This is a genomic window from Thermostichus lividus PCC 6715 (assembly GCF_002754935.1).
Taxonomy (GTDB): domain Bacteria; phylum Cyanobacteriota; class Cyanobacteriia; order Thermosynechococcales; family Thermosynechococcaceae; genus Thermosynechococcus; species Thermosynechococcus lividus.
Genome location: NZ_CP018092.1, coordinates 1,203,119 through 1,260,408 on the forward strand (window position 1 = coordinate 1,203,119; position 57,290 = coordinate 1,260,408).

The following is a 57,290-nucleotide window of genomic DNA, read 5'->3' on the forward strand; positions in this document are numbered from 1 at the left end:
ACTGCCGCGACAATTTTCGCCAGTGCGATCGCAACGGCGCGCTGGCCAGTTGCTGTGGGCCGATGCGATTTACTTCAGAGATCTGCTGCAGGATAATGCTCAGGTACAGCATTTATACTCGCCGGAGTCGCTGCTGAAGCTGGGGGCGATCGCCGATGCCTTTGAATTTCCTGATTATGCCCTAGAAATACTCACCCATTTAACCTTGAACCATGGGCAGGATCAGCGCTGGAACTGCCGCCAAGAGATTCTGTCAGCCTTGGAAAATGTCAAATCTGTCATTGAGGCTGATTTCGAAACCCTGCCAATTGTTAAGATGCTCAGCCAGCCCTGCGCCTAGGAACCCCCCAATGCTGCCAAGTTAGGATGCTTGGCGGTTCTAAGAGAAGAACTATGCTAAACTGAGGGGCTGTAAACTACTCCCAGCTAAAGCAGGGAGCTTTTAGTAGCCCTGCAGTTAGCAAGCCAACCGCGAGCCTCTGGGGTGGTTTACAACACCCCCAATCGACCGTTACCAGTGCCTTGAACAACCGTTTCTGGTGTCCGCAGTACAATTATAACCTAAAACAACTGAAGTTGCTAAAGGAGCTTTCCTCCCCGCACTGAAGTACGGGGCTTCCAGCCCTACCCGATGTGAAAATTCAATCACCCGTTCTAAAGACCTCCGTTAAGACTGTTCAAGAAAGGCACTAACTACCATGCTGCGAGCCGGAATTGTCGGACTACCCAATGTAGGCAAATCAACATTGTTCAATGCCCTTGTGGCAAATGCAAAAGCAGAGGCAGCAAATTTCCCCTTTTGTACCATTGAACCCAATGTCGGGGTGGTGGCGGTACCGGATGAACGCCTCGCAGTACTGGCAGCAATTTCCCAATCCGCCCAAGTGGTGCCCACTCGTGTTGAATTCGTGGATATTGCTGGGTTAGTAAAAGGGGCGAGCAAGGGGGAAGGTCTCGGGAATCAGTTTTTGGCCAATATTCGTGAGGTGGATGCCATCGTCCATGTGGTGCGCTGCTTTGAGGATGATGACATTGTCCATGTGGCTGGACGGGTTGATCCGGTGGAGGATATGGCCGTTATTAATTTAGAGTTAGCGCTGGCGGATTTAGCCCAGATTGAGAAGCGGATTGAGCGCACTCGCAAAGCGGCGCGATCGCAAAAAGACGCGCAGATCGAGTTAGCCGCCCTAGAGAAACTATTGATGATTCTGAATGAGGGAAAGCCAGCTCGTTTGTGTGTGCTAACCCCAGAAGAAGATGCAGCAGTTCGCTTTTTGGGGCTACTGACCCGCAAGCCGATGATTTATGCGGCCAATGTTGCTGAGCAGGATCTAGCCACAGGCAATGATTGGAGCGCCGCCGTTCAAGCCGTCGCTCAGGCAGAAGGTGCAGAGGTGGTGATTGTTTCGGCACAGGTTGAATCTGAATTGGTGGATCTGCCAGAGGAGGATCGCCAAGACTATCTAGACAGTTTAGGGGTGAGTGAAGGGGGGTTGCGATCGCTCATCCGTGCCACCTACAAGCTGCTGGGGTTACAAACCTTTTTCACCACTGGCCCCAAAGAAACCCGCGCTTGGACAGTGCCTATGGGGGCTAAAGCGCCACAGGCGGCAGGGGTTATTCACAGTGACTTCGAGCGAGGGTTTATTCGTGCCGAAACGATTAGCTACGACGACCTAGTAGCGTGTCAGTCGATGAGTGTCGCCAAGGAAAAAGGTCTAATACGCAGCGAGGGCAAGGACTATGTGGTGCAAGAGGGGGATGTGATGCTATTCCGCTTTAACGTTTAGCAACTGAGACGGCGATATAGACACCCCAAAGTACTGCCCCAATCCCCTCAGCAACTGTTCATGGTCTGAGGGTTGGCGCACTGCAACCCGAAAGTACCGCTCCCCCAGTTCAGGAAAACTGAGGCAGTCTCGAATCAACAATCGATGGTGCTCTAGGAGGTAGCGTTGTAACGGCAGAACTGATGCCTCAGTAGTCACTAAAAGAAAGTTGCCATGGCTGGGGCTGGTGATTCTCAGGGTGGGAATTTGATCAAGGGCACGTTGCAGCGCCTCTCGCGCTGGCGCTAGCCATTGCCATGTCTGCTCCTGAAACGGGCGATCGCCTAGAGCAGCCACTCCAGCCACTAGGGCAAGGGCATTCACACTCCACGGATCTCGCCACTGCTGCCAGCGGCGCAAGCGCTCCGGCTGACTAACCACATAGCCCAAGCGCAAACCCGCTAGGCTATAGAACTTAGTGAGCGATCGCAACACAATTAAGTTGGGATACTCTTTGACGTAGGGTAACACGGTTTGACTGGTGGCTGGCGGCAAAAAGTCCATAAAGGCTTCATCCACAACCACCGTTGCCCCCGTTGCCACTAGAGCCTGCACCGCCGATCGCGACCACAAATGCCCCGTTGGATTGTGGGGGTTATTGAGAATAACGGCATCCTCTGGGTGCAGCTTAGCCGCTAGGGCTTGCACATCGTGGCGCACCTGATCCAGAGGGATGGTAGCCACCGATGCGGCAAATGCCCTCAATGCCCGTCCATAATCTTGGAAGTAAGGGGTAACCAGATATACCCGCGAGCAGGCCGCACAGTCACGCCCAATCCACGTCAGTAGCTCCGCTGCTCCGTTCCCCACCAGCAGCGTATCGGGGTCAAGGGCATAGGTTGCTGCCAGTGCCTGAACAAGGGCAGTGCAGGCGGGATCAGGATAATCGCGAATAGCGCCAAGGCCATGATGCAGCGCAGCGACCACCGATGCGGGCGGCCCTAAAGGGTTCAAACTGGCAGAAAAGTCCAGTAGCTCTTCAGGGGCACACCGGGCGATCGCTGCCGCCCAAACTAAATTACCACCATGGCGCGGAGGCAAGGCACCTATTTTTTCTTCCCTTTAGCTGGCTGGGGGGCTGACGGTGCGACTTTTTCTTTGAACAGTTTGCCTGCCGAGAAGGCCGGTACCGTCGTGGCCGGAATTTGCATTTTTTCCTTGGTCTTGGGATTACGCCCTTCCCGGGCTTTACGCTCTCGGGGTTCAAAGGCACCAAACCCCACCAGCGTCACTTTATCGCCCTTGGAAACCGCTTCCATGATTTCCTCCACGGTGGCGGAGATAATGGCTTCTACTTGTTTCTTGGTCACATTGTTGGTGCTGTGGGCGCGACCAAACACCGCATCCACTAACTCAGCTTTATTCATGCAAAGACTCCAAAAAACATTAAAGATTGTTTGATTTCAGCGACAGTTGAGTAAAAGGCATGAAACCCTTGCCTATACTTGCTTTCAAGCCTCATTCTAGAACAGCAAGACTAAAACTGGAACCGTGAAACCTTTAAGATATATAGCTTTGGGGCACTTTTATGTATTAGAAATAGCTAAAACCCTTATAACGTCAGGATTTCGGCCAGATTAGCAGCCTTGGGTTTAACCTTTTATGGCAAGTTAAGAATTATTACTGATGGTGCTATCCAGTGTCTTGGCACCAAAAAAGCCCCACAGAGGCAGGGGGCTTCAAGAACTCAAACCGCTACACCTTAGGCATCGTCAAGGGCAGCAATGCCGGGTAATTCCTTACCCTCAAGAAGTTCAAGGCTCGCACCGCCACCCGTGGAAATGTGGCTCATGCGATCGGCAACACCGACTTTTTCGACTGCCGCTACAGAGTCACCCCCGCCAATAATGGTGGACACCCCTTCACCGGTCAATTCTGCGAGGTAGCGGGCGATCGCCTCAGTTCCTTTGGCAAACTGATCAAATTCAAAGACCCCCATCGGGCCATTCCAAATTACCGTTTTGCAGTCTTTTAGCGCCGCTTGGAACAGTTCAATCGAGGCAGGCCCAATGTCTAGCCCCATCCAGCCATCGGGAATGGCCTCCACGCTCACCACTTGGCTATTGGCATCCGCTGCAAAGTTGTCGGCCACTACCACATCGGTGGGCAGCAGTAACTCTACCCCCTTCTCCCGTGCCTTGGCTTCTAAGTGCTTCGCGAGATCTAACTTATCTTCTTCAACCAGCGACTTACCCACACTGAGACCGCGGGCTTTGTAGAACGTAAACACCATGCCGCCACCAATCAGCAGCTTATCCACTTTTTCCAGTAGCGATTCAATCACCCCAATTTTAGAGGACACTTTTGAGCCACCGACAATAGCGGCTAAAGGACGACGGGGATGCTCAATGGCATTTTGTAGATATTCCAGTTCTTTTTCAATTAAAAATCCGGCCACCGACGGGCTAAGGTACTGCGTGACCCCAGCGGTGGAAGCGTGGGCGCGGTGAGCCGTTCCAAAGGCATCGTTAACATACACATCGGCACAGGCCGCCAGTTGCTTGGCAAATTCGGGATCGTTTTTCTCTTCTTCGGGATGGAAGCGCACATTTTCCAACAGACACACATCGCCGTTGGCCATGGCTTGCGTGTGTGCTACCACTGCCTCGCCGATACAATCATCCAGCTTGGTAACAGGTCGGTTCAGCAGTTGCGAGAGCCGCTGTGCCACAGGCGTCAGGCGGAGTTTATCATCAACCCCCTTAGGCCGACCAAGGTGGCTGGCTAAAATGACCTTGGCACCTTTATTAATTAAATCTTGGATGGTGGGAAGGGCGGCACGGATGCGTGTATCATCCGTAATGGCACCATTGCCATCGAGGGGAACGTTAAAATCAGCTCGTACCAAGACTCGTTTCCCCGCTAAGTCTGCGGCAGATAACTGAGCAACCGATTTTTTAGACACGCTAAAGCCTCCTAACTGCGTTAAAACATGGATGATAGTACTAGGGGCATGAAAATCCCGGCCAGCGATGGAGTGAAACGTTACAGATCCCTCACCTAGCCCTCATTCTACCGAAGGGTGTGCCCCAGAAACGACTCTCAGAGGTGATACCCATGTTCAAAACGATTCTCTTCCCCATTGACCGCAGCCGTGATACCCAAGAAGCTATCCCCACGGTTGTGGAGATCGTTAAGCTCTGTCAAAGCCAGTTAGTATTACTCTCAGTGGAGGAAACCCCTGAGCCAGATGCCGAACTGGAGGCGGCGATTAGCAATTTCCTTGCATCGGCTAAGGAGGCCTTTGCGCAGCAGGGGATTGCAGCAGAAACGCTGTTGCGACGGGGGAAACCCGCCTTTGTTATCTGCGATGTTGCCGATGAGATTAACGCCAACCTCATTGTGATGGGGTGTCGCGGGACGGGGTTAACACCGGATGGGTTTCAAGAAAGTGTCAGCAACCGCGTGATTAACCTCGCACCTTGCCCTGTCTTGATTGTGCCCTAGGGAACTCTGTATTTCGCTATATTTCGGAAGTTGAATTTTCATCACAGGCTGGTCAAGGCTGGGAGTTGCCACCGATGATCAGAGTTAGTGCTTTTTGTGGTGATTGAATGCTGAATGTGCCAGATAGCCTCCCCAGGGCAGCCGATACCGTACCCACGCCCCAGCGATCGCCCGCCTTGGGCGTATATATCACCATCCACGGCCATTTTTACCAGCCCCCGCGCGAAAATCCCTACCTAAATGCTATCGAGCAGCAGCCCAGTGCCCAGCCGTTTCACGATTGGAACGAGCGGATTTATTACGAGTGCTATCGCCCCAATGCCTTTGCCCGGATTTTGAACGATCGCGGCGAAGTCATTGATATTGTGAATAATTTTGAGTATCTCAGCTTTAATATTGGTCCAACGTTGTTTAGTTGGCTAGAGCGCTACGATCTTGAAGTCTATCAGCGCATTATCGAAGCGGATCGCCTCAGTTGCCAGCGGTTGAATGGCCACGGCAACGCGATCGCCCAAGTGTATAACCACATTATTTTGCCCCTTGCCAACTATCGCGATAAATTAACTCAAATTCGCTGGGGCAAGGCCGACTTTCGGCGGCGGTTTGGGCGCGACCCCGAAGGCATGTGGCTAGCGGAAACCGCCATCGACTACGAGACGGTTGCCGCCCTGATTCAGGAAGGCATTCGCTTTACAATTTTGGCACCCTCCCAAGCCCAGCGTTGCCGCCCCATCATGGCAGAGGGAGAGGCCGACTGGCAAGAAGTGAGCGGCAGCCAAATTGATCCCACCCGACCCTATCGCTGTTATTTGCCCGGGCGCACTGGCGACTACTTAGATATTTTCTTTTATGATGGCCCAATTTCGCGGGATCTGGGGTTTAGCGACCTCCTCACTAGCTCCCAATTTTTAGCTGGCCGCCTAGGGCAAGCGGTACGGGGTGACCATCGCCCCAGCCAAATTATTGGGGTGGCCACCGATGGCGAAACCTTTGGCCACCATAAATACGGTGGCGAAAAAGCGCTTGCCTATGCCTTCAAAGTAGAGTTTCCGCAGCGAGGGTGGACGGTCACCAACTTTGCCCATTATCTGAGCCTGTTTCCCCCCACTTGGGAAGTGGAACTCAAGCCAGTTACGGCGTGGAGTTGTGCCCATGGGGTCGATCGCTGGCAAGAGAACTGTGGCTGTGGCGGCGGTGGCGGCTGGCACCAACACTGGCGGCGCCCCCTCCGGGATAGTTTGAACTGGTTACGGGATGAACTAATAGAGATCTATGAGACCCTTGGCAGCGAACTTCTGCAAGATGTCTGGGCAGCCCGTGATGCCTATATTGATCTTATTCAGGATCGCTGTGCGGACTCTATCGCCGCCTTTTTCCAACACCACCAATGCCGCCCCTTGAGCAACGGCGAGCGCATCGATGCGTTGCGCCTACTAGAGATGCAACACCATGCCCTGCTGATGTTTACCAGTTGTGGCTGGTTTTTTGATGAACTCTCTCGCCCAGAAGGGGTGCAAATTCTGCGGTATGCGGCGCGCGCCATGGAGTTGGCTGGGGATGTGGCGGGGGTGCATCTAGAGACAGAGTTTATCCGCCAGTTAGCCGCAGCCCCCAGTAATGTGCCCCAGTTTGGGGATGGTGCCACGGTTTATCACCAGCTCGTCAAAACCGCTCAGATTAGCCTGCATCAGGTGGCGGCGCATTATGCGATGAGTTCTCTGTTTAGTACCTATGCGCGCCAACACCACCTCTACTGCTACCACATTGAGCAGGCCGACTATCACCTCCAGCGCATGGGCAGCTTAACCTTAGCCATTGGTCATATTCAGCTCACCTCCACCATTACCACCGAAAGCCAGCCCTTAGTGTTTGCTGTGCTGCACCTCGGCGGCTGGGATTTTCACTGTGCTATTCAACCCTTTCAAGGGCGGCGAGCCTACACGCAGATGAAAACAGGGCTGCTGCACGCCTTGAGCCAGGGGAGTGCGGCGCGGGTGGTGATGGCCATTACCGAAGCATTTGGAGCGGTGGCCTATGGCCTTGACGATCTGTTTGCGGAGGAGCGCCATCGCTTGATGGGGGTACTGGCGCGGGAAACCCTGACCCGTTTAGATCAGCTCTATACTCAAGTTTATCGGGATAACTACGGTATTTTAATGGGGTTTCAGCGGGATGGACTGCCCGTCCCCCAAGAGCTACAGGTGGCTGCTGCGGTTGCCTTAACCCATCGTGCCATTAGCCATCTGCACGCTTTAGAGCAAGATCTCAGTGACCCGAGTGCCTTGCCCATGGCAGAGATCCACAGCCATTTGGCGGAGCTAGGAGCGATCGCCCGCGAAGCACGGCTGTTGAACTGTACCCTCAGCCTTCAGGAACAGCAGCGGTTACTAGAGCAGCAGATCTGTGCCTGCCTGCGGCACTTAGCCCATCACCTCGAGAGTGAAACCCTCAGTCAACTTAGCCCTCTGCTGCAAGACTTAGTGACCGTTGGCGGCGTGCTGGGTTTTACCCTAAACCTTGATCCAGCCCAAGAGCAGTTCTATGAATTACTCCCCCACCTCCACAGCAACCCCCATTTAACGGAGGCAGACCTGCGATCGCTGCGTGCCTTGGCAACCCGGCTCAAAGTTGATCCGCAACTCCTTGCCCCTCCTGCTTAGCGACAGGGGCGAGGCAGACCGTAGCAGGGGTAGGGATAGGGATACGGGTAAGGATAGACCAGCGGCTGGGCAAAGCCTGAGGGGACGTAAACCCGCGGGAAAAAGGTGCGCTGCTGATAGATCACAGATTGGCTAGAATCGGGCAACGGCGCAATAATGTAGGGCTGTGGGCTACCGGGCGGCTGATAAATAATGGGTGCTGTTGGGGCTGGGTTGGGCTGGCCAAAGGAGCCTAACCCCGGAAAGAACACATCCACTCCGGGTTGATTGGGAAACAGCGGCCACGCCGCACGGCTAGCAGGGGCGATCGCCACAATAGCAGCAAGGCTAGCCACGGCAAGGAAAAGGGAGCGAATCATAGACACCTCTAAAGCTGGAGGAGTGAGAGAGCTTAAGCTGGGCGACGACCACCCCCCTAAGAAAGTTCCCGCAGTACTCGACCCAATATGTCGATCATTTGATCAATGTGGGTGCGCTCTAGGATCAAGGGGGGGGAGAGGGCAATAATATCCCCCGTCACCCGGATCAGTAAGCCTGCGTCAAAGCAGCGGCACAGGGCATCATACCCGCGCACCCCCACTTGACCATCTCGTGGCGCCAGTTCAATTCCCGCCACTAAGCCTAAGTTGCGAATATCAATGACATGGGGCAGCCCGCGTAAGCGATGCACCGCCTCTTGCCAGTAGGGAGCCAACGCCGCCGCACGCGCAAAGAGGTTCTCCTGCTCGTACAGAGTCAGGGTAGCCAACGCCGCCGCGCAGGCCAGTGGATGACCAGAGTAGGTATAGCCGTGGAAAAATTCAATTTGGCCGGGTGCTCCCTGCATAAACGTGTTGTAGATGTCATCGCGCACCAGCACCGCTCCCATGGGCACAGCACCATTGGTTAATCCCTTGGCCACGGTGATTAAATCTGGGGTGACTCCAAAATACTGGCTGGCAAAAGGGGTACCTAGGCGACCAAATCCGGTAATCACTTCGTCAAAAATCAGTAAAATCCCGTGGCGATCGCAGATGGCGCGCAGACGTTCCAAGTACCCCTGAGGTGGAATCAAGACCCCCGTTGAACCCGCCACCGGTTCTACGATGACAGCCGCAATGGTGGAAGCATCGTGCAGCATCACCAGTCGCTCGAGTTCATCGGCAAGGTGCGCCCCCCATGCCGGTTGACCTCGACTAAAGGCGTTGTGCGCTAGGTTGTGGGTGTGGGGCAGATGATCCACCCCTGGCAAGAGCGAGCCAAAAAACTTGCGATTTGGAGCAATCCCCCCACTGAAATACCGCCAAACCCCACGCCATGGTAGCCCCGCTCCCGACCAATCAGCCGCTGACGGCTGCCTTCTCCCCGCAGTCGATGGTAAGCTAGGGCAATTTTGAGGGCAGTGTCCACCGCCTCAGAGCCGGAGTTAGTAAAAAAAACATGGTTGAGAGGATCGGGGGTGATGGCCTTGAGGCGTTCTGCCACCTGAAACGGTCCTGGGTGACCCATTTGAAAGGTTGGTGCAAAATCAAGGGTGGCCGCTTGCTGGGCGATCGCCGTGGCAATCTCTTGGCGACAGTGCCCCGCATTCACACACCACAGCCCCGCCGTTCCATCCAAAATTTGCCGCCGGTCAATACTGGTGTAGTACATCCCCGCTGCCGCAATCAGCAGCCGTGGTGCTTGCTTAAACTGCCGATTGGCGGTAAAGGGCATCCAGAAGGCATCGAGGGAGAGATCCGGCAACGTCGGCAGTCTCTCAAGGGGAATGGTCATAGTGGGGTTCTGTCAGTGGGGTTCAGGCCAATAATATCGCGATAGGCGGCCACAATGACGCAGGTACTTAGGGGGGCGCTCACCAGTAGCCCCACACAGCACAGGCACAGCCCCAACACATTGATGAGAACAATAGTGAGGTTGAGCAGAAAAAAGCCAAACCAATCGCGAGCGATGAGGCGACGGCTGGTTTCAAGGGCAGGCCAAAAATCAAATTTGTGCTCGACCACAAGGGGAATGGCTAGGGTATAGCACACCCCTAAATACAGCCCCGGCAGCAGAATAATTAGACCCATGAGCGCGATAACAGGCGGCCAACCATCAGGGATAGGTGGCAGTTGTTCAAGGAGGCGCAGCAACTGCTCAATATCCGCATCTGGTTCTGGAGCTTGGGCATTGGCCTGTTCCAGGATGCGTTGAACAAAGGGCAGGGAGGCAGCAATAAAGAACAATGAGGCGGTCACGACAAAAATATTGATAATCAACCCCATCACCACGTTGGTCAGGACAATGGGCAGAAAATTGTTGTTCCTAAAGGCATCAAAGAAGTTGCTAAACTCTGGACGTTGGCCATGGGCAATCTTAAAGCCAACAAAGTAGTACCCAGCCAATAACAACCCAGAAATAATTCCGTTGACAATGGGACCTACCCCAGGCACATTACTGAGGGCACCACTAATGAGAGCCGACAGCAGCAGAAAGCCAATGTAGCCCCCTGCATTGGCGGTAAAAATTTGCCAGCCATCGCCAATATACTGACTAATGCGCACCCGATAGCGCCGGTTGGCGATCGCCTCTGGTGTATGCTCTGATTCACTAAACATCCCCATCTCCCCACAATGGTTTTCCTCCAGCCTAGCGATCGCCGTGGAGCCGTTCAATGGCTGAGGGGCCACTTATGCCGATGGCCAAAGGAGCAGGGTTCAGCGATGGGTTTCGTCTAAGAGGGCATTGCGCAAGTCCATGCCATCCATTTCCGCTTTGTAGAGGTTCGCGCCCTTAAAATTTGCGCGGCGAGCATTCGCCTTGTTCATTTTGGCGGCAATGAGAATGGCGTGCTCAAAATTCGCCTCAATTAAACTGGCACTCTCAAGAATGGCTTCTTGCAAAATAGCGCCCTTGAGATCTGTAAGGTGCAAATTGGCCTGAAACAAATTTGCCCGCGTGAGGTTGGCGTAGGCAAGGGTTGCTTCGACTAAATTCACCCGCCGCAGCAATGCCCCCACGAGGTTGGCTTGCCGCAAGTCCGCCATAGCAATGTTCGATTTATACAGGTCAGCCCCCGCGAGAGTGGCACGCTGTAAACAAGCCCCTTGTAAATCCGCCTCAATCAGATCGCTCATGTAGAGGTTGGCAGCAACTAGGTAAGCATCTTTGAGGAGGGCGTTCCGTAAATCTGCACCGGCCAAATTCACTTGCTCAAGATTGGCATTGGTGAGGTTGTAAAGCTCTAGATTCGCACCCGTTAAGTCTGCGTTCCCCAGATCTGGGTGGAGATTGCTATTTTTTTCACGCCATTGATTCCACGTCGTCACACCCTGCTGTAGGAGTGCCAAGTGTTCGGGGTTAGCCACGGCAGTGTGTCCTTAAGCAGTAGTGGAGCTGTTTTGATAACCGTAGAAATCAATGCGGTAATCAACGATTTTGACGCCAGTCTGGGCTTCGATGGCGCTGATCAGTTCGGTGGGCAGCTCAACATGAACATCCAGAATTTTTTGCGTATCTAGGCAGTTAACATGGCTGTGACTGTCGCTAATATTACCGTAGAGGCGACCATCGGCGCGCTCAACACACTCAATAATGCCGTGCTCTGAGAGTGCCTCTAGGTTTTGATACACGGAGGTGTGACCAATGTCTTTGCCTGCTTGGTTGAGGCGATCGTAGATTTGCCGCGCCGAAAGATGGTCTTGCACCTCCCAGAGGAGATCCAGAATGGCTCGCCGCTGCCGACTTAAGCGCAACCCCAACCGCTGACAGCGATCAATGGCATCTTCAAGAGAGCGGATTGGCGGTAGGGCACTGGCATCGGAAGTCATAAACACGGTGATGTCCTAAGGGAAATTGAGTCAATAGATGTTGCAGATAATGAACCCAACTCAACACAAATAATCAATTTTTGGCATTGGGTCTGTCTAACCTGTAGTCATTATGATAAACAATCCCGCTGGTATTATCAAATGGATTCATTGTCAATAGGTTCTGCTGGAGACTGCCACAGCAGATAAAACCCCAGAAAAGCAAACATCATCGCTGCGATCGCCTTGATAAGTTTGAACGGTACGACGCTTGCCAAGCTACTGCCAAGCAGAACGCCAAAAAAGGTCGTACAAACGAGGCCGCTGGCCACTCCAAGAAAAACTGCTGTTGTTGAGCGGGCGTTGGTGCCAAGGGTAATGGCCACAAGCTGGCTTTTATCTCCTAATTCTGAAAGAAAGACCACCGTAAAACTGAGAGCAAAGGATTGCCAATCCATAGAACTGTCTTCCTCAACCAGAGGGATGAAGCATATCCCACAACAACCAAACAGCGATCGCCAGTAAGCTAGTGCCGGTTAAGGTTTGTAGCCGTTGCGGTGACAAGTAGCGGGCTATCCAGCGCCCCAATAAGACCCCAATGAGGCTGGTACTGACGAGAGCCAGCGCCGCCCCCAGAAAGACTAACCATGGCGAGAGCGATCGCGCTGCCATCACGAGTACGACAAGCTGAGTTTTATCGGCAAACTCTGCTAGGAAAACCGTTAAAAAGGCAACAGCAAATTCCCGCCATGGTAGGGGACGACTACTCATGAGAACCCTTGAGAGTCTCTAGCTAGGCATCCGTGAGTTCGTCAGTGGAGGTGTTGCCATCGGTCGTTGTTTTGGCTTCAGTGCGGCTATCGGTATTCATCCGCCGTCCAAAGCGACCTGTGGAGCGTTTGCGAAATTTGCGGGCGTAGGCTTGGTTACGAAGGGCTTTCTCTTTTTTAGGATTGCGGCGTTTGGCCATGCTAACCTCAAGGATGGGGATACTGTCGGCAAGACACTTGCAATATAAAGACAGAAATTTTATCTTATCGGAATTGGTACAGTGAAACAAGAGTAAACTTCCCCTGACTGAAGTCAGGGGCTTTCAGTAGCCCTGAGCCTGTTATGTTCTGCAAGAGAACAAGACAGACCCGAGCCTCTAGGCTGGTTTACGACAGCCCCCAAAAGCGCAATTACGCTAGCACCATTGAAATCTGCGTCTCCTGTCCAGCCACAATGCCCGCACTTAAACTGCTTCCCAGTGCGATAGGACTGCTTTGGGTCGGGGTAAATATGCAGGCATCTGTGGCAAGTTTGACTACTGTAGCGAGGATTAACTAGCACTATTCCCACACCTGCTTTGAGTGCCTTGTAGCTAATGAAGCTACGCAGTTGGTAAAACGCCCAACTGTTGGCACGCCTACGCTCTGTTTTAGAACGAGGTACTTGATTAGTGCGCTCCCGTATCCCTGTCAGGTCTTCCAAAGCAATAACACTGCCCGTTGCTTTTGCCCTTGCCACAATGGTCTTAGAAATGCAGTGGTTCACCCATGCCTGAAAGCGTCTCTCCCTGCCAGATAGCCGTTTCACCAGTTCCCGACATCTACGCCTAGAACTGCGTGTGCCTTTACTGGCTTTCTGCTGGAGTACCGCCCTCAGTTTGGAGTAGTGGTCTCGTACCTTAGTTAACTGCTGTCCATGCCAGTTGTCTCCTTCCGATGTATGTGCAATGTCTGTCCTACCGAAGTCAACGCCCAAAACCCCATGTCCAGTCTGAGGTTCTGGCACTTCTTCCTTTACTTGGATGTGGATATAAAACTTACCATCTTTGCGTTTGCAGAGAGTGGCAGAAGTAGGCTTCTTGCCCTTGAGTTTTTCTATCTGGTAGTTACCCACCGCTAAGGGAATGCGTTCCCGTCCGTCTAGGGTGGAGAGGCTAACGCATTGTTCTTTCGCTCTGTAGTTAAACAGGCGAGCATCATAATCCACAGAAGTAGCCCTGAATCCCTTAACCTTTCCCACCTTGCGGTTAGCGGCAACTCTGGCACAAGCCCTGACAGCCAAGTTAGCGGTTAAGCCGAATTGCTGTCGTACTGCTCTGTAAACTTCTTTCTGAATACGGTTCTTGTTAGTAATGCTGGGGCAAATGGTACTGTTGATGTATCTGCAAGCCTCAGCGAAGCCCTGCAGAACTTGGTCTAGCTTGACAATTTGCTCTGCAGTGGGATTTAGTTGACAGACAATGGTCAGTATTTGCTGTGGCATGAGTTCATTTTATGCGCTTAAATGGTAATATGGCAACTGAAGTTGCTAAAGGAGCTTTCCTCCCTGTACTGAAGTACGGGGCTTCCAGCCCTAACCGTTGTGAAACAAGTAAGTTTATGGTAACCCGTACCTATCGCTCCACCCCTCACTGGCAACAGTGGGTCTTGTGGGTGACGCCGTCGTTGCGACGATCGCGGCGGCAACCACGCACTGCGCGGCAGCGGCGTACATTCCTGTATCCGTTGGTGGGGCTAGGGGGAGCACTGTTGCTGTGGCAAACGGATAGTCAGCTCCTGCTGGCCACCCTCAGTGGTGTGGGAACCGTGTGGCTGTTAGCGCGCTGGCAGCGGGTGCTCTACGAGTACGCTCAACACCTAAAAACGCAAGTAGCTCAGGCTGCCCAACACCCCCTAGGGGCTACGGTGGCCGCTGGGGCGATCGCCTGCTTGGGCACCTACACCCTCACCCATCTCTGGCAGGGTGCAACGGATCATTGGTTGGTCATTGCCCTTGTCCTACAAGGCGCCCTCTTACTAGCGTTACTCACGGTGTTGATCTGGGTGGCGGCTCAGCAGCAACAGCAGCAATTGCAGCGCTGGCTCCAAGAGCTGAGTCATGCAAATCCCTTACACCGTCTCATCGCCATTCGACAGTTGAGCTGCTTGGTGGATCGCGGCGATCGCCAGTGTGCTCAGGAAGCCCTCTACTTGCTCCTCAACCAAGAAACAGAGCCTCTCGTGCGGCGAGCCGCGTTGTCCGTTTTAGACCAGCTTGATGACACCCCATAACCCCAACTGGCTAGAGCGGTGGTGTATTGCCCACCTCACTCGCGCCATTGCTCGGGTGATTGACGTCGTGCCACAGCGCCTAGATTACGAGGGCTTTGTTGCCATTAGCCAGCAGGTGAAGCAGGGGCGATCGCCCGCAGCGCAGCAGCAGGTCATTGCCGCTGTTTTTGCCCAAGTTATTCCCCCATGGATCAGTACCATTGTCCGCACCCTATTTCGGCCAACGCGCTGGGTGTGTGAAACCAATGCTTGGTTTGCCACCCGCCTCACGGGCTGGTTAGTTGGATCTAGCGATCGCTACTGGGTGGAGGTGCTCTCCCCCAATCAAACTCCCCAACGGCAACTCAGCGGCGTGCGGATTCAAAAGTGTTACTACCTCGCACAAGCAGAGTGCGCGGCATTGTGCATCAATCTGTGCAAGCACCCCACCGAGGAGTTTTTTCGCAACCAGTTGGGTCTTCCCCTCACCATGACCCCCAACTTTAGCGATTACAGTTGTGAAATGGTCTTTGGCACCCCGCTGACCCCCATCCCACCCCCTGCCATTCCGCGCTGTTTTGAGCAGCCCCATCTTGACCCCTGCCCCCACGTTCTTGGTTCAACGCCGGGTGCGATCGCCAAAGAGGGCTAAATAATCTTGGCTTTCGGTGCCTAGCCAGCGATCCCAAAACGTAAAGTAAAGGCCATAGTTACAGTGAAATTGGCTGTGGTGCAAACTGTGGTGCGTCGCGCCAATGAACCACCGCCCCAGCCAGTGGGTAGCAAAGGAACGGGGATAGATCTCGAGATTCAAATGATTAATCACACTGGAAAGGGTCATCACGGTTAACTGCGCCACAATCGTGTAGGGATGCAGAGGCACCACCAAAATAACTGCCGGTAAAAACAGGGCTTGCAGCAGCGATTCCCACGGATGGAAGGCAAAGGCCGTCCACGGCGAAGCCACAATGCTGTGGTGATGTACCCGATGCACATGGCGATAAATACGGGGATGGTGCATCCAGCGATGCAACCAATAGTAGTAGGTTTCGTGCAACAGTAAGACCACTAAGAGGCTAACGGGCACGTACAGGTAATCCCGCCAAGACTGGAGATCGACATAGATAGCGGTCCAGCCCTGCTGCCAAATCACCGCCGTCACTGCCCCCGCCAGTGCAAAAATAGCCGAGGTGAGGAGCGACCAACCAAATTCCTGGCAAAATTGCCAGCGGCGATAGGGACGCAAATTGACGCGCCGCCTCCTGAGCGGGGTGTAACCTGCTAGGCCATAAAACAATGAAAAGAGACCGGCAATGAGGATAAGACGGCTGACAATCATTAAAAACATGACCCCAACCATAATCACAAAGAGGGTGGGGTCACTTAAGTTATAGGGAATCATGGTGGCAGGTGATGCAGCTCAGCGCCTAGAGCCAGCCCAGCCAGTGCAGAAAACCTTCGCCCGTCCAATATTCCCACGCCAGCAGTGCCACTAAGCCAATCATTGCGGCTCGACCGTTCATCCGCTCAGCAAAGGTATTAAACCCATACTTAGGGGTTTCTAGCTTTGGCGATCGACTAGGCTGTGTTTGCGATGCCATACCTACTCCTCGTCGTCGGTATTTTCTTCACCCTCTGGGAAGTAAAAGCCTTTGGCACGCTCAGTCAAAATTGATTTACCAATCGACAAGGCACGCTGTGCCTGAAGAGCGGCTTGACGTTTCCAAACAGCGCGGCGCATACTGCGCTTAGATTTCGAGGTTTTTTTCTTGGGGCAGGCCATGATGGTGTCTCGCCGAGTTCAACTTTCGCGATCTCTAACTATACTGCAAATATTGACCCGCAGCAAGTTTAAGGAGTGCTGGTACGGTGAATTCCCTGAACAGGTCTCTGCAACTATTTACCCTAGCGGCTAACGTCAATCTTTATGATGCCCCGACGGGCGATCGCCTCGCCACCCAAGGGGCGGCGGCACGCTTTCTGTGGGCACCGGCTCTGCAACCTGCACAACCCACCGCCCGGCTCTATGTTCAACTAGCGGAGGATGAGTACTGGGGCTGGCTTGACCCATCTGACTACCCGAAATTACAGCCGGCAACCACCCCCTATCAGCCCATCCCCTGCGATCGCGCCACCGTTGTCAGTGCTATTGAAGCCATTATTGAGTTTTGCGAAGCAGCCCGCCGGGTGCCCCACGAATACCTATGGGGCGGGACAGTGGCTCCCCACTACGATTGTTCGGGCTTAATCCAGGCCAGCTTTGCCAGCCAAGGGATTTGGCTCCCGCGGGATGCCTACCAACAGGAGGCCTTTACCACCCCCATCGCCCCCAGAGGCGCAACCATTGACGAAGTCTTACCCAAATTGGAGCGGGGCGATCTGATCTTCTTTGGTGCTAAGGAGAAGGCCACTCACGTTGCCCTGTACCTAGGGGAGGGGTACTACCTCCATAGCTCCGGTAAAGAGTGTGGCCGCAACGGCATTGGTGTTGATACCTTGCTCCCCAGTGCTGATCCGGTGGGTACCGCCTATCGGCAACAGTTCCGTGGGGCGGGGCGGGTGGCATCCAGCTACCTGCCCATGCCCAACTTCTGCGCCTTTTGATAGACTTTGCCTTCCGTGAGGAGGGACGGCGCAATCACAATTTCCACCTGCTGCATTTCCCGCAGGTCTTTCGCCCCCAAGGTGCCCATACTCGTTTGCAGTGCCCCCAAGAAATTATGGGTACCATCATCAAGCTGGGCGGGACCGCGCAAAATTTGCTCTAGGGTGCCCGTTGTGCCCACATGAATACGGGTTCCCCGAGGTAGCACCGGACTTGGGGTGGCCATCCCCCAGTGATAGCCGCGACCGGGGGCTTCCTTAGCGCGGGCAAAGGGCGACCCCATCATCACGGCATCGGCACCACAGGCAATACACTTACAGACATCGCCCCCCGTCACTAAACCGCCATCGGCAATGACTGCCACATAGCGTTGGCTTTCTTGGAAGTAGGCATCTCGCGCGGCTGCACACTCAGCGATCGCCGTCACTTGCGGTACCCCTACCCCCAAAACTCCGCGGGAGGTACACGCGGCTCCTGGCCCAATACCCACCAGAATAGCGGCAGCACCGCAGCGCATGAGGCTGAGCGCCACCTCGTAGGTCACACAGTTACCTAGAATCACGGGCATAGGCATCCGCTGGCAAAACGCCGCCAAATCTAGGGGTGCCACAGAGTCGGATGCCAGATGAAATGGTGACACTACCGTTGCCTGCACAAATACAAGATCGGCACCCGCCGCTGCCACCGTATCCCCGAAGCGACTGGCACCCGCAGGGGTTAAACTCACAGCAGCAATTCCCCCCTGGGACTTAATTTCATGAATGCGCTGCTTAATGAGGTCTGGTTGAATGGGTTGAGCATAAAGTTGCTGCATCAGGGGGACAAATTCGTCCACACTGACACTGGTAATCTGCTCGAGAATTGGGGCTGGATCGGCATAGCGCGTTTGAACCCCCTCGAGGTTCAATACTCCCAACGCCCCCATCTGGCTGAGTTTGACCGCCATTGTGACATCCACAACCCCATCCATGGCACTGGCAATAATCGGAATCTCTCGCTCAAGGGTGCCCAGTCGCCAGCGAGTATCTGCGAGTTGGGGGTCTAGGGTACGACTGCCGGGAACCAACGCAATTTCATCAATACCGTAAGCGCGACGGGCGGTGCGGTGTCCCCCAAGTTGAATGGTCATGGTGTTCCTCGTAGGTGCATTAGGTGGATAAAAGTATAGAGGTGCGGATATTGCCACAGCGCCTGTGACAATTTACAAAAATTTACAACTAATGTACCAGTAACCGCTACCCACTAGTTCACTGGTGGTTTGGGCGATCGCCGTATCGATTGAAACGATGCGGGGCGCGGTGGAGGCGCACCTAGCCGCTGCGGTCGTTGTGGGCGAGCACTCCCACCAGTTGCGGGACGGGGTTTGCGCTTCGGCTTCAGCTTGCGGGGGGGCAACACACCCACCACGGTGGCTTCATTGACCACTAGGGTGGTGCCTTCCCGCTGCACTTGAAAATCCCAAAAATAGCCCGGTGATTTCATAGAGACCGTCCCTTTAAGTTTGATCTTAAAGGCTCTGACTTTATCGCCACGGCGGCGCGGTAGTTGCTGCACTTTCACAACCACAAAGTTTTTGTCTTGGGAATTAAAAATAACTTCACCGCGCACCGAAAAATAGCCATCACTAACACCGGGATCGCTATCGATCGCCTGCTCTTGCTGCAAGCGTTCAGGTTCCCACACACCGACCACCTGCAGATGCAACCTAGCATCATTGTCCACCTCCCGGGTACGGGGATAGACCACCCACAGATGGGGCTCATTGAGATCAAGATATTTTTTAATCAGGTTCATCACCTGTCCCAACAGAACCGTCTCAATTTCAGCGCCGTCTTCCGTAATTAATACACCACGGTTAAATTCGGTTTCGCTAGCAGGGACATAGCGACCCCGCACAACGCCGATGGCGCGGTACTGCATGCGATCGCTGGGGGGGGGATGGGTTGCGGGCGACGGAGGATGTCTCCCTTAGATGGTTCAGATGGGTCAGCCACACTCATCTCTGGCATCTCTGGCTTGGGGGGGCTGGTTTTTTACTCCCTGAAGAGATACTGACAATTTCCGGGCGAGCTTTGGCTGGGGGTGTCAGTTCTGGGTCTGTTGCAGTGGGCGGCGTAGCTTGGCTTTTGGGCGGACGGGGGCGCTTGGCCCGGGGTTCAGGAGTCATAGCGGTTCTCGCAAACGTTTCCGGTCATGAACAGTTCAGCAACATTCAGTAGGGAAATGGGACACGGCAATGCTAAACAGCGTACCCTCAATTATGCGATGGGACTTGGGAGCTAAGCAACATCATTCCTATTGCTGTCTTTAATGGGGGGCTTCGGCGTGAACGATCGCCCCAAAGTCACCAATCACAGCAGCACAATTGCGCAATAGCCCCAGTAAGGCTAAACGATTGGCGCGCAGGTGATTCTCGTCTGCCATAACCAGCACGCTCTCATCACCATCAAAAAAGCGACTGACGATGGGGGTGAGGGTTTGTAGGGTGGTGACAATGTCGCTATAGGTGCGAGTTTGCTGTGCTTGCTTCACGGTGGGCAGTGCCGCTTTCAAAGCCGCATAAAACTCTTTTTCAATAGGAGCTTCGAGAAACTTAGCCTTGACCGCTCGCAAGTCCAACCGCTGTGGGTCTAAGTCTCCCTGCCGCGCCAAGCGAGCAGCGCGATTCACCGTAGGATAGATGGTTTGCAACTGGCCAGAATCACGCAACTGCTGTAAAAACCGCGCGCGATCGCCCGCGTCAAGGACATCGGCAAGGGCGCGGTTCTGAAGATCGGGCACATCGTCAGGACTAATGGCATTCACCAGATCGTAGTCAATCCCCTGCTCGTCCTGCAGGAGGGTGCGCAACCGTTGACTAAAAAACTGGCTAAGTTGGGCGTAGAGATCGTTGGGGAGAGTTTAGCCTGAAATTGCTGGCAGAATTGCTGGCTGCCCTCCTGCAACAGTTCCAGCAGATTAAGGCGTAACCGTCCGTGCCACAGGATGGTAATGATGGCGTTGGCGGCTCGCCGCAGGGCAAAGGGATCCGACGACCCCGTAGGGCATAATCCCAACCCAAATAACGCAATCAGGGTATCTAGGCGATCGGCCAGACCAACCACCTGACCAGTGAGGGTCTGAGGGAGTTTATCCCCCGCAAAACGTGGTAAGTAATGCTCAAGGATGCCGGTGGCAACCGCTGGCGATTCTCCAGATACGGTGGCATAAACTTGACCCATATACCCCTGTAGCTCCGGGAACTCCCCCACCATCTGGGTGACCAGATCGGCTTTGCACAGATAGGCGGTTCGCTCAATCGCGGCGCGATCGGCGGCTGAACAATTGAGCGCCTTGGCAATGGTGGTGGCAAGGGCAGTGATTCGCTCTACTTTAGCGGCCATAGATCCTAGCTCATCCTGGAACGTGACCGCTGCCAATTTGGCCACATAGCTCTCTAGGGGCTGGGCTGTATCGGCGTTATAGAAAAATTCTGCATCTGCAAGCCGAGCGCGGATCACCCGCTCATTGCCTGCGCGAATGAGGGGAGTGGCGGTGGGAGCGCCATTACTAATGGTGATAAAGGCAGGTAGCAGGGCTTGGCGTTGGTTATCGGTATAAACCGGAAAATACCGCTGGTGCGAGATCAACACCGTGGTGATCACCTCTAGGGGTAGCCCTAGAAATCGTGGCTCAAAGGCTCCTAGAACGGCTGTTGGCCACTCTACCAAGTGGGTGACCTCCTCCATCAGGGGAACCTCCAGATCGACCCAGCCCCCTACCTCCTTAGCCAGCTCCTGAATTTGCTTGCGGATTGTTGCTTCACGGGCGCGGGGATCCACGAGCACCCCTGCGGTTAAGAGCGCTCTAGCGTAGTCCTTCCCATGGGACAGGGCAATCGTCTCTGAGGCTAGGACGCGATGGCCTTGGGTGTGGCGATCGCTGACAATGCAAACTGAATGGCTGTGCAACGTCAAGGGCAGCACCTGATCATCCCAGAGCAGCACTAACCAACGAATCGGGCGCGCAAATCGTAGGTCCCCATCTCCCCAGCGCATAAAACGAGGCCCGTCAAGAGTCTCTAGCCACTGCCGACTCAGGTGGCTCAACAGATCAGGCGTGGGTTGACCAGGGCGGACTTGCCGCAGATAGACCACGTCTCCCTTGGGGGTGGCTCGCACCTCAATCTCCTTCAGGTCTCCTTGGCGAGAGCGCAAGAAGCCGAGCAACGCAGGCGTGGGTTCGCCATCGCGAAAGGCAGCACTGGCAGCTGGCCCTTTGATCTCGAGGGACTGATCTGGCTGCTGGGCTGGTAGATCCTCAATGAGCACGGCTAGGCGACGAGGAGTGGCTAACACCTGAACCGTGCCACTAAGACCATGCTCCTGCAACGTTGCCGGAACGATCGCTTGCCACTGGGCGATCGCGCTCGCAACAAACCGAGCCGGTAAATCTTCCGTTCCCACCTCTAAAAGGAACGTATGCTGAGCAGACTTTGGCATGAACCTTGAATACGAGATGGATGAGCTTAGCGATTTGCGCGAGCATGAACGGCTTGCGCTTCGTCGGGATGAATTCCCAAGCGAGTGAGGTTAATGCGTCCTTTGTTATCAACTTCGCGAATTTTGACGACGATTTCATCGCCAACATTCACTTCATCCTCGACCTTGCCAACCCGATACTCGGCCAATTGGGAAATGTGGATCATGCCCTCTTTTCCGGGTAGAAACTCAACAAATGCGCCAATGGGGATAATCCGCGTCACTTTACCCAAATAGACATCCCCCGCATTGAGTTTACGGGTTAAGGCTTCAATGGCACTGCGAGCCTGCTTGGCATTTGCAGCATTGGGCGCACTAATGGTCACGATTCCGTCTTCGGCAATATCAATCTTGACTCCAAACTGCTCGGAAATGCCGCGCACTGTTTTCCCCCCAGGACCAATGACTAGGCCAATGGTATCGGCGGGGATCTGCAACGTCAGCAACCGTGGCACACTATCGCGCAACTCTAAGCGGTGGGTGCCAATAACCGCCAACATTTTTTCAAGAATATGCAGTCGGGCGGGTCGTGCCTGCTCAATCGCCTGCTTGATCACCGCCACGGGTAGGCCGGTAATTTTCATGTCCATTTGCAGGGCGGTGATGCCACTATCTGTCCCCGCAACTTTGAAGTCCATATCTCCAAGAAAATCCTCAATGCCCTGAATATCGGTGAGGATGCGAATTTCATCGCCTTCTTTAATCAGCCCCATCGCTGCGCCACTCACCGGTTTGCTAATGGGCACGCCGGTATCCATCAGCGAGAGGGTGGAGCCGCAGACTGATGCCATGGAGGTGGAGCCATCGGAGGACAACACTTCCGACACAACACGGATGACGTAGGGAAACTGATCTTTGGGCGGTAGCACTGGTTCAAGGGCACGCTCTGCAAGGGCACCATGGCCAATCTCCCGTCGTCCGGGAGAGCGCAACGGCCTGACTTCCCCCACAGAATAGGGGGGAAAGTTGTAGTGGTGGAGGTAGCGCTTCGTGTCTTCGGGGTGGAGATCGTCGAGCGCTTGGGCATCTGCCGGGGAGCCAAGGGTGGTCACCGACAAGACTTGGGTTAGGCCACGGTTAAACAGGGCACTGCCATGGACGCGATCTGGCAGCACACCAACTTCGCACCAAATGGGTCGTACTTCGTCTAAACGGCGACCATCCACCCGCACGCCCTCGGTAATAATTTGCTGACGCATCAGTTTCTTGGTGACGGCCTTAAAGAGGGTGGCCAGGGCTTTAGGGTTGGCGGCGGCGGCAACAGCCACTGGATCCTCTGGGGGCAGATTGGCAATCTCTTGGGCGATCGCCCCTTGCACCTCATCTAGGGCAGCATCCCGAACATTTTTATCTTTCTCAAAGCGCTTGAGAATCGCCTTCACAGGATCAACGGCGCGTTCATAGATAAAGTTTTCTAGGGTGGGGTCAACCACTGGCGGCGGCGCTTGGACAATCTCTAGCCCTAGCTCTGTGAGCAGATCCCGCTGGGCTTGGATGAGGTCTTGGATGACTTCATAGCCAAAATCAATGGCCTCGACCATATCGGCTTCAGGGAGTTGGTTGGCGCCGGCTTCGACCATCACCACACCGTCAGGCGTACCTGCCACGACTAAATCAAGGCCACCGCGTTCAATTTCTTGGTAGGTGGGGTTAATAATAAATTCATCCCCGACCAGTCCCACCCGAACCGCCGCCATCGGGCCATGAAAGGGAATTTGCGCCAGCAACACGGCGATGGAGGCACCGGTGACTGCCAACACATCAGGGGGCACATTTTCATCGAGGGACACCGTAGTCGCAACCACTTGCAAATCATCCCGTAACCACTGGGGAAAGAGGGGCCGCAAGGGACGGTCGATGAGGCGACCAATGAGAATTGCTTTTTCGGGGGGGCGACCTTCACGCCGTAAAAAACCGCCAGGAATGCGACCAGCGGCATAAAGACGCTCTTCGTAGTCCACGACAAGGGGGAGAAAATCGATACCTTCGCGGGCACCGGCGCGATTGGCTGTCACGAGAACTGCTGTTTCACCGGAGCTGATGAGAATTGAACCCGCTGCCTGGGGTGCAAACTTTTGCAGTACAACCTTAATATCCCTGCCATCTAGGGGGATAATCTTTTCCAGACCATTCATTTGTGCTCTATTCTGTCCTTTTATTTCTTCTTCTTTACTAGGATAGCTGCTTCTGCTCCTAATCCGCTGTCTCAATGCTCGAGGATCAAGCGGCTGCCGCAAAGAGCAGCAAGGCTGGGGGTGGCAGTCCAATTCTGGGTCAGCAGTATTTGCAGCAACTGCGCCGATCGCTGGCTGGCGGCTTCTGGGCTGAGACCTAAGTAAAAACTAGCGGTGTGATGGCTATCGGTATGTACGGTTTGCAACAAGTCATCGGCATAGTGCAATGCTTTTTGGAGTTGGGTTTGCAGATTTGTCCACACATCCAAATTGCGGAGGTTGCTCAGGGTTTCAGCGACAACATCTTGGCGGTGTTGTAGAAAAATGGTGCGCCCTTGCAGTTCAACAGGTAAATCGGCAAAGAGAATCACTGGCCCGTAGCCAATGATATGGACGGTCTCCATCCATTTGGTTTGGGGCAGGAGTAATTCCCGCACAATGTGGCAGGCTAAGGCTGTAATGATCAGCCCTTGACTGTGAGCCACTAGGTATAATTCAGCACCGGCTTGTAGCCCTTTGACAATTTCGTAGGCGAGGCGCAGGGTGGGACGGGGTGCCCCTGCCGGGAATACGCCGTAGAGGTATTGGGCAAAATCACTCCAGCCAAGGCGCTGTAAAAAGGGTAACGCTAAAAGGCTGCTGATGGCGGCGGGGGTCTCAGGGGTCAGGGGACGGTGTTGCACCTCCTTGGGCTGGGCGATCGCCAACATATCTGCATCATCACCCAGTTCTTTGGTGATGAGTTGTTCAAGGAGTTTGGCATAGGCACGCCGGCGATCGCCGGCACGGTCGTTGTTTTCTACTGTTGGCCAAAAATGGTAGAGTTCTGCTTTGCCCAGCAAACTTTCCAACAGATCGGCTTGGAGACCGTGGGTTTGGTTATGGATACCGCGAATCTCAAGGGGATGGGCAGCCGTTAACTCCGCAAGGCGATTGAGATCCCGCTGTTGCTTGGCGCGATCGCTACTCACGCCATTCACATGCAGTAAGCGGCGGCGGGCAGCGAATGCAGGCAGAGGATTGGGAACAAGAATAGTGCCGTCAAGGAGAGGTTCCATTGAACACGAATACTGCTAATTGGTTTGTTACTTGTCTAGATTTTGGGTCAAGGTTTTGTCAAAAATGAGACGAATGAGATAACTATCATCGGTTCTGAAGAGTCAGGCGTAATTGCTCTAGCCCCCATCCATTTGGGAAGATCTGCCCCATCGGTTAACGCTCGATGAGCCACGGCGGCGTGTTGAGCACACAGAAGCACGGATCTTGGGCTAGCCACTGGGATCCCACCTGATGGAGCGCCGCCATCACCGGCTGAAGCTGCTGTCCTTTGGGGGTTAGGGAATATTCCACCCGAGGCGGCACCTCCGCATAGACCCGTCGTTCCACTAGGCCATGGGCTTCCAGTTCCCGCAAACGCTGGGTCAAGGTCTTAGTGCTCACTCCCGGTAGCGCTGCCAACAGCTCGTGGGTGCGGCGATCGCCCCCAAATAGCTCCCGTAACAGCAAAATTGACCACTTATTGCCCAACAAATCCACCACAAACTGAATCGGACATTGGACATCAATACACGCCTTCGCCATTGACATCTGCCATTTAGATCGATCCTACTCCTTCACAGCCGCGCCGAGAACACCCCCATTGTCGGCATTCTCATTGTCGGCATTCTAGACACTGCCATGAGGGATTTTGACAGGTTGACACAAAACTCAATATTTCTTAAGAATGTCCTCTGGTCAAGCTATCTGGGTAATGCTTTACCCCAAGTTCCTATAGGGATAGCGCGGTAACTGCCTTGTGAGAACTCATCGCTTCAGGGAAAGATGTTGCACAGTATCGATAGCAACACGCACAGTTATGGTCAGTACCTCCTCTGCTGAAGCAGCCAGTCTGCGGCCAGGAATTAAAGCACCAGCTCAAGAAACCCTTTTAACGCCTCGCTTTTATACCACCGATTTTGATGCCGTTGCTCAGATGGATTTGTCTGGGCATGAGGATGAAATTGAGTCGGTATTGGCCGAACTGCGAGCCGACTACAACCGCTATCACTTCGTGCGCAATGCGGAGTTTGATCAATGCTGGGATAGCATCGATGGCGAAACCCGGCAGGCCTTCATTGACTTCCTAGAGCGCTCCTGTACGTCTGAATTTTCAGGGTTCTTGCTGTTCAAAGAACTGTCTCGCAAACTCAAGGGGCGTAACCCTGTTCTGTCGGAAGCCTTTGCACTTCTTGCCCGTGATGAAGCCCGCCATGCTGGCTTTCTCAACAAAGCCATGGCTGACTTTGGTCTATCCCTCGATTTGGGCTATCTGACCAAAAACCGCACCTATACGTTCTTCCCATCAGAATGGGTTATCTACACGGTTTACCTATCCGAGAAAATTGGATATTGGCGCTACATTCTAATCTATCGCCATCTGGAACAGCATCCTGAACATCGCATCTACCCGCTGTTCAAGTACTTTGAAAGCTGGTGCCAAGACGAAAACCGTCACGGTGACTTCTTCAAGGTCTTACTGCGATCGCAACCCAAACTGTGGAATACTTTGGGCGGTCGCCTCTGGGCTCGGTTCTTCCTGCTCACCGTTTTTGTCACCCATACCTTGACGGTGCTGGAACGGGCAACGTTCTACGAGTCCATTGGGTTAGATCCGGATCAATTCAATAAAGACGTCATCCGCAATACCAACGAAACGGCTCGGCGTGCCTTTCCCTGTATTCTCAACACCGACCATCCTACCTTTTTCCTGCGCCTGAACACCTGCGCGATCGCGAACCAGCATCTAGCCGAGATTGCCAGCACCCAGCGTCCTGCTGTAATCAAGCTGATCCAGAAACTGCCATGGATGGCAGTCATTATCTGGCAAATGCTGTGCCTCTATCTAATTCCGTCTGTGAACGCTGAACAATCACGAGAAACTGTTCGTTAGGAGAGTCTCCATGAGTTCATTGTCTGCTCGCCTCCGCGAAGGAACCCAGCAGTCCCATACGGCGGCTGAAAATACGGCCTTTATGAAGTGTTTTTTGAAAGGGATTGTGGAACCGGAGCCATTGCGCAAGCTCTTTGCAAATTTATACTTTGTTTACAGCACCCTAGAAGACCTCTTCCGCCAATATATTGATCATCCTGTCGTTGGGGCGATGTATTTCCCGGAGTTAAACCGAGCGGAACAACTGGCCAAGGATTTGTCCTATTACTATGGCCCCCAGTGGCGCGATCAAATTACCCCATCCCCCGCCGGCCAAGCCTACTGCGATCGCCTGCGTCTGCTGGCGGAGGCCGACCCACTGTTGCTCATTGCCCATGCCTATACCCGCTACATGGGCGATCTATCAGGGGGGCAGGCTCTAAAGCGGATCATTCGCTCGGCGCTCAACCTACCCGACGGTGTGGGAACTCAGATGTATGAATTTCCAGCATTGCCAACCCCCGAAGCCCGGCAAGCCATGAAGGAACGGTATCGCCAAACCCTTGATTCTCTGCCCATTGATGAGGATACGGTGGAACGGATGATTGCCGCCGCTAATGATGCCTTTATGCTCAACCGCAACATCATGCACGAGCTGGAAGAGGATGTAAAGGCCGCCATCGGAGAGCATACCTTTCACCTGCTCACGCGCCACGATCGCCCCGGCAGCACCACGCCCCATGCCCAAGGGGGCGATCGCGAACTCGTCCTAGGCTAGGCATTGGCGCTTGGGGAATCCGCTCTTTGAAGGTTCAGCGCTTGAAATCCGAGCGTCAGGTGATACAGCATTCGACATGTGCTGGGGTAGCTTGGGACTGTTCCGACTCGATTGATCTGCTCATCCATTTGACGTATGAAACCTAGCCATCATGAAACCGCTTTCTCAGACCGTTGAATTTGATGCGGCTCTGCTCAACAAATACAATCAGCCACTGCCGCGCTACACGAGCTATCCTCCTGCAACAGAGCTATCTCCCAATTTTGATACAACCTCATTTCGAGCGGCGATCGCTCTGGGAAACTATAAGAAAACACCCCTATCCCTCTATTGCCACATTCCCTTTTGCGAAACCGCTTGCTATTTCTGCGGCTGCAATACCATCGTGACACCGCGTAAGGGCATTGCTGCACCCTACGTCGATTACTTGGTGCGCCATATTCGTCAGATAGCGCCCCTGATCTCTCGCGATCGCCGGGTGCACCAACTCCACTGGGGCGGCGGTACGCCTAATTATCTAAATATCCATCAGGTTGACTATCTATGGGAACAGATTTCCCAGCAGTTTACCTTTGATGACAGAGCCGAAATTTCCATTGAGATTAACCCTCGAGATGGCGATCGCCAGTATCTCAATCATCTGCGGCAGCTTGGATTTAATCGCATTAGCTTTGGCATCCAAGACTTTAACCCCACGGTACAGGCAGCGATCAACCGGATACAACCAGAATCAATGCTATTTAACGTGATGGACTGGATCCGGGAGGCGGGCTTTAAGAGTGTCAATGTGGATCTGATCTATGGATTGCCCTACCAAACCGTGGATAGCTTCCGGGAAACAGTAGAAAAAACCCTAGCGCTCAACCCCGATCGCATCGCGGTGTTTAACTTTGCCTATATTCCCTGGATGAAGCCGATTCAAAAGCGCATGCCCGCATCAGAAATGCCCAGCAGTGCGGAAAAGCTCCAAATCCTTCAGCAAACCATCGCCCAGTTAACCGATGCAGGCTATGTGTTTATCGGCATGGATCACTTTGCCAAGCCCAACGACGAACTGGCGATCGCCCAGCAGACCGGCAAACTCCATCGCAACTTCCAAGGCTACACCACCCAGCCCGAGTCTGACCTAGTTGGATTTGGCATGACCTCCATCAGCATGGTGCAGGATGTCTATGTCCAAAACCATAAGCGCATTGGGGATTTCTACCGAGCTTTAGATACCAACCAGCTTCCCATCGAGCGCGGCGTGCGGCTCAGCCAAGATGATCTGATTCGTCGAACGGTGATCATGGAACTGATGTGTCAGTTCCAACTCTCGGTGCAGGATCTAGAAGCCAAGTATCACCTCAGGTTTGACCTCGACTTCAACGACTACTTTGCCCCCGTCTTGCCCCAGCTCGATGCCCTAGAAGCCGATGGCTTGCTGAAGCGCTCGCGGGATGGCATCGAAGTAACCCCCAGTGGCCGCCTGCTGATTCGCAACATTGCTGCTGTATTTGATGCCTACCTGGGCGATCGCACCGGCAACGTATTCTCCAAATCTATATAGATTGATATAGATTGATTATGACCACTAGTGCACCAAGTCAACCCACTCGCTATCCCCTCAACTGGCTGATTGTCTTCTTCTTCACCGCTGTCCATGCCTTAGCCATGCTGGCTCCTTGGTTTTTCTCTTGGTCGGCCTTGGGGGTGATGCTCCTGCTCCATTGGCTGTTTGGCAGCATTGGCATCTGCTTGGGCTACCATCGCCTGCTCAGCCACCGCAGCTTTCAGGTTCCCCGCTGGCTGGAATATGCGATCGCCCTAGTGGGGGCAATGGCTCTACAGGGCGGGCCGATCTTCTGGGTGGCCGGCCATCGACTACACCACGCCCATACGGAGGATGTGGAGCAGGATCCCTACTCCGCTAAGCGTGGCTTTTGGTGGAGCCACATGCTGTGGATGATCTATCCCCATCCCGACTACTTCAACTACGATCGCTACCAAAAATTTGCGCCTGACCTAGTTCGCCAAGGCTTCTACCGCTGGCTCAACCGCTACTTCATTCTGCTGCAACTGCCCCTCGCGATCGCCCTGTATGCCCTAGGCGGCTGGCCCTTCGTCATCTACGGTGTTTTCCTGCGGTCAGTGTTGCTGTGGCATAGCACTTGGTTGATCAACTCCGTCACCCATATGTGGGGGTATCGCACCTTTCACATCAACGATAATTCCCGTAACCTATGGTGGGCTGCGATTTTGACCTATGGCGAGGGCTGGCACAATAACCACCACGCCTATCCCCATGTGGCGAAGGCAGGCTGGCAGTGGTGGGAGATTGATGTCACGTGGTGGGCTATCTGGATATTGAAAACCCTAGGGCTAGCCCGGAACGTCGTAATGCCGACGGAGACGGCTCTCGCCCTCGCTGCGCAACCGGTGCGGCGATCGCCCTAAATCGACAAACCAAATCTATTCGAGGGATAGGAGCATTGAGGGAGAACTTGCTATCAAGGGTTGATCCCTTTCAGGGCGGCTCAAGCCTACAGAATATGACGCACCCCCCACCCATCCCCACATCAACCGCCGCTGTGGGGTTAGGCATAGCCATGGGTTTGGAGGAAGGGGATATCAATGGTTGAGTCGGTTGCTGGTGCCGCTGAGCGCCCCAACAGTTTATGGGTATATTTCCCAAGGAGATCGGCTTCTAAGTTCACGGCATCCCCAATCTGAAGAAACTGGAGGGTTGTTTCCCGATAGGTATGGGGAATAACCGCCACCGTAAATTCATCCCCCAGTTCATTACAGGCAGCCACCGTCAAGCTAATGCCGTTGATGGCAATACTGCCCTTGGGAATGATGTACGTAGCAACGGCTAGGGGTGCGGCAACGGTCAGCTCCCAACTCTCGCCAGTGGGGGCGATCGCCCTCAGAGAGCCCACCCCATCCACGTGACCGGTTACAAAATGCCCACCCAGTTTATCCCCGACCCGCAATGCTGGCTCCAAATTGACCGCCGCACCTTGCTGGGCTTTTTCCCCTAGGGTCGTGCGCTGGAGCGTCTCTGGAGAGACACTCACCCGAAAGCTGCTGCGATCAAAGGTTTCCACCGTCAGGCACACCCCATCCACAGCAATACTATCGCCAATAGCCATCTCCTTGAGAAACGGTGCCATCGCCGCAGTAATGAGCAACTGGTGCTCGGAGTGCCACTGCACCTGTCCAACCGCTTGAATAATGCCTGTAAACATCAGCAACCCTTAGAGAGTTCGTAGATAGCGTAGGGAGCCACTCGAGTTTCATCGAGCCAATCCTCCCCTGTTGCGAGGGGCGTGTAGAGCTGACAGGTGGTGAAGCCCGCCTGAGCAAAGGCCTGACGATAGTCTGCCTCGCTCCAGAACGTATCCGTCACAACTATGTTTTCGGGTAACAACCGTGCCTTGACCTGCTGACCTGAGCGTAGCGGCGGTTGGTTTTCGGGAAAATTCACCTCACAACTCAGCCAACGATGACTGTAAAACTCTGGGGTCGTGGTCACCACCCAACCTACGCCATTGGGCTTAAGAACACGGCAAATTTCCGCCATAACATTGATGAGTGTGGCATAGTCAGCAATTTCCAACACCATCCATGTTGAGAGAAACACATCAAACTGACCATCAGCAAAGGGAAAGGGGTGATTGGCGTTGGACTGCACATAGTGGCCATGGGGATCCTGCTGCCGCGCGTAGGTAAGCATGGCCTCATTCACATCCAGACCAGTGACCTCTAGCCCCAAAGACTTCAAAAAACGGCTCGATCGCCCCGCTCCACAGCCAACATCAAGCGCCTGCCCACAACAACCAAGTGCTTGAATCCGTGCGGCCACTTGGTCAAAGGCAAGGCGATCGCTGCCTTGAATGCCGCGCTGGGCAAACTCCGCAGCACTATAGGTATAGTCTGTACTGTTGCCCGTCATTGCAGTGGCCTAAACTGTCATAATATCTTTTTCTTTTTCTGCGAGCAGGGCATCTACTTTGCTGATGTACTTATCGGTTAACTTCTGAAGCTTATCCTGTAGATCCTTGACTTGATCTTCAGACAGCTCACCTGCTTTCCCTTGTTTTTTCACCTGATCGATAGCATCGCGGCGGATATTGCGAATCGCAACTTTACCATTTTCAGCAATTTTGGCGGCTGTTTTCACTAATTCTTTGCGGCGTTCGGTAGTGAGGGGGGGAATATTTAAGCGCACACTGGTGCCGTCATTGTTGGGGGTTAAACCCAGATCCGACAGTTGAATCGCTTTTTCAACAGCGGCAAGGCTGGAGCGATCGTAGGGCTGAATGAGAATTGTTGTTGCATCGGGGGTGGAAATAGTAGCTAAGGAGCGCAGGGGCGTTTCAGTGCCGTAGTAATCCACCATCACCCGGTCTAGTAAGGCCGCATTGGCGCGACCCGTGCGGATACTATTAAAGTCGTGCTGGGTTGCTTCCACGGATTTTTGCATCCGCTCTTCGACATCAGCTAATTTCACAGGAGCCTCCAACCATCGTACCAATGGGTTCCCCAGTCAACGCACGGTAGATATTGCCCGCCGTTTCTAAGCTAAACACAATGATGGGGATATCATTATCTTTACACAGGGCGATCGCCGTACTGTCCATGACCGCCAAGTTATGGGTCAGGGCGTGGGTGTAGGTTAACGTTCGATAGCGTCGGGCATTTGGGTTTTCTTGAGGGTCGGCATCATAGACCCCATCCACCTTGGTTGCTTTGAAAATAACTTCGGCATCAATTTCTGCGGCTCGCAGCGCAGCGGTAGTATCCGTGGTAAAAAAGGGATTCCCAGAGCCAGCGCCAAAGATCACCACGCGGCCTTTTTCCAGATGGCGGATAGCGCGGCGACGAATGTAGGGTTCGGCAATCTCCTGCATCGCGATCGCCGTCTGTACCCGGGTGGGCACATTCATTTGTTCAAGGGCATCCTGCAGGGTCATGGCATTCATCACTGTGGCAATCATGCCAATGTAGTCCGCCGTTGCTCGATCCATGCCAGCGGCAGCCCCCTTCATCCCCCGAAAGACGTTGCCACCGCCCACAACAATAGCTGTTTGTACCCCTGCTTGAACCACTTGGGCAATTTCACTGGCAAAGGCCTGAACTACTTTCGGGTCAATACCGTAGTTGAGGCCACCCATGAGGGCTTCACCGCTCAATTTGAGCAAGACGCGGCGGTAGTTAGGACTCATGGCAAAGACTGTCGCACTCCAATAGCTCCCCATCAACCATAGCAGGTTCAGTTACCGCCGCAGTAGCCTACACAGAGGGATAGCTTGGTAGCCCCGTACTAAAGTACGGGGAGGAAAAGCTACCTAGCAACTTTAGTTGCTCTGTGCTAATCTATACTTAATCGCCATCCTTGGTGAAAAACCCAATCGGCGACAGTTGTTACAAGTAAGCAGAACTTTGGGGCTTTGCCTCAAGGAACTGTGTAGGGGCGGTTTGCTCACGCCTTTACGAGTTCGTTTGTGGACTGCGTAAGAATCCCCCGACTTTAGTCGGTGGGAGTGTCAAGGTTGCCATTCTCAGCGGAGGCGTTCCTAAAAATTGTCTGGAAAAGCAATGGGGTTGGCCGCCGCCTGTAACCGCCGCTGCACCTGTACCAGATGGGGGCTATAAAGGGGCAGCGGTTCCGTAAGCTGATGGGGGCGCAAACCCTGCTCAAGAACGTAGGCGGCCACCGTGCCTGTGCCAGCCCCCACCGACCACTCGTAGGGGTGCACCCGATAGGCCGCAGCCGCAATATGGCTGGTGGCAATATTTTTGCCGGTCACCAGTAAATTATTGATGCGGGGGGGAATCAATGCTCGCAAGGGCACTTGGAACGGATAGGTTTGACCAGCCCCTTGACGTTCTCGCGGGCGTTCAATATTACCTGCAGCTTCTGGGGGTGTTGCAGCATACAGGGATGAAAATCAATGGGATAGTAGCCAATGCCAATACTGTCGGGATAAAGTCGCGCCCGACGCCGCCATTGCATCTGACTCAGGGGAAGCACACCGCGAGCAACCGCCAGTCCCTGCAACCCACCCATGCGAATCGCTAGTTGTTGGAACTGCTCTGCACCGAGAGTCTGGGGATAGTAAGGATCTTGCCAGTAGGGCTTTGCAGAAATATCAATCTCATCAATACTAAACCCCGCTGGCCAGCCCCCCTGATAGCGACCCACCAACCGTCGCCCTTCGCGAATATAGGGGAATTTAGACAGGCCATGAGCCGTGCCCATCGGCGAATCATACCCCTGTAGATAGCGCAGATAGGGGTTGGGTTGCTTGATGTTATCCCCTAAGACTGCATCGGTGGTGCCAGTGGCCAGCCAGTAAAAGTAATTCCGTGCCAGTTCTTCTGCTGCCGCTAAGCCAGCAATCCGCCAGCCTCCCTGCCAGCGTCGGGGTTGGAGTTGACCACTGGCCAGCAGTTGCGATCGCGTCAACAATAAATTATCCATCGCCGTTCCTGGGCCGTAGTCATTGCCCCGCTCCCAGTTTTGCATCGAAATATCCCCCACACTGACTTGTCGGGAGCCTTGAGCGGGCTGAGCACTAAAAATGCGCCGATAGGTGAGCACCAATACTGGCTCTTGGCCAAAACGCAAATGGGCATAGCTGTAAAAGGGGGCAAAGCGATCGTAACTGGCGGGACGGCGATAGGTTTGAGGCTCAGCCATGACCTCAAGGGCAAAGGTATAGGTAATGGCTTGGGGGCAGTAGGGATAGGGAACAGGACTAGAGGCGGACGGGTTGTCCACGCTCACAGGATCAATCCCCAAGCGATAGGGGAGATCCGCCAAGGCCAGCACCTCTCCTGTTTCAGTGGCTTCAATCACCATCCAGTCGCCCGCGGTGGGGGGCTGAAAATTGAGAATGGTTTTGCTCAACCGTGGTGAGTCTTGATCGCTGTAAATGTCTGCCAGAGTTTGGGAGAGGGGGTCGGTATTTAGCGGTGGGGCTTGGGGGGCACGTCGGTGTTGAATGCCGCGCACATGGCGGATGAGTTGCCCGGGTTGCTGTGGATCGTCTGCGGGGGTGATCTCCTGCACCACTGTATTGAGAAACACCTTGAGGGTGCCCCGCCCCTGAGCCGCCATTTCTTGCAGCAGGTCACTCACAAGGGTTGCCCCCACTGCTGGCAGAAAGCAAACCTCACTGACCCAGCAATCTCCCGGGCGGTTTTGGGCAATGATGCGGCGACGGAGTTGGCTATAGCCAGCGGGAAACCACCACTGTTGTCGCTGGCGCAGTTGTTCATCGAGGGCAGAGGTGCCCTGGGCTGACAGTTGCCCCCCCAACCAATCGGTGATTTCGGTAAGGCAAACAGTTTTGCCGTAGCGTAATCCTTCGTAAGCAGTGGCCACGCCAGCTAAGCCACCGCCAATCACTAAAATGTCGCACTCAACGGTTTGGGGAGCGGCAAGGGCACGCTGGTTAGACAGCGGGGCGATCGCCACCAAGCAACCCATTAACCACCCATAGCAAGTCCGCATGGGGCAAGTTCTCCTGACGTGACTCTCGCAACGACTGTGCCAGCCAGCACCGCAAGTTTGCCCCTAGGCATGGGGGTAGAACTTAACGGCGCGGTCGTGCCAATTTCTGTACTATACTTAGACCCGTAAGCCATGTCACTCATCAGCGTTAGGAACGAGCGTCAGGAAACTAATCGCATGAATGAATTTGAAACATCGCCAGCCACGGAAACAACCCATACAGAAGCCTCCGTTCTTGAGGTGGACACAACTCCAGCCGGCAGTTTAGCTGGACGTGAACCCGCAACACCCGCCCCTACGGTGGGAGGGTTAACCGATGAGCAGTGGCAACAAGCCCGCGAAAAGCTGTACTGGGTGCTGACGGTCTTTCCCGATCAGGTGAGTACATTTTTGGGAGAGTACAAGCAACCCCTACGGACGCTGCTGATTATTTTGGCAACGGTTCCCTTTGTGGCACTGGCGATCGCGATTTTGGAAGTTGTGAATGCTATTCCCCTGTTGGCACCCACCTGCCAACTCATTGGTTTTGGCTACGGCACTTGGTTCCTGTATCGCTATGTCTTGTTTGATTCAGGACGGCGAGAATTAACCCAAAAGGTCAATGATTATAAAGCACGTATTCTCGGGGATACCACATCTACCCCTTCATAAGCGATGCGGCTGCACTACCTGCAACATGTGCCCTTTGAACCCCCCGCTCACATTACAGCATGGGCACACTCGCGGGGACATCACTGGCAGGGTACCCATCTTTACGCTGGTGAAACCCTCCCCACGCTTGCAGACATCGATGCCTTGATTGTTATGGGTGGGTCGATGGGGGTCGATGACGAAGCAGTTTATCCTTGGTTACGGGCAGAAAAGGCATTTCTAGGGGCGGCGATCGCCCACGGGATGCCAATTCTGGGTATTTGTCTGGGGGCACAACTCCTAGCCCAGGTGCTCGGGGCTAGCGTTACCGCCGGTATTGCCAAAGAAATTGGGTGGTATCCTATTCACCTCACCCCTGCCGCTCAACAGCACCCATGGTTTCAGGCGTGGCCATCCTCCCTCACCGTTTTTCATTGGCATGGCGATACCTTTAGCTTGCCGCCGGGAGCGATCCCCCTAGCCACCAGTGCTGTCTGCCAGCAGCAAGGCTTCCTTTGGGGCGATCGCGTCTTGGGATTGCAATTTCACCTTGAAGTGACCCCGGCCACCATTGCGGATCTCATCCACCACTGTGGCACTGAGTTAGGCTCAGGGGCATACACTCAATCGGCGGCTGACATAGTGGCGAAGGCTGGGCAAACCCAAGTACTGATCCCCTACTTAGAGCAATTGCTGGATCGGTGGCTGACTGGGATGGTCTAAACCTGCTGCAAAACTGCCGCTGACTGGTAGGATGATCCCAAGACAAACCGAGATAACAACGTGAACCGTCTTCAAACCACTTTTAGTATCGAAGGCTTTCAGCGGCAAATTCACAGTGCGCCAGTCCCTGTCATTGTCCATTTTTGGGCACCCTGGTGCGGCCTGTGCCGCCTCATTGATCCCCTCTTGGATCAACTGGAGCAGTCCTTGCCGCAGCGGTTACAGGTGCTCAAAATCAATGCTGATGAGCATTTTGCCCTAAGCCGCCATTTTCAACTCACGACCTTACCCACCCTGCTATTTTTTGAGCGCGGCGAGCTAGTACAGCGGTTTGACCCAGCACTGGTAAAGGGAGATTTTCGCCAAGCTCTGCAGCAGGTGCTTTGCCGTTCCTTTCCATCGCTGCTGGCAGCGGAGTCCCGCTCATAAACCGTAGGGTAGCACTGCAATGGCTTGGCTGCGTCGCCTGAATCACTTTTTAGAACGCCGCTGGGTTACACCTGCCTATGGCGGTGGGCTGCTGCTGGGGATGACTCTCTTTTTATTTGCGGCGGCAGTGAACTCCATGGCCGGTTGGCTATACGTCATTACTGGTATTATTTTGGGGTTATTAATTGTTGCTGCGATTCTGCCGCCGCGACATCTGCGAGGGATAGTTTTAGAGCGCGCACCTGTAACGCCTGTGCACGCGGGCGATCGCCTGCGGTTGCATCTTTTTTTAACCAATGCCACCACCTCCCCCCGAAATAGCCTTCAGGTGATTGATCGGCTGCCCCGTGCCCTCTGGTCACCGACCCAAAGCCAACCGCCGCAGCAGGCCATTGCCGAAATTTTGCCCCACCACACCTACGACTGGCAGTACGACCTCATCCCACACCGGCGGGGGGTTTACGATTGGCAGTGGGTCTCCCTGCGAACGGCCTCACCCTTGGGTCTATTTTGGTGTCAACGGCAGGTGAGTGTGCCAAGCCAACTGGTGGTTTATCCCCAAGTACTGCAACTGCACCACTGTCCCCTGCTGGATCAACTGGGTCAAGAACTGTCCCAAGACTGGCGCGATCGCCAACACCATCTCCACGTTGCTCAAGAGGGCATTACTCGCTCCTTGAGACCCTACCGCTGGGGCGATCCGTTGCGCTTAGTCCATTGGCGCACGAGTGCCCGCTACGGCGAACTGCGGGTGCGGGAGTTCGACACCTTCAGCGGTGGCAATGCCATCACCATTGCCCTTGATACAACCCCCCGCTGGCAGGAGGAGGATTTTGAACAGGCCGTGATTGCCGCAGCCAGCCTCTACGTGTATAGCCAGCAACAGCAAATTCCCGTACAATTTTGGAGTGCTGCCACGGGGATGGTGCACGGACAAGCAGCGGTTCTGCGCACCTTAGCAGATATCCAACCCCAGGCCACGGCTGCCCCCTACCCCATTGATCCGATTCTTTGGCTAACGTCTGAATCCTCGACCCTAGACCAGTTACCCCCGGTAGTGTCACCCTACTGTGGGGATCACAAGCGTTGCCCCCTCAACCAAGAATCTTGTACATTCACGGCGATCGCCCCCTTAGCCTCCAGCTCCAGGCTAGCCCCAGTACTTGCTACGTGCCACTGTGACGGTTCTGATTACGGGAATTGGTCTATTGACTACCCTTGGTGAAAACGCCCCCCAAACGTGGCAGCGGTATCTTCAGGGGGACACCGGGTTACAGCCAAAGGGCTTACCAACCGGAACCGTAGGCGTTATCGGCACAACAACCCAACCCTTAGAGACAATTCTGAGCCAAACCGTTGCTGAAGCACTAGCGGATGCAGGTTTAGCCGCGCCTCTGGTGGATGGGGGGGTCGTCGTTGGCTCTAGTCGTAGTTTTCAAGCCCAGTGGGAAGCATGGCTGTGCACCGGGGAACCATCGCTCCCCCTGAATTACTGGCTAGAGCGGTTACCGGCGGCGGTATCCCAGCAAGTGGCTCAACAGGCGGGCATCGTTGGTCCGGTGTTGAATCCGACGGCGGCCTGCGCTACCGGGATTTGGGCGATCGCCCAAGGGGCAATGCTGATCCAGCAGGGGCAGTGCGAGGTCGTGCTCGCAGGGGCAGTAGAGTCGCCCCTGTCTCCCCTGACGTTTGCTGGCTTTCAGCGGTTGGGGGTGTTAGCCTCTGAGCGGGTGGCGCCCTTCGATCGCGATCGCCACGGCTTGGGGTTGGCGGCGGGCGGTGCCATTCTAGTGCTGGAGTCGGAGCGCCATAGCCGCTCTCGCCAAGTTCAGCCCTATGGTGCCATTGCTGGGGTCGGTCTCACCGCCGATGCCGAACAGATCGCTGCGCCAAGTTTACGCCAAGAAGGGGCGATCGCCGCCATTCAAAAGGCTCTGCATCAGAGCCAATGCACCCCTGCAGAGATTGACTATATCCATAGCCATGGCACCGGCACCCGGCTAAATGATGCAGCAGAAGCGGCCTGGATCCAAAAACTGTTTGGGTTCCATACCCCCGTTACCAGCAGCAAAGGGGCGGTTGGCCATACCCTTGGGGCAGCAGGGGCGATCGCCACCGCCCTATCCTGTTTATCTCTGAAAGACCAGCACATTCCCCCCTGTGTAGGCTGTCAGCACCCTGCCTTTGACCTCGATATTGTCCTGAAGGCACGGGCTGCTCACCTGCGGCGGATTCTCTGCTGTAGTTATGGCTTTGGCGGCCAGAATGCAGTGCTGGTGCTGGCAGCTCCCTAAAATGTCCCCTAACTAGCAAGGTACTCATGAATATCGCTCCGGCGCTTGCGCAGCTTACTGAGGGCTTCCCGCTCAATTTGCCGCACCCGCTCCCGGCTAATGTTTAACAACTCACCCACCTTGGCGAGGGTCAGGGGTTGACCGTCTTCCAGCCCAAACCGCAGAGACAGCACTTGGCGTTGCTGCGGGGTTAAGTCCGCCATCAGCCGCTCTAAATCACTGCGCAAGGACGACTGAGCCGTAAACTCTTCCGGCGAAATCGAGGTATCCTCCAGCAGTTCGCCCAGTTCGGTATCTTGGTTGTCCCCCACCCGCACATCCAACGACAAGGGCTGCCGCGCCCGCTCCAGATACTCCCGCACTTGGGCTGGGGTGAGTTCCAGTTCTGCAGCCAGTTCGTTAATGGTGGCGGCTCGTCCTAGCCGCTGGGAGAGTTGGCGTTGCGCCTTCTTGATTTTGTTGAGCTTCTCGGTAATGTGAATGGGGAGCCGAATGGTGCGCCCCTTCTCAGCGATCGCCCGCGTAATAGCTTGGCGAATCCACCAGTACGCATAGGTAGAAAAGCGATACCCCTTCGTCGGATCAAACTTTTCCACCCCCCGCTGCATCCCAATCGTGCCCTCTTGAATCAGATCCAGCAGATCTACATTGCGCTTAATATACTTCTTGGCCACCGACACCACTAGGCGCAGATTGGCTTCCACCATCTTGCGCTTAGCCCGCTCGCCCATCTCAATAGCGCTCTCTAGCTCCGCTGGGTTGATATTAGCGGCAGTTGCCCACTCCTGTAGAGTTGGTTCACGCTTGAGGTCAGTGGCAAGCTGTTCGCGCAGCTCATTGAGTAGGGCAAGGTGCTGTACCTGTTTACCATAGATAACTTCTTGCTCGTGGGTTAGTAACGGTACACGACCAATCTCCCGCAGATAAGTACGTACCAAGTCTTTTGAAGTCTCCATAGTCACCATCGCTCGATATGAAGGTTGACAGCAGTTAGTCGTTGAAATGCTTTTGATATTGGTTCTTTAGGGTAGTACGGACAAACTCTCCTGCTAAAGGGTGCAGTCAAACCAGTGGTGCTTTAACAGCTTTTTAGCAGATGTATTAGATATATTAAGAATCTTAACATTTCTAAATCTGTTAATCGGAATACTAACATTGCCCTTTGGGGGTTTTTAATCTTTTCTTTATATTTGCCCTATTGAGAAAGACCTATGGTCGCGGTGGGGTACAGTGGGTTGGGTAGAGGCACTACAACGGTGCAGGGAGGGACAGTGCTGCAGCAAACAATCACTGAGGTGGTGCGTGGTGGTCTGATTGTGTCCTGCCAAGCCCCTCCAGACTCCCCCTTAGCCGCACCGGAGATCATTAAGGCCATGGCTCAAGCGGCGGTTCTGCGAGGCGCCGTAGCGGTGCGGATCAACACGCCGGAACATATCCGTGCAGTTCGCCAAGGGGTGAACGTGCCGATTATTGGCCTATGGAAGCAGGTATTGCCTGAAACTCCGGTGTACATTACCCCTCGCTTTGCCGATGCGATGGCCGTTGCCGCAGCGGGGGCAGATGTCATTGCCCTAGATGCGACGGAGCGCAGCCGCCCGGAACCCTTAGCCCCCTTGATTGAACGGATTCACACTGAACTGGGCAAGCTCGTCATGGCGGATATTGACTCGGTTGCCAGTGCCGCAGCAGCTGTGAGTGCGGGCGCTGATTGGGTTGCCACCACCCTATTTGGCTATACAGAGGCAACGGCGGCAGAGACACCTCCGAGTTGGGAGCTATTGACGGCGCTGGTGCAAACCTTGAGCGTACCTATCCTCTGCGAGGGGGGCATTGCCAGTCCAGCCATGGCCGCTAAGGCACTAGCCCTCGGTGCCCATGCAGTGGTTGTTGGTACTGCTATTACGGGGATTGACCGTCAGGTAGAGGTCTATCGGCAGGCGTTGAGGTCAGAGTAAGGCGCTTGCAAGCTATCGAGGGTACTCCCCATCGGGCCAAGGTAGCGACAGAGATAGGGGGAAAACACTTCGTAAATAAGGGTTAGGGGGCGGCGATCGTGCCAAAACAGATAGTGGCGACCCCAAAACGGCCCTGCTTCGCCAAACGCAGCAGCAAGGGTATCGCAGTGGCCGAAATAAACGGCTTGAATATCGCGATAAAGTTCTACTTTGCGCTGGGCAAGGTTCGTCCAAATGGGCATAGCGCGGTTTTGCAAGTACTCATCCACATGGGCGGCTTCCCACCAGGAGGCTGCGTAGGCAAGGCGCTGACCCGAGGCCGTGCGCAACCACACCTGACGGCGCAGGCGTGGCCCCGGAATCAGTTGCAGTTGGGGTGGCGCAGCATCATGTTCATGCCCAATGGCCGACATATCAATCACATCCACTTCCGTTGCTTCGCGGGTCAACAGTTGTAGGTGCCGCGTGGGGGAGCCATCTCCTAAGATGAGAATTTGCCATGCTGGGGCAAGCAGATCGTGGGGCAGCCCCTGCTGGATCGTTGCAAAGTCTCCCTGCCATAGCGGCTCAAGGGCGTGCCACGAGGATGAAGTGGTTGAGGGCAACAGCGAAGCAGTCAAGGAGAGTACAGGTTGCTTAACAAAACTTCGTTAATTGTAGCAAGGATTTTACGGACGCTAGGGTGCTATGGGGTACAGTCAATAATGAGGCAGGAGTATTCAACCCACTAGGCAAGTAGGATGACAACGACAACAGATACGACAGCGGAGTTAACCCCTGAGCAAACTGGCACATGGATTAAAGGACTGTTGAGTGTTGCCTGTGCTGACGGCCACTTTGACCCCGAGGAGCAGAAGCTCATTGCCAGCCTCATCCAAGACGAAATTGCCCCTGACATTGACATTGATCATTTTTCCCCCGTCACGGATGCCGAATTAGTTGCTGCCTTTGGGGGCGATCGCCCCTTGGCTGAAAACTTCTTGCGCACAGCGGTTATGGTGGGGCTGGCCAACGGCATTTACTCCCAATCCGAAGATGCTGAACTACAACGCTTCTGCCGTGCCCTGGGGCTAGAAATTGACGCTTTGGAATCCCTAAAACATACCCTTGACGGGCGGCACGACGCCGGTGAGCACACCCTGCGGCTGCTAGATCCAGTGCGCAACTGGTTAGACGACCTCGAAGTAAAAGATGCCAAGGTGGCGCGGTTTCTCTGCCGTTTAATTCCCCCCCAATGCCCCTTTGAGCGCGACATCACCCTCTTTGGGCGCAAAATTGTTCACATTCCCCCCTCTGTAAACTCAATCCCCTTTATGATCAGTTAGTGGGGTTACGCTTCCGATCGCTGACGTACTTAGCCGATGAGTGCGGTGAGGACATTACCCCCTACTGTTAACATGCATCCTGCTACTCTCTATGCCCAATAAACCCAAAATTGCGATCGCCCATCTTGGCTGCGACAAAAATCGTGTTGACACTGAACATATGATTGGGTTGTTGGCAGCAGCAGGCTACGGAGTAGGCACCGATGAAACCGAGGCCGATTACGTTATTGTCAATACCTGTAGTTTTATCCAAGCTGCCCGCCAAGAGTCGGTGCGCACCCTTGTCGAACTCGCAGAGGCCAATAAAAAAATTGTGATTACCGGCTGCCTAGCGCAGCACTTTCAGGGGGAATTATTGGCGGAGATTCCCGAAGCGGTGGCGGTTGTTGGCAGTGGTGACTACCAACACATTGTTGAGGTCATTGAGCGGGCTGAAACGGGTGAGCGGGTGCAGCGGGTGAGTGCCGTGCCAACCTACATTGCCGATGAAACGGTGCCCCGCTATCGCACAACCCCAGAGCCAGTGGCCTACCTGCGGATTGCGGAAGGCTGTGATTACCGCTGCGCCTTTTGTATTATTCCGCACCTGCGGGGCGATCAGCGATCGCGCTCCATTGAATCCATTGTTGCCGAAGCCCACCAACTGGCGGCTGAGGGGGTGCAGGAAATTATTCTGGTCTCACAAATTACCACCAACTACGGCTTGGATCTCTACGGCCAGCCAAAACTGGCTGATCTGATCCGCGCCCTTGGGGAGGTGGATGTGCCGTGGATTCGCCTCCACTATGCCTATCCAACTGGTTTAAGCGAGGCGGTGATGGCTGCCATCCGCGACACTGCCAATGTGTTGCCCTACCTTGATTTGCCCTTGCAGCACTCCCACCCTGATGTGTTACGCGCCATGAATCGCCCTTGGCAGGCAGGCGTGAACGATCGCCTCATTGAACAGGTCAAAGCCCAACTGCCGGGTGCTGTCCTGCGGACGACCTTTATTGTTGGGTTTCCGGGAGAAACTGAGGCTCACTTTGAGCACCTCTGCGAGTTTGTGCAGCGTCACGAGTTTGATCATGTGGGGGTGTTTACCTACTCTGCGGAGGAAGGCACTGCCGCCTACCACCTGCCCGATCAACTGCCGGAGGCGGTAAAAACCACCCGCCGCAATCGCCTTATGGAACTACAGCAGCCCATTGCCCAGCGTAAAAACCTTGCCGAAGTAGGGAAGGTGGTTCCTGTCCTCATGGAGCAAGAGAACCCGCAAACGGGGGAATTCCTTGGCCGCTCGCCCCGCTTTGCCCCCGATGTGGATGGTGTGGTTTACGTGAAGGGGACGGCTCAGCTCGGCGCTATCATGCCGGTGGAAATTACTGCCGCCGATGTCTATGACTTGTACGGCAGGATCGCCCTTTGAGTACGGTTTTACCCCTAGGCGAATCCCTCAACAGCCGCTATGGTCAAAGCAGTTGGGGTTCCTGCCATGCTTCGTCCGCGTTCGGCCACCTATACCCGTGATACGCTGCGCGATCCACCGCAGACGGATCGCTTTTGGCAGTGGCATGCTGGGGTCAGGGCGTTGGAGGAGCTACTGCGCTATAGCGCCCCTAGTACCGGTTTTTTGGTGTCTTCCCCCAGTTTAATTCTTGACTATCCGGCGCTTAAAACCTACGTGCTGGCGCAGGGGCGATCGCTGGCGTACCTACCCGCCCAAGAGCGTCAGCAACTTCCCCAAGTGACGATCATTCCAAGTGCCAGTGGTTGGCTTAGCCCCTTTTGCTTGGTGTTGAGCGCTGAGGTTAGTGTACTGCTGGTGTATCAGCCAGAGCAGGGGTTACGATTTTCCTTCGCTCCGGAAGAAATCTATACATTTTGGCAGCATTTACGGCAAGAGCACCCCTTCTCAGGGTTGGAACCGATTGATGAGTGGTTGCAGGAGGTTGGTATTCGCTGCCCTAGCTATCGGCTGGTGAGCCAGTTTGGTCAGTGGCTGCTGGACTATAGCCAGCCTGTGCCCACGCCAGCCACCGCCACGCCAACTGCCCCAGACGCTGCGGATGTCAATATTCTCCAAGCCCTTGCCCACGAAGTGCGCACTCCCCTAACCACCATCAATACGTTTATCCAACTGCTCCAGCGCCAGCAGGACTTGCCCCAGCGCACTTACCAGTACCTGCATAAAATTGGCCAAGAAATCCATGAGCAAATGACCCGCTTTGATCTGCTCACCCAAGCCGCTGAGATGCTCTCTAGTCCCGCATCAAAAACACCCATGGCCTTGGGGCGCACGTGCCTTCAGACGTTGTTGACAACCAATTTACCGCGCTGGCAGAAGCAGGCCGCACGCCGCCAAGTGAGCTTAACTCTCCAGTGCCCTGCCAACCTGCCAGTGGTGCTCAGTGATCCGGAGTCGCTGGATCAGGTGCTCACCGGGTTGGTGGAATACTACAGCCAAACCCTTGCTGCTGAGAGCGCCCTTCAGTTAGTGGTGCAGCCAGCGGGGCATCACGTCAAACTCGAGTTGCGATCGCCCCAGTATAAACACCGCAGTGATCTAGCCTCCCTTGGGCAACTTTTACTCTGGCATCCGGCAACCGGCCAACTGAGCCTCAACTTCCAAGCGGCCAAGCTCTTGATTGAAGCGGTTGGTGCAAAAGTTACCCAACGGCACGATCGCCACGCTGGCGAGATCCTCACCCTTTATTTGCCCATTGCCCGCGACAGTGGCTGACACTGCGGACAATAGTGACTTGAGCGCCCAGCAATACGCAACTGCTCAATGGGGGTGCCACACACCCGGCAGGGCTGCCCTTTGCGGCCATAGACCCATGCCTGTCCGCCGTAGCGCCCATTGACCCCAAGAGTGCTAACAAAGGTGCGCAGGGTTGTACCGCCTGCGGCAATCCCTGCCTCTAGGACGTGGCGCATCGTCTGATGGAGCTGCTCCACTTGATTGGGGTTGAGGGCATCGCTAGGGGTCAGCGGATGCAACGCCGCTAAAAAAAGACTTTCATCGGCATAGATATTCCCCATGCCGGCCACAATGCGTTGATCGAGTAAGGCACTCTTGAGGGGGCGACGGCAGCGATGCAACTGGGCGGCTAAAAATGCAGGACTGAAGGCCTCGCTTAGCGGCTCTGGGCCAAGGGTGGCAAGGGTCGGAATCAGAGTGGCGATCGCCTCGAAGTTGGGAAGCAGCCAACACCGCCCAAAGGTACGCTGATCCACAAAGCGCAGTTCCATCCCCTCAGGAAAGAACCAGCGAATACGGGTATGGGAGCACAGGGGCTGCGAGGTGGCCAGCCACAACAACTGGCCACTCATGCGTAAGTGCACAACCAGTATTGCCCCGTTGTCGAACGTGCCTAACAAATACTTGCCCCGCCGCTGCCATCCCACAAAGTAGCGACCCTTCAAGTCATTCCTAAAAACATCCGGGCTGTCTGGGTAAGCAAGCGAGCGGGCTAAACACGCCTCCCCTCCCACAAGTGGCTGATGGAGGGTCAGCGCCTCTAGCCCACGCCGCACTGTTTCTACTTCCGGTAACTCCGGCACAAGGGCACCTAACGTGCTCTAGGGAGCCAACTACTTCCCTTTTTTGGGAGCACTTACTTCTTCCACTTCGCTGAGGGCAAAGTTATTGGTGTTGACACCGCTAGCACTGCCACTGAAACCGGTGTAGTTGACCTTGTCAAACCGCACAATCACTGGATACTTAATCCCACTTTGATCGACCGAGGCAACGGTGCCAATTTCGTTGTACCAGTAGGATTCGGGGCGGAGAATTCTGACTTTAGAACCACGTTGCACCATGAGTTATGTCCTAAATATCTCTGAACGGCTAGACTTAAGACTACTATGACCGCTACAGCTTGTTACGCTCGCTCCACAAAATTTCACATCGGGTAGGGCTGGAAGCCCCGTACTTCAGTGCGGGGAGGAAAGCTCCTTTAGCAACTTCAGTTGTTTTAGGTTATAATTGTACTGCGGACACCAGAAACGGTTGTTCAAGGCACTGGTAACGGTCGATTGGGGGTGTTGTAAACCACCCCAGAGGCTCGCGGTTGGCTTGCTAACTGCAGGGCTACTAAAAGCTCCCTGCTTTAGCTGGGAGTAGTTTACAGAACACCTGTAATGCAGATCCTTGAGCACATTGACGATTCTCTGCGTTTGCGCGATCGCCCACGACTGCTGTGGTTTCTTGGTGGCTTGTTTCTCCTTGCTAGCGGCGCAATCCCCGTTGCCTTTGGCCACCATGAACTGTTGTGCCAGCGCCAAACAGAACCCTTGACCTGTGTGCTCACCAATACCTACGCGCTGCATCAACAACGCCTGAACATCCCCATTGCTAACCTGCGCCGCGCCCACTTAAGGGCGAAGTAGCACCCCTTGCCAACGGTAAACGGGTAACCCCTGCGCCAAAACGTACTGCTCCCGCTCTGTGGTCACAGGCCATGGGCTTTGGGGCAGCCAATCGGGTGGTGACGCGGCAAAGGCAGGATGGGCGCGGAACTGCTGCACCATGGCAACGGCAACCTCGAGGACATCGGACTGGAGAATGACACGGCCACCGGGACAGAGGTGCTGCGCAAGGGTTGCCACCAGATCGGGGGTGACCACTCGCCGCTTGTGGTGCCGCCGCTTAAACCATGGATCCGGAAATTGGATACTCACCGTTTGCAGCGGTACGCCTTGGAGTAGCCTCCCTAGGTGGGCATTTGCATTACCCCATAGATAATGCAGGTTCAACAGGCCATGGCGATCGCGGCGTTCATTCGCCGCCACAACCAACGGATAGCGAATTTCTAGGCCAAGGAAATTTTGCTCAGGATGCAGGGCCGCCATCTGCAATAGAAACGTGCCACGCGCTGAGCCAATATCTAGATGTAATGGCTGGGACGCGATGGCGTAGATGCGTGACCAATCCGGTACCGCAACCTCTTGCTGAAACCTGCGACTGAGGGGGTTGACGTGCTGTCGTAACCGCACAACAGTGGTGCGATCGCCCATACTCTAGAGCGTCTAAAGCTTATTGAGATTCAAGCCCGCTTCCTTAGCAAAAGCTGCTAAGCCTTTACGCTCAAGGGTTTTAATGGCTTTTGTCGAAAGGCGCAGCCGCACCCAACGCTTACCCTCTGGCCACCATACCCGTTTCCATTGCAGGTTCACTTCTTGCAGCTTTTTTGTCCGCCGATGGGAGTGGGAAATGGCGTAGGCGTTATTGGCCTTTTTTCCGGTGAGTTGACAAACGCGGCTCATAATCTTAAGTCCCTTGCAAGGCAATTGCTAGTCGTTAGACATAACCAAGTCCTTCATTCTAGCATAGAAACGTGCTTCAGCCTGTAAATCATTGGTGTGCTCCTCACACCTCAAGGCGCGGAAGTCTAGATTCGGCGGGCTGAGCCTCTCTAATTCTTCGCTCAGCGTATCCCACAGCTAAGGCAGGGGGCTTTATGCTCACCTTTGGTAAACTAAACACAAACCTGCCGAGTTGCTATCGCGTTGTGGCACGGATGCTAGAGCTAAGGTGAAACTTTTGCCGAAACGACACTCTACGGCAGTCTCTCGGCGCTGGCGAAACTGGCTTTTACTGGCACTGGCACCAGTCCTAGTGATGGTGGGAGCGATCGTTGCGCGGCAGTATTGGTCTGCTCCGCCGTTAGAGACTCTCTATCCACTCACCCTAGAGGTTCCTCCCCAACGCCGCGCTCAGTTAGAAGAGTGGGCACAGGCCAAAGATCCCCTTAAACGCGATCGCGCCCGCTACTTGCTGGCGGTGGATGCGCTGCGACACAACGCCCCACAGGAAAGTTTGCGGTGGCTTGAAAATTTAGAGGCCACCTACCGACCCATGGCGGCACGGATTCTCCTGCTGCGCTCAGATGCCTATCGGCAAGCGGGTCAAGGACGCAAGGCAACGCAGACATGGCAGCAGCTGATCCGCGACTATGGCAAGGAGCCGGAAGCCGCCGTGGCGTTGCTCAACCTCCAGCAGCCCGACCGGGCGATCGCCCAGTTTCCGCAGCATCCCGCCGTAGTGAACTATGTCCACACCCAGTTACAAAACAGCCCGGATCACGTCCCCTACCTCAAGCTGGTGGCTCGTTATGGGCTGTATCTTAAAGACTATGGCACCTATCTAGAGATTCTGCGGCAGCGTTACCCTCAGGAGTTAACCCCCGCTGACTGGGAGGCGATCGCCTTTGGCTATTGGGAAAAGATGCAGTATGCCCCTGCCGCCGCCGCCTATGACCGTGCGCCCCAAACGCCCTTGAACCGTTATCGAGTCGGCAGAGGTCGTCAACTGAGTAACGATACCTCAGGGGCGATCGCTGCCTACCAAGACCTTGTTCAGCGCTTTCCCAACACTCAAGAAGCCGCTTTAGCGCAATTGCGCCTTGCCCGACTGGCTAGCTCCCCAGCAGGTCGCCTGCCGCTACTGGCGATCGCGTTGAAACTGGCCACTAACAGCCAATCGAGTGCGATTGCGGCGGATGTGCTGCTAGAGCAGTATCGCACCTATCGGGAACTGGGGAATGAGACCGCTGCCCAGCGCACTCAACAACAACTCTTGCAAACCTATGGGGGTAGCACCGCTGCTGCTGAGCTTCGCTGGCAGTTAGCAGAGGCGGCAGCGCAACAGCGTCAGTGGCAAACTGCTCAACGCTGGGTTGGCGAACTCCTCAAGCTTAACCCCAATAGTGAAATAGCGCCGCGCGCCGCTTTCTGGCTGGGAAAATGGTTAGGAGAGGCTGGCGGGCTCCAAGCCCAAACCGCTGCGTGGCGATCGCTCATCAGTCAGTACCCCCATTCCTACTATGGATGGCGTGCCGCCAGTTTACTCCAGCAACCCGTCGGTACCTTTACAACGCTGCGGCAACAACACCCCCGCATCGATCGCGATCGCGCTCACCCCTTACCCCTGAGCGCTGGCAGCCCAACCCTTCAGGAACTCTACTTGCTGGGGCAAACGCAGGACGCATGGCAGCGCTGGCAATGGGAATTCCAAAATCGGGTCACCCCCACTGCTGCTGAGCAACTGACCGATGGCCTGATCCGTCTTGGGGTGGGTGAGTATCTCGATGGTATCTTCATGCTTGAAAACCTGTTTGTGCGTGCGAGGAATGAACCCGATACCGCAACCTTTTTCGAGTCAATTCAGCGTGACCCTCGCTTTTGGTATGCTCTGTATCCATTGCCCTACTGGGACATTGTTCAAAAGTGGTCTGCTGCTCGCAAGCTCAACCCCCTGCTGGTGATGGCGCTGATTCGCCAAGAGTCGCGCTTTGAACCCGACATTCGTTCCGTTGTGGGGGCAACAGGGTTAATGCAACTGATGCCAGACACTGCGACTTGGATTGCAGATCAGCTGAGCCTGAGCGATTTCTCCCTTGAAGACCCAGAGGACAATATCCGTTTAGGGACATGGTATTTTGACTACACCCACAATCGATACCAACAAAATACATTGCTTGCCTTAGCTAGCTATAATGCTGGTCCAGGTAACGTTAGTGATTGGCTACAGCGGTTTGATGCCAGTGATGGCGATCGCTTTATTGAAACCATTCCCTTTCCTGAAACCTATGGCTATGTCAAACGGGTTTTAGAAAATTACTGGAACTATCTCCAGCTTTATACCACACCCCGTGACTAACGCTCGCGTTCTGCTGGTATGGTAACCGTGACCCCCTCCTATGACTCTCCCCCCTCAGCGCTGGTATGTGCCGCCAATTGATTCGACTCTGTGTGAGTCCTTGATGGATGCATTGGGGTGCGATCGCCCCCTTGCGGAAATTTATCTTCGCCGCGGGTTGACCACGCCTGCCCTCGTGCAACGCTTTTTAGAGCCAGAAACCCTTGATTTACCCTCCCCCAGTACGGTTTTTGCAGATTTAGACTTAGCGGTAGAACTGCTGCGACAGGCGATCGCCCGGGGGGAGAGCATCACCATCTGTGGCGATTATGATGCCGATGGGATGACAAGTACCGCCCTACTGCTGCGGGCATTGCGCCATCTCGGCGCAACCATTGACTACACTATTCCGTCACGAATGCACGAAGGCTATGGCATTAATGAGCGCATCGTTCGTGAGTGCCACCAGCGGGGGGTCAAGATTATTCTGACGGTGGATAACGGCATTGCAGCGGTACAGCCCATTGCCCTAGCTCGCGAACTTGGGCTGATTGTAATTGTGACGGATCATCACGATATTCCCGCTCAACTGCCACCCGCCCATGCCATCCTCAATCCCAAGCTCGTGGATCCTGATTCCCCCTACCACAGTTTGGCGGGGGTGGGGATGGCCTACATCCTTGCCCTATCGCTGGCACAGCGGCTGGAGAAGCTGTGCGGGCTGGTGCGCCCCTTACGGGAGTTGTGCACCCTGGGCACCATTGCCGATCTCGCCCCCCTAGTGGGTGTCAATCGTCGCTGGGTAAAACAGGGGTTACAGACCATTCCCACGTCCTCGTTAGTGGGGGTACAGGCCTTGATGGAGGTCTCTAACAGTTTGCCCCAAACCAATACCGCCCTGAAGCCCAGTGCCGTTGGCTTTCGCCTAGGGCCACGCATTAACGCCATTGGTCGTATTGGCGATCCACAGACTGTCATTGAGTTATTGACGACAGACGATCCTGCGACAGCGGCAACCTTGGCAGCCACCTGCGAACAGACAAATCGCACCCGTCAAGAATTATGCGCCGCCATTGAGGCCGAGGCGATCGCCCACCTAGAAGCAAGGGGGGTTGATCCGGTCGCCGAGTGGGTGCTGGTGCTTGTTCAACCCGACTGGCATCATGGGGTGATTGGCATTGTGGCCTCCCGCTTAGTGGAGCGCTATGGCGTGCCGGTTTTTTATTGGCACCTATGAAACCCAGACCACCATTCGTGGTTCTGCGCGCGGTATTCCCGAATTTAACGTATTTGCATCTCTAGAGGCCACGAAATCCCTGCTACTCAAGTATGGCGGCCATAAAGCGGCTGGTGGGTTTACGTTACTCGCCGAGCATCTCGACGAATGGCGCGATCGCCTACGTGCCTTTGCCAAGACCTGTCTCAAGAAAGAGCAGTTGCGCCCCTTAGTCACCATTGATGCTGAACTCCACTTTAGCCAACTCAACTGGGAATTTTACGAGCAGGTAGAACGGCTACAACCCTTTGGCAGTGAAAATCCGCAGCCAGTTTTTTGCAGTCGCCGCGTCACAGTTGTGAGCCAATCTACGATGGGACAGCACGGAGAGCACCTCAAGCTCACCCTGCAGCAGGGCAATAGCCCACCCATGAAGGCCAAAGCATGGCGCTGGGGACAGGTGTTGCCCCTGCCCTCACCCATCGACATTGCCTATACCCTTGTCGCCAATACGTGGAACGGCGAAACACACTTAGAACTAGAACTACAAGGCGTACAGCCAAGCGGTGCTACGCGCTTAGAGTGGCAGTGTCCTGAACCACCCCCCCACCAGCCTCCCCATTGGCAACCGTTATCGGAGAATTGGCTATCCCACCTCAGTGGGGGTGCTCTACTGTACGGCTATGACCGCCCCCTCATTCCCCCAGAAACCACCACTGCTACAATTCAGTACGATCGCCCCCGCTGCCGTTGCCAGCAGTTGATCCTTTGGTCGTTACCCCCCTCATGGACCCACCTGCGTTGGTTACTGGCGATCGCCCAGCCCCAAACTGTCCATGTCGGTTCGCGCATTCCCCGCATCCTCCCAGAGCCTGAACTCATAGCCGCCATCCAAACCGCCATTCTCAACACTGCAACAGTCAACCTGTTGGCTCTCAGCCAAGACTATTGGATCGCCCCGTGCACCCTTGTCGCTGTGTTACGCCACCTTGGCTATGCGTGTGAGGGCTTTGCCCCTACCCTCAGCATTGCCGAAGAGCTTGGGCGACTGCAACGGTGGTATCGGCTACAGGCTGCTCATCTAGCTCGACTCTGTGCAGATCAACCCACCCAATGAACGGCCGATCCTGATGGCAACGCGATAGAGCGGTGGTTGGCCGCCGCAACCGCTCAACAGTTAAGGAATAATAAACCTCGCCGCTTTTTCCTGAATTTAAGCTAATGTCGAATACTTTTTGACTCACAGCACTATGCTACATTTGTGGGAATTTGATACGGTGAGGCAGGTGTGTTTATTCGATTCCAGCCACGGCGGCGACCAGCGCCTCCGGAAGAGGGACACCTCTTCTGGCAACTGGTGTTATGGATCGGGATCGGCTTTCTCTCCGCCAGCATTGGTGCTGTCTGGGGGCTGATGAGTCAAAGTACCCCCCTGATGCAACGATCGTTGTCGGCGAGCGAATGGCGGGTCTTCCAGCGGGGCGATCGCACCGCCGCTACCCTCGACCAACCCATCAATTTACTGGTCATCGGCTCTAAGGTACTCACGTCTGATTTGGAGGAGTCACCGAATCCTCATCGCACCTACCATGCCCTTGTTAACTCCGTAGAGGGGCTATCGGACTCGTTACTGTTAGTCCGGTTTGACCCCCTCAATCAACGGCTGGTGGTACTCTCAATTCCCCGCGACACCCTCACATTTATTCGTGGGCGTGGGGATGCCAAAATTAATGAGGCCAATGCCTTGGGCGGCCCCGCCTTAGCGGCAGAAACCGTTAGCGATTTACTGGGGGGGTGCCCATTGATCGCTATTTCCGCATTAACGTTCAGGGCATTGAGCGATTAATCGATGCCTTGGGCGGCGTGACCGTTGATGTGCCCCAAGCGATGAACTACCGCGACGATAGCCAACGACTCTACATTGATCTCAAACCCGGTCGCCAGCACCTGAATGGCAATGAATCCCTGCAATTTTTGCGCTTTCGCTACGATGCCCTAGGGGATATTGGCCGTGTTCAACGCCAACAGATGTTTTTGCGCTCACTGATGGAGCAATCGGCACGCCCGGAAACCCTTGCTCGAATTCCCAGTATTCTCGGCATTATTCGTGAGAATTTAGATACTAACCTGAGCGTAGAGGAGTTACTGAGTCTGAGTCAGTTTATGGCTCAGCTACCGCGATCGCGCATTGAGTTTCTGTTGTTGCCCGGCAACTTCAATGGCACGGGGGAGTCGGAAATCAGTTACTGGTTGCCGAACTATCGCCGGATTGCTTGGCTCTCTGATACTTACTTTCGCGATACATCCACCGCCGACCCCCGCGAAACCCCTATCACCTATCCCGAAAATGTGCGGATTGCTCTGCAAAACACTAGTCTCAGTGAGGCAGCAGTAGAGCAATTGCGCCACCAGCTTTGGGAGGCTGGGTATCGGGATCAGTTTGTGGCCGACGCCTTGAGCCAACCCATTGAAATTACCCGGATTATTGCCCAGCAGGGAGACTTGGCGGCGGCACGGCGCGTGCAACTGCTGTTAGGTTTTGGTGAAGTACGAGTCGAAAGTACGGGCGTGCTAGCATCAGATGTAACAATCCAGCTCGGTAACGATGCGCGCGATCGCCTCACGCCAAGCGCTCAACCTAACGTGTCCCAAACTGATCTGTGAGTGAACCGTACGTTATTGGGGTTGATCTGGGTGGCACCGCCATCAAAATGGGGCGCTTTAGTCCTAAGGGCGACTGCCTCAATGCAGTGACATGGCCAACCCCTCAGCCCCCCTATCCAGAGGCCGTTCTCAAGGCCGTTGTCCAAGGGATTCAAGAATTAGACCCAGATGATCGCGCGATCGCGATCGGAATGGGGGTTCCAGGGCCTGTGGATGCCGCCGGGCGGGTGGCGCGGCGTGCCATTAACCTTGGCTGGTACGATGTTCATGTCAGTGACACCCTCGAGCACCTCACCGCAAAGCCCACGATTATTGGCAATGATGCCAACTGCGCTGGCCTCGGCGAAGCATGGCTAGGGGCAGGCCGCCAGTTTCAAAATTTAATTCTGCTCACCTTAGGGACAGGCGTTGGGGGTGCCATCATCCTCAATGGTGAACTATTTGTGGGGCATGACGGTACGGCGGGTGAGCTAGGTTTAATTACCCTCGACTACAACGGTGCTCCCTGTAATAGCGGCAATCGTGGCTCTCTTGAGCAACATGTTTCGGCACAAGCCATTCGCCGCCGACTCGGTTGCGAACCCCACGAGCTAGATCAGCGTGCCCGCCAAGGCGATACCGAGGCGATCGCCTTCTGGCAACAGTACGGCCGTGAGTTGGCCGCTGGAATTGCCAGTCTAGTCTATGTGCTAACCCCCGAAGCCGTCATTATTGGCGGTGGCATTAGTGCAGGCAGTGATTTGTTCTTTCCCAGCATGATCGCCGAATTAGAAGAGCGAGTACTGCCCACCTCACGGAGTAACCTACAATGCCTACGAGCTACCCTAGGTAATCAAGCGGGGATGGTTGGTGCCGCAAAGCTCGCATGGCAATTTGTTAAGAAACAGTTTTAGTTTTAAGCATGAACTCCCCACGGTTTAGTTTTAGCGGTCTGGCCGTTACCCGTCATATTGGCACCCTAATGCTCACGTTGACCGTCATTGTCTTGGCGGTCTTTATAGTAATGCGGTTACAAGTGGACTTGCTACCCAGCATTACCTATCCGCGGATTGGCGTGCGTTTGGATAGTCCGGGGGTGGTGCCCAATGTTGCGGTTGAGGAGATCACCAAACCCCTTGAAGAAGCCCTGAGCCGCACTGAGGGGGTAGTGCAAGTCTATTCCCAGACCCGCGAAGGCCAAGTCAGTATTGACCTTTTTTTTGAGCCGGGGGGCGATGTCGATCAGGCTCTTAACGAGGCAACTGCTGCCTTTAACCGCGCCCGCAGTACGTTGCCTGATGTCATTGAGTCGCCGCGACTGTTTAAGTTTGACCCCTCCCAACTGCCGGTCTATGAGTTTGCCCTTACCTCCGCGGAACTCAGTGGCCGTGAGCTACGGGTCTTTGCCGATGAAGACCTAGATCGCGAGTTAAGTATCGTTCCTGGGGTGGCGGGGGTGGATATCTCTGGGGGAACCACCGAGGAAGTACGGATTTTGGTGGATTTAGAGCGATTGCAGGCCACAGGGGTGGGCTTAAACCAACTTTTGACTGCCTTGGGCGATCGCAATCAGGATGTGTCGGGGGGTCGGATTCGCGGCAGTGAGTCGGAACCCTTAACCCGCACGGTGGGACGATTTCGCACGGCCAGTGACATTGAAGAGGTCATCCTCACTGGTCATCAGGGGCAGCGAGTCTATCTGCGGGATGTAGCGCAGGTAATCGATGGGAGTGCCGAGCAGCGGGTGTTTGTCACCCTCAACGGTCAACCCGCCGTCAAGGTGAGTATCCTCAAGCAACCAGATGCCAATACGGTGGAAGTAGCCGATGGCATTAAACGCCGTTTAGCAGCGTTACAAGCTGCAAATTTGGTGCCTGCGGGTACCCACATCGTCCCTGTCTTGGATGAATCGGTGTATATCCGCAACTCCCTCAACAATGTGGCCACAGCGGGGATGACCGGAACCCTGTTGGCGGCGATCGCCGTCCTGCTGTTCCTTGGCTCGGTACGGCAAACCTTAATCATTGTCTTGGCCATTCCCCTTTCGACCATGGCGGCCATGCTCCTGATGGGAGTGTTTGGCTTTTCCCTCAATGTCTTTAGCTTGGGGGGTCTGGCACTAGGGGTGGGGATTGTAGTCGATAACGCCATTGTGATGCTGGAAACGCTCGCGGATATTAACCCGCAGCAGATGAGCCAAGAGCAATATCTTGAAGAGGTGAAGCGGCGCAGTCGGGGGATTGAATCGGCGTTGTTAGCCTCCACATTGACGAACCTAGTTGCCATCCTGCCCTTTCTATTGTTGGGTGGGCTTGTGGCTCTGCTCTTTAACGAGCTGATCCTCACCATTAGCTTTGCGGTGGCAGCGTCTTTAGTGGTGGCACTCACGGTTGTGCCAGCCTTAGCCTCGCGGCTACTGGGGCTGCGGGTTCAAAATCAGTTGCGTCAAGTGGCACCTATCCGCGTGTTTAACGCCAAGTTCCTTTGGTTGACAGCCCAGTACGAGCGAGCATTGGTGCGGGTATTGCGGGGGCGTTGGCTCGTCGTTGGCGGGGCGATCGCCCTGTTGGGGGGTGGCAGTTGGCTATTGGCACAACATATCCCCCAAGAACTGCTGCCGCGCATCAACACAGGGCAAGTGAACCTCACCGCCATCTTTCCCCCAGGAACCCCCTTACCCACGAGTCGCCGCATCATGCAGGCAGTGGATCAACTTCTCCTAGAGCAGCCCGGAACCCAAGATGTGTTCACCACTACAGGGGGGCGCTCTTTGGCACCACCACCATTGCCAATCCCCTGCGCAGCTCCAGCACTATTATTCTCAAGCCCGGGGTGAGTGTCGATCGCTATATTACGACAGCCACCCAAGCCCTAGAGCAACTGAATCTCGTGGGGGTACGACTGCGCCTGAGTCCGGGGCAGGTGCGGGGGATTATCCTCACGAACTCGCCAGTGCGCGGTGCCGATGTGGATGTTATGCTACGGGGCAGCGATGAGGCCACGTTGAATCGCTTTGGCCGCCAAGTGTTGCAAGCCCTCGATGAAAAAGCCACCTTGGTGCGCTTTCGCCCCGATGCCGACCCGCGCCAACCAGAAATTCAAATTTTACCGGACTGGGAGCGCGCCAGCGAACTCAACTTAAATACCCTCAATCTGGGGCAAACGATTCAGACGGCGCTTGAGGGCTTTGTGCCTACCCGGCTGCAGCGGGGCGATCGCCTCGTGGATATTCGCGT

The 57,290-nt window shown here is 54.8% G+C and carries 57 protein-coding genes and 4 pseudogenes (2 of these 61 running past the window's edge); 28 read left to right on the plus strand and 33 right to left on the minus strand.

The window, feature by feature from the left end:
* Together BRW62_RS06045 and ychF are read left to right on the plus strand one after the other, a co-directional pair.
* Positions 1–340: the 3' end of an FkbM family methyltransferase gene (locus BRW62_RS06045; protein ID WP_099798696.1), read on the plus strand. The gene continues 644 nt to the left of window position 1, outside the view; 340 of the gene's 984 nt are visible here — the last part of the coding sequence; its start codon lies beyond the left edge, outside the window; the stop codon is at positions 338–340.
* A 358-nt stretch (positions 341–698) separates the two neighbouring features.
* Complete coding sequence (gene ychF / locus BRW62_RS06050; RefSeq protein WP_099798697.1) at positions 699–1,790, plus strand: redox-regulated ATPase YchF; 1,092 nt, start codon at positions 699–701, stop codon at positions 1,788–1,790.
* Here the strand turns inward: ychF and cobD are convergent.
* From cobD to BRW62_RS06065, 3 genes are all read right to left on the minus strand, one after another.
* The gene (gene cobD, locus BRW62_RS06055; RefSeq protein ID WP_099798698.1) at positions 1,770–2,870 is read right to left on the minus strand and encodes a threonine-phosphate decarboxylase CobD; all 1,101 of its coding nucleotides are present in this window, start codon (positions 2,868–2,870) and stop codon (positions 1,770–1,772) included. The genes ychF and cobD overlap by 21 nt on opposite strands.
* A 5-nt stretch (positions 2,871–2,875) precedes the next feature.
* Complete coding sequence (locus BRW62_RS06060) at positions 2,876–3,196, minus strand: HU family DNA-binding protein (protein ID WP_099798699.1); 321 nt, start codon at positions 3,194–3,196, stop codon at positions 2,876–2,878.
* A 335-nt stretch (positions 3,197–3,531) separates the two neighbouring features.
* On the minus strand, positions 3,532–4,734 hold the full coding sequence (locus BRW62_RS06065) for a phosphoglycerate kinase (protein ID WP_099798700.1): 1,203 nt from the start codon (positions 4,732–4,734) through the stop codon (positions 3,532–3,534).
* A 152-nt stretch (positions 4,735–4,886) separates the two neighbouring features.
* Between BRW62_RS06065 and BRW62_RS06070 the strand changes: the two genes are divergently transcribed.
* Entirely contained in the window at positions 4,887–5,276 is a 390-nt protein-coding gene (locus tag BRW62_RS06070; protein ID WP_099798701.1) for a universal stress protein, read from the plus strand.
* 107 nt (positions 5,277–5,383) lie between these two features.
* Positions 5,384–7,936, plus strand: coding sequence for a DUF3536 domain-containing protein (locus BRW62_RS06075; RefSeq protein ID WP_099798702.1), 2,553 nt, complete (start codon positions 5,384–5,386; stop codon positions 7,934–7,936).
* Here the strand turns inward: BRW62_RS06075 and BRW62_RS06080 are convergent.
* The 9 genes and pseudogenes from BRW62_RS06080 to BRW62_RS06120 all read right to left on the minus strand — a co-directional run bounded on the left by BRW62_RS06080 (position 7,933) and on the right by BRW62_RS06120 (position 13,959).
* Complete coding sequence (locus tag BRW62_RS06080; RefSeq protein ID WP_099798703.1) at positions 7,933–8,295, minus strand: hypothetical protein; 363 nt, start codon at positions 8,293–8,295, stop codon at positions 7,933–7,935. The genes BRW62_RS06075 and BRW62_RS06080 overlap by 4 nt on opposite strands.
* Positions 8,296–8,351: 56 nt before the next feature.
* Positions 8,352–9,691 (minus strand): annotated as a pseudogene (locus tag BRW62_RS15155) (aminotransferase class III-fold pyridoxal phosphate-dependent enzyme).
* Positions 9,688–10,587: a DUF2189 domain-containing protein gene (locus BRW62_RS06090; RefSeq protein ID WP_198406192.1), complete on the minus strand. Its 900-nt coding sequence runs from the start codon at positions 10,585–10,587 to the stop codon at positions 9,688–9,690. Before BRW62_RS06090 ends, BRW62_RS15155 begins: the two are co-directional and overlap by 4 nt.
* A gap of 27 nt (positions 10,588–10,614) precedes the next feature.
* Positions 10,615–11,265, minus strand: coding sequence for a pentapeptide repeat-containing protein (locus BRW62_RS06095; RefSeq protein ID WP_099798705.1), 651 nt, complete (start codon positions 11,263–11,265; stop codon positions 10,615–10,617).
* A gap of 12 nt (positions 11,266–11,277) precedes the next feature.
* Positions 11,278–11,727, minus strand: coding sequence for a Fur family transcriptional regulator (locus BRW62_RS06100; protein WP_099798706.1), 450 nt, complete (start codon positions 11,725–11,727; stop codon positions 11,278–11,280).
* Between the two features lie 137 nt (positions 11,728–11,864).
* On the minus strand, positions 11,865–12,164 hold the full coding sequence (locus tag BRW62_RS06105; protein WP_099798707.1) for a TMEM165/GDT1 family protein: 300 nt from the start codon (positions 12,162–12,164) through the stop codon (positions 11,865–11,867).
* 13 nt (positions 12,165–12,177) lie between these two features.
* Positions 12,178–12,477: a TMEM165/GDT1 family protein gene (locus tag BRW62_RS06110; protein ID WP_099798708.1), complete on the minus strand. Its 300-nt coding sequence runs from the start codon at positions 12,475–12,477 to the stop codon at positions 12,178–12,180.
* Between the two features lie 22 nt (positions 12,478–12,499).
* Entirely contained in the window at positions 12,500–12,676 is a 177-nt protein-coding gene (locus BRW62_RS06115) for a hypothetical protein (RefSeq protein ID WP_099798709.1), read from the minus strand.
* 113 nt (positions 12,677–12,789) lie between these two features.
* Entirely contained in the window at positions 12,790–13,959 is a 1,170-nt protein-coding gene (locus BRW62_RS06120; RefSeq protein WP_099798710.1) for an RNA-guided endonuclease InsQ/TnpB family protein, read from the minus strand.
* Positions 13,960–14,075: 116 nt separating this feature from the next.
* Between BRW62_RS06120 and BRW62_RS06125 the strand changes: the two genes are divergently transcribed.
* A complete protein-coding gene (locus BRW62_RS06125; protein ID WP_099798711.1) occupies positions 14,076–14,747 on the plus strand; it encodes a hypothetical protein in 672 nt (223 codons plus the stop codon).
* Entirely contained in the window at positions 14,734–15,378 is a 645-nt protein-coding gene (locus BRW62_RS06130) for a DUF4033 domain-containing protein (protein WP_099798712.1), read from the plus strand. The genes BRW62_RS06125 and BRW62_RS06130 overlap by 14 nt, the downstream gene beginning before the upstream one ends.
* Here BRW62_RS06130 and BRW62_RS06135 read toward each other — a convergent pair.
* From BRW62_RS06135 to BRW62_RS06145, 3 genes are read right to left on the minus strand one after another with little or no spacing between them, the layout of a single operon-like run.
* Complete coding sequence (locus tag BRW62_RS06135) at positions 15,346–16,128, minus strand: sterol desaturase family protein (protein WP_099798713.1); 783 nt, start codon at positions 16,126–16,128, stop codon at positions 15,346–15,348. The two genes, BRW62_RS06130 and BRW62_RS06135, sit on opposite strands and share 33 nt — an antisense overlap.
* Before the next feature lie 25 nt (positions 16,129–16,153).
* On the minus strand, positions 16,154–16,327 hold the full coding sequence (locus BRW62_RS06140) for a hypothetical protein (protein ID WP_099798714.1): 174 nt from the start codon (positions 16,325–16,327) through the stop codon (positions 16,154–16,156).
* Between the two features lie 2 nt (positions 16,328–16,329).
* Entirely contained in the window at positions 16,330–16,509 is a 180-nt protein-coding gene (locus BRW62_RS06145; RefSeq protein WP_099798715.1) for a 50S ribosomal protein L32, read from the minus strand.
* 86 nt (positions 16,510–16,595) lie between these two features.
* On the opposite strand from BRW62_RS06145, the gene BRW62_RS06150 reads away from it, so the two are divergent.
* Positions 16,596–17,330, plus strand: a complete 735-nt coding sequence (locus BRW62_RS06150) for a C40 family peptidase (protein WP_227517615.1) — start codon at positions 16,596–16,598, stop codon at positions 17,328–17,330.
* Here the strand turns inward: BRW62_RS06150 and BRW62_RS06155 are convergent.
* The 6 genes and pseudogenes from BRW62_RS06155 to BRW62_RS06180 form a co-directional block, all read right to left on the minus strand.
* On the minus strand, positions 17,297–18,460 hold the full coding sequence (locus BRW62_RS06155) for a GuaB3 family IMP dehydrogenase-related protein (protein ID WP_099798716.1): 1,164 nt from the start codon (positions 18,458–18,460) through the stop codon (positions 17,297–17,299). The genes BRW62_RS06150 and BRW62_RS06155 overlap by 34 nt on opposite strands.
* Before the next feature lie 113 nt (positions 18,461–18,573).
* Positions 18,574–19,251 carry a hypothetical protein gene (locus tag BRW62_RS06160; RefSeq protein WP_198406193.1) on the minus strand — a complete coding sequence of 226 codons (678 nt, stop codon included), beginning with the start codon at positions 19,249–19,251 and terminating at the stop codon, positions 18,574–18,576.
* Between the two features lie 387 nt (positions 19,252–19,638).
* Positions 19,639–21,812: pseudogene (gene glyS, locus BRW62_RS06165) on the minus strand (glycine--tRNA ligase subunit beta).
* A 26-nt stretch (positions 21,813–21,838) separates the two neighbouring features.
* Positions 21,839–23,986 carry a polyribonucleotide nucleotidyltransferase gene (locus BRW62_RS06170; RefSeq protein WP_099798717.1) on the minus strand — a complete coding sequence of 716 codons (2,148 nt, stop codon included), beginning with the start codon at positions 23,984–23,986 and terminating at the stop codon, positions 21,839–21,841.
* 71 nt (positions 23,987–24,057) lie between these two features.
* Positions 24,058–25,083, minus strand: coding sequence for a hypothetical protein (locus tag BRW62_RS06175; RefSeq protein WP_099798718.1), 1,026 nt, complete (start codon positions 25,081–25,083; stop codon positions 24,058–24,060).
* A 154-nt stretch (positions 25,084–25,237) separates the two neighbouring features.
* A complete protein-coding gene (locus tag BRW62_RS06180; protein WP_099798719.1) occupies positions 25,238–25,612 on the minus strand; it encodes a winged helix-turn-helix transcriptional regulator in 375 nt (124 codons plus the stop codon).
* A gap of 268 nt (positions 25,613–25,880) precedes the next feature.
* On the opposite strand from BRW62_RS06180, the gene acsF reads away from it, so the two are divergent.
* From acsF to BRW62_RS06200, 4 genes are all read left to right on the plus strand, one after another.
* Entirely contained in the window at positions 25,881–26,954 is a 1,074-nt protein-coding gene (acsF, locus tag BRW62_RS06185) for a magnesium-protoporphyrin IX monomethyl ester (oxidative) cyclase (RefSeq protein ID WP_099798720.1), read from the plus strand.
* A gap of 10 nt (positions 26,955–26,964) precedes the next feature.
* Positions 26,965–27,711 (plus strand): biliverdin-producing heme oxygenase, encoded by a 747-nt coding sequence (locus BRW62_RS06190; protein WP_099798721.1) that lies wholly within the window; start codon positions 26,965–26,967, stop codon positions 27,709–27,711.
* 151 nt (positions 27,712–27,862) lie between these two features.
* A complete protein-coding gene (gene hemN, locus BRW62_RS06195) occupies positions 27,863–29,260 on the plus strand; it encodes an oxygen-independent coproporphyrinogen III oxidase (RefSeq protein WP_099798722.1) in 1,398 nt (465 codons plus the stop codon).
* A 17-nt stretch (positions 29,261–29,277) separates the two neighbouring features.
* Entirely contained in the window at positions 29,278–30,147 is an 870-nt protein-coding gene (locus BRW62_RS06200) for an acyl-CoA desaturase (protein ID WP_099798723.1), read from the plus strand.
* A 140-nt stretch (positions 30,148–30,287) separates the two neighbouring features.
* On the opposite strand, the gene BRW62_RS06205 is transcribed toward BRW62_RS06200, so the two are convergent.
* From BRW62_RS06205 to BRW62_RS06225, 6 genes are all read right to left on the minus strand, one after another.
* Positions 30,288–30,941: a riboflavin synthase gene (locus BRW62_RS06205; protein WP_099798724.1), complete on the minus strand. Its 654-nt coding sequence runs from the start codon at positions 30,939–30,941 to the stop codon at positions 30,288–30,290.
* Complete coding sequence (locus BRW62_RS06210; protein WP_099798725.1) at positions 30,941–31,648, minus strand: class I SAM-dependent methyltransferase; 708 nt, start codon at positions 31,646–31,648, stop codon at positions 30,941–30,943. Before BRW62_RS06210 ends, BRW62_RS06205 begins: the two co-directional genes overlap by 1 nt.
* 9 nt (positions 31,649–31,657) lie before the next feature.
* Positions 31,658–32,206 carry a ribosome recycling factor gene (frr, locus tag BRW62_RS06215; RefSeq protein WP_099798726.1) on the minus strand — a complete coding sequence of 183 codons (549 nt, stop codon included), beginning with the start codon at positions 32,204–32,206 and terminating at the stop codon, positions 31,658–31,660.
* Positions 32,193–32,921, minus strand: coding sequence for a UMP kinase (gene pyrH, locus BRW62_RS06220; RefSeq protein ID WP_099798727.1), 729 nt, complete (start codon positions 32,919–32,921; stop codon positions 32,193–32,195). The genes frr and pyrH overlap by 14 nt, the downstream gene beginning before the upstream one ends.
* A 351-nt stretch (positions 32,922–33,272) precedes the next feature.
* Positions 33,273–33,551 (minus strand): FAD-dependent oxidoreductase, encoded by a 279-nt coding sequence (locus BRW62_RS13845; RefSeq protein ID WP_237269146.1) that lies wholly within the window; start codon positions 33,549–33,551, stop codon positions 33,273–33,275.
* Positions 33,533–35,215: an FAD-dependent oxidoreductase gene (locus tag BRW62_RS06225; protein WP_227517620.1), complete on the minus strand. Its 1,683-nt coding sequence runs from the start codon at positions 35,213–35,215 to the stop codon at positions 33,533–33,535. The genes BRW62_RS13845 and BRW62_RS06225 overlap by 19 nt, the downstream gene beginning before the upstream one ends.
* A gap of 177 nt (positions 35,216–35,392) precedes the next feature.
* On the opposite strand from BRW62_RS06225, the gene BRW62_RS06230 reads away from it, so the two are divergent.
* From BRW62_RS06230 to BRW62_RS06250, 5 genes are read left to right on the plus strand one after another with little or no spacing between them, the layout of a single operon-like run.
* Complete coding sequence (locus BRW62_RS06230) at positions 35,393–35,866, plus strand: CAAD domain-containing protein (RefSeq protein ID WP_099798728.1); 474 nt, start codon at positions 35,393–35,395, stop codon at positions 35,864–35,866.
* A gap of 3 nt (positions 35,867–35,869) precedes the next feature.
* The gene (locus BRW62_RS06235) at positions 35,870–36,568 is read left to right on the plus strand and encodes a type 1 glutamine amidotransferase (protein WP_099798729.1); all 699 of its coding nucleotides are present in this window, start codon (positions 35,870–35,872) and stop codon (positions 36,566–36,568) included.
* A 60-nt stretch (positions 36,569–36,628) separates the two neighbouring features.
* Positions 36,629–36,997, plus strand: a complete 369-nt coding sequence (locus BRW62_RS06240; protein ID WP_099798730.1) for a thioredoxin family protein — start codon at positions 36,629–36,631, stop codon at positions 36,995–36,997.
* Between the two features lie 19 nt (positions 36,998–37,016).
* The gene (locus BRW62_RS06245) at positions 37,017–38,222 is read left to right on the plus strand and encodes a DUF58 domain-containing protein (protein WP_198406194.1); all 1,206 of its coding nucleotides are present in this window, start codon (positions 37,017–37,019) and stop codon (positions 38,220–38,222) included.
* Positions 38,176–39,291 (plus strand): beta-ketoacyl-ACP synthase, encoded by a 1,116-nt coding sequence (locus tag BRW62_RS06250; protein ID WP_099798731.1) that lies wholly within the window; start codon positions 38,176–38,178, stop codon positions 39,289–39,291. Before BRW62_RS06245 ends, BRW62_RS06250 begins: the two co-directional genes overlap by 47 nt.
* An 8-nt stretch (positions 39,292–39,299) precedes the next feature.
* Here BRW62_RS06250 and BRW62_RS06255 read toward each other — a convergent pair whose 3' ends face one another.
* Complete coding sequence (locus tag BRW62_RS06255) at positions 39,300–40,256, minus strand: RNA polymerase sigma factor, RpoD/SigA family (protein WP_198406195.1); 957 nt, start codon at positions 40,254–40,256, stop codon at positions 39,300–39,302.
* 306 nt (positions 40,257–40,562) lie between these two features.
* Between BRW62_RS06255 and BRW62_RS06260 the strand changes: the two genes are divergently transcribed.
* Positions 40,563–41,246, plus strand: coding sequence for an N-acetylmannosamine-6-phosphate 2-epimerase (locus BRW62_RS06260; RefSeq protein ID WP_227517621.1), 684 nt, complete (start codon positions 40,563–40,565; stop codon positions 41,244–41,246).
* On the opposite strand, the gene BRW62_RS06265 is transcribed toward BRW62_RS06260, so the two are convergent.
* On the minus strand, positions 41,219–41,866 hold the full coding sequence (locus tag BRW62_RS06265; protein ID WP_157768333.1) for a chorismate lyase: 648 nt from the start codon (positions 41,864–41,866) through the stop codon (positions 41,219–41,221). The two genes, BRW62_RS06260 and BRW62_RS06265, sit on opposite strands and share 28 nt — an antisense overlap.
* A gap of 120 nt (positions 41,867–41,986) precedes the next feature.
* Here BRW62_RS06265 and BRW62_RS15160 point away from each other — a divergent pair.
* From BRW62_RS15160 to BRW62_RS06280, 3 genes and pseudogenes are all read left to right on the plus strand, one after another.
* Positions 41,987–42,642: pseudogene (locus tag BRW62_RS15160) on the plus strand (Mo-dependent nitrogenase C-terminal domain-containing protein).
* Between the two features lie 20 nt (positions 42,643–42,662).
* Positions 42,663–43,979, plus strand: a complete 1,317-nt coding sequence (gene rimO / locus BRW62_RS06275; protein ID WP_099798734.1) for a 30S ribosomal protein S12 methylthiotransferase RimO — start codon at positions 42,663–42,665, stop codon at positions 43,977–43,979.
* Between the two features lie 39 nt (positions 43,980–44,018).
* Complete coding sequence (locus BRW62_RS06280) at positions 44,019–45,293, plus strand: sensor histidine kinase (RefSeq protein ID WP_198406196.1); 1,275 nt, start codon at positions 44,019–44,021, stop codon at positions 45,291–45,293.
* Here the strand turns inward: BRW62_RS06280 and BRW62_RS06285 are convergent.
* Entirely contained in the window at positions 45,263–46,117 is an 855-nt protein-coding gene (locus BRW62_RS06285; protein WP_099798735.1) for a DNA-formamidopyrimidine glycosylase, read from the minus strand. The genes BRW62_RS06280 and BRW62_RS06285 overlap by 31 nt on opposite strands.
* A 30-nt stretch (positions 46,118–46,147) precedes the next feature.
* Positions 46,148–46,375 carry a photosystem I reaction center subunit IV gene (locus BRW62_RS06290; protein WP_099798736.1) on the minus strand — a complete coding sequence of 76 codons (228 nt, stop codon included), beginning with the start codon at positions 46,373–46,375 and terminating at the stop codon, positions 46,148–46,150.
* A gap of 321 nt (positions 46,376–46,696) precedes the next feature.
* Between BRW62_RS06290 and BRW62_RS06295 the strand changes: the two genes are divergently transcribed.
* Positions 46,697–46,945 carry a hypothetical protein gene (locus BRW62_RS06295; protein WP_099798737.1) on the plus strand — a complete coding sequence of 83 codons (249 nt, stop codon included), beginning with the start codon at positions 46,697–46,699 and terminating at the stop codon, positions 46,943–46,945.
* On the opposite strand, the gene trmB is transcribed toward BRW62_RS06295, so the two are convergent.
* Positions 46,931–47,572: a tRNA (guanosine(46)-N7)-methyltransferase TrmB gene (gene trmB / locus BRW62_RS06300; protein ID WP_099798738.1), complete on the minus strand. Its 642-nt coding sequence runs from the start codon at positions 47,570–47,572 to the stop codon at positions 46,931–46,933. The genes BRW62_RS06295 and trmB overlap by 15 nt on opposite strands.
* 12 nt (positions 47,573–47,584) lie before the next feature.
* Positions 47,585–47,821, minus strand: coding sequence for a 50S ribosomal protein L28 (gene rpmB / locus BRW62_RS06305; RefSeq protein ID WP_099798739.1), 237 nt, complete (start codon positions 47,819–47,821; stop codon positions 47,585–47,587).
* Between the two features lie 268 nt (positions 47,822–48,089).
* On the opposite strand from rpmB, the gene BRW62_RS06310 reads away from it, so the two are divergent.
* The 7 genes and pseudogenes from BRW62_RS06310 to BRW62_RS15165 all read left to right on the plus strand — a co-directional run.
* Positions 48,090–50,216 (plus strand): lytic transglycosylase domain-containing protein, encoded by a 2,127-nt coding sequence (locus tag BRW62_RS06310; protein ID WP_376787925.1) that lies wholly within the window; start codon positions 48,090–48,092, stop codon positions 50,214–50,216.
* Between the two features lie 40 nt (positions 50,217–50,256).
* Positions 50,257–51,432, plus strand: a complete 1,176-nt coding sequence (locus tag BRW62_RS13855; protein WP_227517623.1) for a single-stranded-DNA-specific exonuclease RecJ — start codon at positions 50,257–50,259, stop codon at positions 51,430–51,432.
* Positions 51,401–52,528: a single-stranded-DNA-specific exonuclease RecJ family protein gene (locus BRW62_RS13860; RefSeq protein WP_227517624.1), complete on the plus strand. Its 1,128-nt coding sequence runs from the start codon at positions 51,401–51,403 to the stop codon at positions 52,526–52,528. The genes BRW62_RS13855 and BRW62_RS13860 overlap by 32 nt, the downstream gene beginning before the upstream one ends.
* A 171-nt stretch (positions 52,529–52,699) precedes the next feature.
* Positions 52,700–53,257, plus strand: coding sequence for an LCP family protein (locus BRW62_RS13865; protein ID WP_250644958.1), 558 nt, complete (start codon positions 52,700–52,702; stop codon positions 53,255–53,257).
* Positions 53,206–54,075: an LCP family protein gene (locus tag BRW62_RS14610; protein ID WP_250644959.1), complete on the plus strand. Its 870-nt coding sequence runs from the start codon at positions 53,206–53,208 to the stop codon at positions 54,073–54,075. The genes BRW62_RS13865 and BRW62_RS14610 overlap by 52 nt, the downstream gene beginning before the upstream one ends.
* Positions 54,072–54,968, plus strand: a complete 897-nt coding sequence (locus tag BRW62_RS06325; protein WP_099798741.1) for an ROK family protein — start codon at positions 54,072–54,074, stop codon at positions 54,966–54,968. The genes BRW62_RS14610 and BRW62_RS06325 overlap by 4 nt, the downstream gene beginning before the upstream one ends.
* An 8-nt stretch (positions 54,969–54,976) precedes the next feature.
* A pseudogene (locus BRW62_RS15165) lies at positions 54,977–57,290 on the plus strand (efflux RND transporter permease subunit); it runs 850 nt beyond the window's last position.

Bases quoted from the DNA above. Each gene is read 5' to 3' on its own strand.
- BRW62_RS06210 (WP_099798725.1), bottom strand. From the start codon at position 31,648: ATGACGGGCAACAGTACAGACTATACCTATAGTGCTGCGGAGTTTGCC.
- BRW62_RS06120 (WP_099798710.1), bottom strand. From the start codon at position 13,959: ATGCCACAGCAAATACTGACCATTGTCTGTCAACTAAATCCCACTGCA.
- rpmB (WP_099798739.1), bottom strand. From the start codon at position 47,821: ATGAGCCGCGTTTGTCAACTCACCGGAAAAAAGGCCAATAACGCCTAC.
- acsF (WP_099798720.1), top strand. From the start codon at position 25,881: ATGGTCAGTACCTCCTCTGCTGAAGCAGCCAGTCTGCGGCCAGGAATT.
- BRW62_RS06140 (WP_099798714.1), bottom strand. From the start codon at position 16,327: ATGGCATCGCAAACACAGCCTAGTCGATCGCCAAAGCTAGAAACCCCT.
- BRW62_RS06130 (WP_099798712.1), top strand. From the start codon at position 14,734: ATGACACCCCATAACCCCAACTGGCTAGAGCGGTGGTGTATTGCCCAC.
- pyrH (WP_099798727.1), bottom strand. From the start codon at position 32,921: ATGAGTCCTAACTACCGCCGCGTCTTGCTCAAATTGAGCGGTGAAGCC.
- BRW62_RS06135 (WP_099798713.1), bottom strand. From the start codon at position 16,128: ATGATTCCCTATAACTTAAGTGACCCCACCCTCTTTGTGATTATGGTT.
- BRW62_RS06145 (WP_099798715.1), bottom strand. From the start codon at position 16,509: ATGGCCTGCCCCAAGAAAAAAACCTCGAAATCTAAGCGCAGTATGCGC.
- BRW62_RS06290 (WP_099798736.1), bottom strand. From the start codon at position 46,375: ATGGTGCAACGTGGTTCTAAAGTCAGAATTCTCCGCCCCGAATCCTAC.
- BRW62_RS06115 (WP_099798709.1), bottom strand. From the start codon at position 12,676: ATGGCCAAACGCCGCAATCCTAAAAAAGAGAAAGCCCTTCGTAACCAA.
- BRW62_RS06100 (WP_099798706.1), bottom strand. From the start codon at position 11,727: ATGACTTCCGATGCCAGTGCCCTACCGCCAATCCGCTCTCTTGAAGAT.
- BRW62_RS06080 (WP_099798703.1), bottom strand. From the start codon at position 8,295: ATGATTCGCTCCCTTTTCCTTGCCGTGGCTAGCCTTGCTGCTATTGTG.
- BRW62_RS06225 (WP_227517620.1), bottom strand. From the start codon at position 35,215: ATGCGGACTTGCTATGGGTGGTTAATGGGTTGCTTGGTGGCGATCGCC.
- BRW62_RS06175 (WP_099798718.1), bottom strand. From the start codon at position 25,083: ATGGAACCTCTCCTTGACGGCACTATTCTTGTTCCCAATCCTCTGCCT.
- BRW62_RS06160 (WP_198406193.1), bottom strand. From the start codon at position 19,251: ATGCAGTACCGCGCCATCGGCGTTGTGCGGGGTCGCTATGTCCCTGCT.
- BRW62_RS13855 (WP_227517623.1), top strand. From the start codon at position 50,257: ATGACTCTCCCCCCTCAGCGCTGGTATGTGCCGCCAATTGATTCGACT.
- BRW62_RS06075 (WP_099798702.1), top strand. From the start codon at position 5,384: ATGCTGAATGTGCCAGATAGCCTCCCCAGGGCAGCCGATACCGTACCC.
- BRW62_RS06190 (WP_099798721.1), top strand. From the start codon at position 26,965: ATGAGTTCATTGTCTGCTCGCCTCCGCGAAGGAACCCAGCAGTCCCAT.
- BRW62_RS06280 (WP_198406196.1), top strand. From the start codon at position 44,019: ATGGTCAAAGCAGTTGGGGTTCCTGCCATGCTTCGTCCGCGTTCGGCC.
- rimO (WP_099798734.1), top strand. From the start codon at position 42,663: ATGCCCAATAAACCCAAAATTGCGATCGCCCATCTTGGCTGCGACAAA.
- BRW62_RS06170 (WP_099798717.1), bottom strand. From the start codon at position 23,986: ATGAATGGTCTGGAAAAGATTATCCCCCTAGATGGCAGGGATATTAAG.
- BRW62_RS06205 (WP_099798724.1), bottom strand. From the start codon at position 30,941: ATGTTTACAGGCATTATTCAAGCGGTTGGACAGGTGCAGTGGCACTCC.
- BRW62_RS06245 (WP_198406194.1), top strand. From the start codon at position 37,017: ATGGCTTGGCTGCGTCGCCTGAATCACTTTTTAGAACGCCGCTGGGTT.
- BRW62_RS06295 (WP_099798737.1), top strand. From the start codon at position 46,697: ATGCAGATCCTTGAGCACATTGACGATTCTCTGCGTTTGCGCGATCGC.
- BRW62_RS06060 (WP_099798699.1), bottom strand. From the start codon at position 3,196: ATGAATAAAGCTGAGTTAGTGGATGCGGTGTTTGGTCGCGCCCACAGC.
- BRW62_RS06180 (WP_099798719.1), bottom strand. From the start codon at position 25,612: ATGTCAATGGCGAAGGCGTGTATTGATGTCCAATGTCCGATTCAGTTT.
- BRW62_RS06155 (WP_099798716.1), bottom strand. From the start codon at position 18,460: ATGACCATTCAACTTGGGGGACACCGCACCGCCCGTCGCGCTTACGGT.
- BRW62_RS06105 (WP_099798707.1), bottom strand. From the start codon at position 12,164: ATGGATTGGCAATCCTTTGCTCTCAGTTTTACGGTGGTCTTTCTTTCA.
- BRW62_RS06125 (WP_099798711.1), top strand. From the start codon at position 14,076: ATGGTAACCCGTACCTATCGCTCCACCCCTCACTGGCAACAGTGGGTC.
- BRW62_RS06235 (WP_099798729.1), top strand. From the start codon at position 35,870: ATGCGGCTGCACTACCTGCAACATGTGCCCTTTGAACCCCCCGCTCAC.
- BRW62_RS06200 (WP_099798723.1), top strand. From the start codon at position 29,278: ATGACCACTAGTGCACCAAGTCAACCCACTCGCTATCCCCTCAACTGG.
- trmB (WP_099798738.1), bottom strand. From the start codon at position 47,572: ATGGGCGATCGCACCACTGTTGTGCGGTTACGACAGCACGTCAACCCC.
- BRW62_RS06255 (WP_198406195.1), bottom strand. From the start codon at position 40,256: ATGGTGACTATGGAGACTTCAAAAGACTTGGTACGTACTTATCTGCGG.
- ychF (WP_099798697.1), top strand. From the start codon at position 699: ATGCTGCGAGCCGGAATTGTCGGACTACCCAATGTAGGCAAATCAACA.
- hemN (WP_099798722.1), top strand. From the start codon at position 27,863: ATGAAACCGCTTTCTCAGACCGTTGAATTTGATGCGGCTCTGCTCAAC.
- BRW62_RS06110 (WP_099798708.1), bottom strand. From the start codon at position 12,477: ATGAGTAGTCGTCCCCTACCATGGCGGGAATTTGCTGTTGCCTTTTTA.
- BRW62_RS06230 (WP_099798728.1), top strand. From the start codon at position 35,393: ATGAATGAATTTGAAACATCGCCAGCCACGGAAACAACCCATACAGAA.
- BRW62_RS13860 (WP_227517624.1), top strand. From the start codon at position 51,401: ATGGCGTGCCGGTTTTTTATTGGCACCTATGAAACCCAGACCACCATT.
- BRW62_RS06070 (WP_099798701.1), top strand. From the start codon at position 4,887: ATGTTCAAAACGATTCTCTTCCCCATTGACCGCAGCCGTGATACCCAA.